Origin of the sequence: Streptomyces sp. NPDC096193, assembly GCF_040302905.1 — a bacterium.
Classification (GTDB): domain Bacteria; phylum Actinomycetota; class Actinomycetes; order Streptomycetales; family Streptomycetaceae; genus Streptomyces.
The window spans coordinates 513,622-570,132 of record NZ_JBEOSJ010000002.1; the positions used below are offsets into that span (position 1 = coordinate 513,622).

Annotated in this window: 52 protein-coding genes and 1 pseudogene (2 of these 53 cut by a window edge); 34 read left to right on the forward strand and 19 right to left on the reverse strand. The window is 71.2% G+C overall.

Going from position 1 to position 56,511, the window contains the following annotated elements; all coding sequences use genetic code 11:
* The 6 genes from ABTX78_RS05080 to ABTX78_RS05105 form a co-directional block, all read right to left on the reverse strand.
* Positions 1-1,149, reverse strand: partial view of a glycoside hydrolase family 3 protein gene (locus tag ABTX78_RS05080; protein ID WP_352205428.1) — the start only. Its footprint begins 1,764 nt before the window's first position; 1,149 of the gene's 2,913 nt are visible here — the first part of the coding sequence; it begins with the start codon at positions 1,147-1,149; its stop codon lies off the left edge, out of view.
* Positions 1,150-1,272: 123 nt separating this feature from the next.
* On the reverse strand, positions 1,273-2,280 hold the full coding sequence (locus ABTX78_RS05085; protein WP_352205429.1) for a LacI family DNA-binding transcriptional regulator: 1,008 nt from the start codon (positions 2,278-2,280) through the stop codon (positions 1,273-1,275).
* Positions 2,281-2,610: 330 nt separating this feature from the next.
* Positions 2,611-4,887, reverse strand: coding sequence for an alpha-xylosidase (gene yicI / locus ABTX78_RS05090; RefSeq protein WP_352205430.1), 2,277 nt, complete (start codon positions 4,885-4,887; stop codon positions 2,611-2,613).
* A 15-nt stretch (positions 4,888-4,902) separates the two neighbouring features.
* Positions 4,903-5,724: a carbohydrate ABC transporter permease gene (locus ABTX78_RS05095; RefSeq protein WP_352205431.1), complete on the reverse strand. Its 822-nt coding sequence runs from the start codon at positions 5,722-5,724 to the stop codon at positions 4,903-4,905.
* The gene (locus ABTX78_RS05100; RefSeq protein ID WP_352205432.1) at positions 5,721-6,707 is read right to left on the reverse strand and encodes a carbohydrate ABC transporter permease; all 987 of its coding nucleotides are present in this window, start codon (positions 6,705-6,707) and stop codon (positions 5,721-5,723) included. Before ABTX78_RS05100 ends, ABTX78_RS05095 begins: the two co-directional genes overlap by 4 nt.
* Positions 6,707-8,005 (reverse strand): ABC transporter substrate-binding protein, encoded by a 1,299-nt coding sequence (locus ABTX78_RS05105; RefSeq protein WP_352205433.1) that lies wholly within the window; start codon positions 8,003-8,005, stop codon positions 6,707-6,709. Before ABTX78_RS05105 ends, ABTX78_RS05100 begins: the two co-directional genes overlap by 1 nt.
* Before the next feature lie 892 nt (positions 8,006-8,897).
* Between ABTX78_RS05105 and pcaDC the strand changes: the two genes are divergently transcribed.
* The 8 genes from pcaDC (at position 8,898) to ABTX78_RS05145 (ending at position 15,447) form a co-directional block, all read left to right on the forward strand.
* Positions 8,898-10,178: a bifunctional 3-oxoadipate enol-lactonase/4-carboxymuconolactone decarboxylase PcaDC gene (gene pcaDC / locus ABTX78_RS05110; RefSeq protein ID WP_352205434.1), complete on the forward strand. Its 1,281-nt coding sequence runs from the start codon at positions 8,898-8,900 to the stop codon at positions 10,176-10,178.
* A 12-nt stretch (positions 10,179-10,190) separates the two neighbouring features.
* Positions 10,191-10,823 carry an MBL fold metallo-hydrolase gene (locus ABTX78_RS05115; RefSeq protein ID WP_352205435.1) on the forward strand — a complete coding sequence of 211 codons (633 nt, stop codon included), beginning with the start codon at positions 10,191-10,193 and terminating at the stop codon, positions 10,821-10,823.
* Between the two features lie 30 nt (positions 10,824-10,853).
* Positions 10,854-11,633, forward strand: a complete 780-nt coding sequence (locus ABTX78_RS05120) for an exodeoxyribonuclease III (protein ID WP_352205436.1) — start codon at positions 10,854-10,856, stop codon at positions 11,631-11,633.
* Between the two features lie 58 nt (positions 11,634-11,691).
* Positions 11,692-12,141 (forward strand): DUF6278 family protein, encoded by a 450-nt coding sequence (locus tag ABTX78_RS05125; RefSeq protein WP_352205437.1) that lies wholly within the window; start codon positions 11,692-11,694, stop codon positions 12,139-12,141.
* 111 nt (positions 12,142-12,252) lie between these two features.
* On the forward strand, positions 12,253-12,996 hold the full coding sequence (locus tag ABTX78_RS05130; protein ID WP_352205438.1) for an amino acid ABC transporter ATP-binding protein: 744 nt from the start codon (positions 12,253-12,255) through the stop codon (positions 12,994-12,996).
* A gap of 17 nt (positions 12,997-13,013) precedes the next feature.
* Positions 13,014-13,928: a glutamate ABC transporter substrate-binding protein gene (locus ABTX78_RS05135; RefSeq protein WP_352205439.1), complete on the forward strand. Its 915-nt coding sequence runs from the start codon at positions 13,014-13,016 to the stop codon at positions 13,926-13,928.
* A gap of 11 nt (positions 13,929-13,939) precedes the next feature.
* A complete protein-coding gene (locus ABTX78_RS05140) occupies positions 13,940-14,584 on the forward strand; it encodes an amino acid ABC transporter permease (protein WP_352205440.1) in 645 nt (214 codons plus the stop codon).
* The gene (locus ABTX78_RS05145) at positions 14,581-15,447 is read left to right on the forward strand and encodes an amino acid ABC transporter permease (protein WP_352205441.1); all 867 of its coding nucleotides are present in this window, start codon (positions 14,581-14,583) and stop codon (positions 15,445-15,447) included. The genes ABTX78_RS05140 and ABTX78_RS05145 overlap by 4 nt, the downstream gene beginning before the upstream one ends.
* A gap of 77 nt (positions 15,448-15,524) precedes the next feature.
* Here ABTX78_RS05145 and ABTX78_RS05150 read toward each other — a convergent pair whose 3' ends face one another.
* Together ABTX78_RS05150 and ABTX78_RS05155 are read right to left on the reverse strand one after the other, a co-directional pair.
* A complete protein-coding gene (locus ABTX78_RS05150) occupies positions 15,525-17,132 on the reverse strand; it encodes a CocE/NonD family hydrolase (RefSeq protein WP_352205442.1) in 1,608 nt (535 codons plus the stop codon).
* Positions 17,133-17,243: 111 nt separating this feature from the next.
* Positions 17,244-18,416 carry a L,D-transpeptidase gene (locus ABTX78_RS05155; protein WP_502993770.1) on the reverse strand — a complete coding sequence of 391 codons (1,173 nt, stop codon included), beginning with the start codon at positions 18,414-18,416 and terminating at the stop codon, positions 17,244-17,246.
* A 211-nt stretch (positions 18,417-18,627) separates the two neighbouring features.
* Here ABTX78_RS05155 and ABTX78_RS05160 point away from each other — a divergent pair, with 211 nt between their 5' ends.
* Positions 18,628-19,170, forward strand: a complete 543-nt coding sequence (locus tag ABTX78_RS05160) for a PH domain-containing protein (RefSeq protein WP_352205443.1) — start codon at positions 18,628-18,630, stop codon at positions 19,168-19,170.
* Positions 19,171-19,207: 37 nt separating this feature from the next.
* Here the strand turns inward: ABTX78_RS05160 and ABTX78_RS05165 are convergent, their stop codons facing one another.
* Positions 19,208-19,951, reverse strand: a complete 744-nt coding sequence (locus ABTX78_RS05165; RefSeq protein WP_352205444.1) for a hypothetical protein — start codon at positions 19,949-19,951, stop codon at positions 19,208-19,210.
* A gap of 105 nt (positions 19,952-20,056) precedes the next feature.
* Between ABTX78_RS05165 and ggt the strand changes: the two genes are divergently transcribed.
* Positions 20,057-21,874: a gamma-glutamyltransferase gene (gene ggt / locus ABTX78_RS05170; RefSeq protein WP_352205445.1), complete on the forward strand. Its 1,818-nt coding sequence runs from the start codon at positions 20,057-20,059 to the stop codon at positions 21,872-21,874.
* 156 nt (positions 21,875-22,030) lie between these two features.
* Entirely contained in the window at positions 22,031-22,726 is a 696-nt protein-coding gene (locus ABTX78_RS05175) for a glycoside hydrolase family 75 protein (RefSeq protein ID WP_352205446.1), read from the forward strand.
* Between the two features lie 43 nt (positions 22,727-22,769).
* Here ABTX78_RS05175 and map read toward each other — a convergent pair whose 3' ends face one another.
* Entirely contained in the window at positions 22,770-23,537 is a 768-nt protein-coding gene (gene map, locus ABTX78_RS05180) for a type I methionyl aminopeptidase (protein WP_352205447.1), read from the reverse strand.
* Between the two features lie 55 nt (positions 23,538-23,592).
* Here map and ABTX78_RS05185 point away from each other — a divergent pair, with 55 nt between their 5' ends.
* The 8 genes from ABTX78_RS05185 (at position 23,593) to ABTX78_RS05220 (ending at position 32,491) form a co-directional block, all read left to right on the forward strand.
* Positions 23,593-23,847 (forward strand): helix-turn-helix domain-containing protein, encoded by a 255-nt coding sequence (locus ABTX78_RS05185; RefSeq protein WP_313943265.1) that lies wholly within the window; start codon positions 23,593-23,595, stop codon positions 23,845-23,847.
* A 364-nt stretch (positions 23,848-24,211) separates the two neighbouring features.
* Positions 24,212-24,592 (forward strand): PPOX class F420-dependent oxidoreductase, encoded by a 381-nt coding sequence (locus tag ABTX78_RS05190; protein WP_352205448.1) that lies wholly within the window; start codon positions 24,212-24,214, stop codon positions 24,590-24,592.
* Positions 24,593-24,664: 72 nt separating this feature from the next.
* Positions 24,665-26,068, forward strand: coding sequence for a hypothetical protein (locus ABTX78_RS05195; RefSeq protein ID WP_352205449.1), 1,404 nt, complete (start codon positions 24,665-24,667; stop codon positions 26,066-26,068).
* Positions 26,069-26,224: 156 nt separating this feature from the next.
* Complete coding sequence (locus ABTX78_RS05200; RefSeq protein ID WP_340476243.1) at positions 26,225-27,067, forward strand: nitrilase-related carbon-nitrogen hydrolase; 843 nt, start codon at positions 26,225-26,227, stop codon at positions 27,065-27,067.
* The gene (locus ABTX78_RS05205; protein ID WP_352205450.1) at positions 27,064-28,344 is read left to right on the forward strand and encodes an aspartate aminotransferase family protein; all 1,281 of its coding nucleotides are present in this window, start codon (positions 27,064-27,066) and stop codon (positions 28,342-28,344) included. The genes ABTX78_RS05200 and ABTX78_RS05205 overlap by 4 nt, the downstream gene beginning before the upstream one ends.
* Positions 28,345-28,460: 116 nt before the next feature.
* Complete coding sequence (hydA, locus tag ABTX78_RS05210; protein ID WP_352205451.1) at positions 28,461-29,867, forward strand: dihydropyrimidinase; 1,407 nt, start codon at positions 28,461-28,463, stop codon at positions 29,865-29,867.
* Positions 29,868-29,880: 13 nt separating this feature from the next.
* Positions 29,881-30,882, forward strand: coding sequence for a TIGR03842 family LLM class F420-dependent oxidoreductase (locus ABTX78_RS05215; RefSeq protein WP_352205452.1), 1,002 nt, complete (start codon positions 29,881-29,883; stop codon positions 30,880-30,882).
* A gap of 82 nt (positions 30,883-30,964) precedes the next feature.
* The gene (locus ABTX78_RS05220) at positions 30,965-32,491 is read left to right on the forward strand and encodes an NCS1 family nucleobase:cation symporter-1 (RefSeq protein WP_352205453.1); all 1,527 of its coding nucleotides are present in this window, start codon (positions 30,965-30,967) and stop codon (positions 32,489-32,491) included.
* Between the two features lie 21 nt (positions 32,492-32,512).
* On the opposite strand, the gene ABTX78_RS05225 is transcribed toward ABTX78_RS05220, so the two are convergent.
* Complete coding sequence (locus tag ABTX78_RS05225) at positions 32,513-33,304, reverse strand: SDR family NAD(P)-dependent oxidoreductase (RefSeq protein WP_352205454.1); 792 nt, start codon at positions 33,302-33,304, stop codon at positions 32,513-32,515.
* Positions 33,305-33,359: 55 nt separating this feature from the next.
* Between ABTX78_RS05225 and ABTX78_RS05230 the strand changes: the two genes are divergently transcribed.
* Together ABTX78_RS05230 and ABTX78_RS05235 are read left to right on the forward strand one after the other, a co-directional pair.
* Entirely contained in the window at positions 33,360-34,796 is a 1,437-nt protein-coding gene (locus ABTX78_RS05230) for an amidase (RefSeq protein WP_352205455.1), read from the forward strand.
* Positions 34,797-34,801: 5 nt separating this feature from the next.
* A complete protein-coding gene (locus ABTX78_RS05235) occupies positions 34,802-35,389 on the forward strand; it encodes a TetR/AcrR family transcriptional regulator (RefSeq protein ID WP_352205456.1) in 588 nt (195 codons plus the stop codon).
* A gap of 15 nt (positions 35,390-35,404) precedes the next feature.
* On the opposite strand, the gene ABTX78_RS05240 is transcribed toward ABTX78_RS05235, so the two are convergent.
* Together ABTX78_RS05240 and ABTX78_RS05245 are read right to left on the reverse strand one after the other, a co-directional pair.
* Positions 35,405-35,851, reverse strand: a complete 447-nt coding sequence (locus ABTX78_RS05240) for a hypothetical protein (RefSeq protein ID WP_352205457.1) — start codon at positions 35,849-35,851, stop codon at positions 35,405-35,407.
* Between the two features lie 307 nt (positions 35,852-36,158).
* Entirely contained in the window at positions 36,159-36,377 is a 219-nt protein-coding gene (locus ABTX78_RS05245; RefSeq protein WP_352205458.1) for a hypothetical protein, read from the reverse strand.
* A 323-nt stretch (positions 36,378-36,700) separates the two neighbouring features.
* On the opposite strand from ABTX78_RS05245, the gene ABTX78_RS05250 reads away from it, so the two are divergent.
* The 3 genes from ABTX78_RS05250 (at position 36,701) to ABTX78_RS05260 (ending at position 40,609) form a co-directional block, all read left to right on the forward strand.
* Entirely contained in the window at positions 36,701-38,485 is a 1,785-nt protein-coding gene (locus tag ABTX78_RS05250; RefSeq protein ID WP_352205459.1) for a gamma-glutamyltransferase family protein, read from the forward strand.
* A gap of 41 nt (positions 38,486-38,526) precedes the next feature.
* Positions 38,527-39,348, forward strand: a complete 822-nt coding sequence (locus ABTX78_RS05255; RefSeq protein WP_352205460.1) for an inositol monophosphatase family protein — start codon at positions 38,527-38,529, stop codon at positions 39,346-39,348.
* A 151-nt stretch (positions 39,349-39,499) separates the two neighbouring features.
* Positions 39,500-40,609 carry a hypothetical protein gene (locus ABTX78_RS05260; protein ID WP_352205461.1) on the forward strand — a complete coding sequence of 370 codons (1,110 nt, stop codon included), beginning with the start codon at positions 39,500-39,502 and terminating at the stop codon, positions 40,607-40,609.
* 13 nt (positions 40,610-40,622) lie between these two features.
* On the opposite strand, the gene ABTX78_RS05265 is transcribed toward ABTX78_RS05260, so the two are convergent.
* A complete protein-coding gene (locus ABTX78_RS05265; RefSeq protein ID WP_352205508.1) occupies positions 40,623-41,399 on the reverse strand; it encodes a DUF4037 domain-containing protein in 777 nt (258 codons plus the stop codon).
* Between the two features lie 107 nt (positions 41,400-41,506).
* On the opposite strand from ABTX78_RS05265, the gene ABTX78_RS05270 reads away from it, so the two are divergent.
* The 4 genes from ABTX78_RS05270 to ABTX78_RS05285 all read left to right on the forward strand — a co-directional run bounded on the left by ABTX78_RS05270 (position 41,507) and on the right by ABTX78_RS05285 (position 45,942).
* The gene (locus ABTX78_RS05270; protein ID WP_352205462.1) at positions 41,507-42,925 is read left to right on the forward strand and encodes a phytoene desaturase family protein; all 1,419 of its coding nucleotides are present in this window, start codon (positions 41,507-41,509) and stop codon (positions 42,923-42,925) included.
* 43 nt (positions 42,926-42,968) lie between these two features.
* Entirely contained in the window at positions 42,969-43,502 is a 534-nt protein-coding gene (locus tag ABTX78_RS05275; RefSeq protein ID WP_352205463.1) for an O-acetyl-ADP-ribose deacetylase, read from the forward strand.
* A gap of 461 nt (positions 43,503-43,963) precedes the next feature.
* The gene (locus ABTX78_RS05280; RefSeq protein ID WP_352205464.1) at positions 43,964-45,439 is read left to right on the forward strand and encodes an AlkA N-terminal domain-containing protein; all 1,476 of its coding nucleotides are present in this window, start codon (positions 43,964-43,966) and stop codon (positions 45,437-45,439) included.
* An 11-nt stretch (positions 45,440-45,450) separates the two neighbouring features.
* The gene (locus ABTX78_RS05285) at positions 45,451-45,942 is read left to right on the forward strand and encodes a methylated-DNA--[protein]-cysteine S-methyltransferase (RefSeq protein WP_352205465.1); all 492 of its coding nucleotides are present in this window, start codon (positions 45,451-45,453) and stop codon (positions 45,940-45,942) included.
* 157 nt (positions 45,943-46,099) lie between these two features.
* On the opposite strand, the gene ABTX78_RS05290 is transcribed toward ABTX78_RS05285, so the two are convergent.
* Entirely contained in the window at positions 46,100-46,837 is a 738-nt protein-coding gene (locus ABTX78_RS05290) for an SIR2 family NAD-dependent protein deacylase (RefSeq protein ID WP_352205466.1), read from the reverse strand.
* A gap of 252 nt (positions 46,838-47,089) precedes the next feature.
* Entirely contained in the window at positions 47,090-47,578 is a 489-nt protein-coding gene (locus tag ABTX78_RS05295; protein WP_352205467.1) for an NUDIX domain-containing protein, read from the reverse strand.
* A 109-nt stretch (positions 47,579-47,687) separates the two neighbouring features.
* Between ABTX78_RS05295 and ABTX78_RS05300 the strand changes: the two are divergent.
* Positions 47,688-48,209, forward strand: a pseudogene (locus tag ABTX78_RS05300) (sigma-70 family RNA polymerase sigma factor family protein); the annotation flags it as partial.
* Positions 48,210-48,228: 19 nt separating this feature from the next.
* Here the strand turns inward: ABTX78_RS05300 and ABTX78_RS05305 are convergent.
* Positions 48,229-49,299 carry an ADP-ribosylglycohydrolase family protein gene (locus tag ABTX78_RS05305; RefSeq protein ID WP_352205468.1) on the reverse strand — a complete coding sequence of 357 codons (1,071 nt, stop codon included), beginning with the start codon at positions 49,297-49,299 and terminating at the stop codon, positions 48,229-48,231.
* 173 nt (positions 49,300-49,472) lie between these two features.
* Here ABTX78_RS05305 and ABTX78_RS05310 point away from each other — a divergent pair, with 173 nt between their 5' ends.
* Complete coding sequence (locus ABTX78_RS05310) at positions 49,473-50,600, forward strand: glycerate kinase (protein ID WP_352205469.1); 1,128 nt, start codon at positions 49,473-49,475, stop codon at positions 50,598-50,600.
* 186 nt (positions 50,601-50,786) lie between these two features.
* Here the strand turns inward: ABTX78_RS05310 and ABTX78_RS05315 are convergent, their stop codons facing one another.
* Positions 50,787-51,326 (reverse strand): MerR family transcriptional regulator, encoded by a 540-nt coding sequence (locus tag ABTX78_RS05315; protein WP_502993776.1) that lies wholly within the window; start codon positions 51,324-51,326, stop codon positions 50,787-50,789.
* A gap of 479 nt (positions 51,327-51,805) precedes the next feature.
* Here ABTX78_RS05315 and ABTX78_RS05320 point away from each other — a divergent pair, with 479 nt between their 5' ends.
* Positions 51,806-53,296, forward strand: a complete 1,491-nt coding sequence (locus ABTX78_RS05320; RefSeq protein WP_352205509.1) for a SulP family inorganic anion transporter — start codon at positions 51,806-51,808, stop codon at positions 53,294-53,296.
* 190 nt (positions 53,297-53,486) lie between these two features.
* On the opposite strand, the gene ABTX78_RS05325 is transcribed toward ABTX78_RS05320, so the two are convergent.
* Entirely contained in the window at positions 53,487-53,996 is a 510-nt protein-coding gene (locus ABTX78_RS05325) for a hypothetical protein (protein WP_352205471.1), read from the reverse strand.
* Positions 53,997-54,284: 288 nt separating this feature from the next.
* Between ABTX78_RS05325 and ABTX78_RS05330 the strand changes: the two genes are divergently transcribed.
* The 3 genes in view from ABTX78_RS05330 to ABTX78_RS05340 are tightly spaced (each overlapping or abutting the next) and all read left to right on the forward strand, a layout consistent with a single transcriptional unit that may run on beyond the window.
* Complete coding sequence (locus ABTX78_RS05330) at positions 54,285-55,088, forward strand: ABC transporter ATP-binding protein (protein ID WP_352205472.1); 804 nt, start codon at positions 54,285-54,287, stop codon at positions 55,086-55,088.
* Positions 55,085-55,900, forward strand: a complete 816-nt coding sequence (locus tag ABTX78_RS05335; RefSeq protein ID WP_352205473.1) for an ABC transporter ATP-binding protein — start codon at positions 55,085-55,087, stop codon at positions 55,898-55,900. The genes ABTX78_RS05330 and ABTX78_RS05335 overlap by 4 nt, the downstream gene beginning before the upstream one ends.
* A protein-coding gene (locus ABTX78_RS05340; RefSeq protein ID WP_313943231.1) for a branched-chain amino acid ABC transporter permease crosses the window boundary here: on the forward strand, positions 55,897-56,511 show its 5' portion. The gene runs 276 nt beyond the window's last position; the window shows 615 of its 891 coding nt (coding positions 1-615); it begins with the start codon at positions 55,897-55,899; the stop codon falls past the right edge of the window. Before ABTX78_RS05335 ends, ABTX78_RS05340 begins: the two co-directional genes overlap by 4 nt.

Consider the following 56,511-nt stretch of genomic DNA (forward strand, 5'->3'; position numbering starts at 1 on the left):
CGGCAGCGCGTCGCCGTCGTTCTTCAGCAGCACCATCGCCTCGTCGGCGGCCCGGCGGGCGAGCTTCTGGTGCTTCGGGCTGTTGATGACGGACTTGCCGATGTGCCCGAACGGGCCGCCGTCCTCGTCGAAGTCGCCGAGGCGGGCGCGGATGTCCAGGATGTGCCGCACCGCGGTGTCGACATCCGACTCCGTCAACAGGCCCGTCTCCAGCGCCTTGTTGATCGCGGCGGTGGTCGGCCCGGCGTTCCTGTCGTCGGTGGTGAAGCTGTCGACGCCCGCCTTGAGGATGGCGGCGTCGGCCTCGGCGAGGGTGTCGTAGTACTTCTGCGAGCCGGTGGCCGGCAGGTTGTACGGCGCCCAGGCGTCGGTGACGTTCAGCAGCGTCCGGTCGGTCCAGGTACGCACCGAGCCGTTGAGGTCGGTGACCGTGCAGGGGCGGCCGTTGACGAGGTTGTACGCGGTCATCACGCCGCACGCCGCATCGGCGGAGACGGCGGCCCGATACGCCGGCTCCTCGTACTCCTTCAGCACCCGCGGCCGCAGGTCCGAGGACGTCTGGTCGCGCCTGACCTCGTTGTTGTTGGCCAGGTAGTGCTTGACCAGCGGCGCCGTCTTGAGGTTGTCGGGGTCGCCTCCGGTCAGGCCCCGGCCGTACGCCGTCGACATCACGCCGGTCAGGTACGGGTCCTCGGAGTAGCCCTCCTCGTTGCGGCCCCAGCGCGGGTCGCGCAGCAGGTTGACCACGGGGGCCCAGACGTTGAGGCCCCAGCCGGCGGGCCGCTCGTGCTGCAGGCCCCGTACCTCGTCGCCGACGGCGGAGCCGACCTGCTCGATCAGGTCCGGGTTCCAGGTGCTGGCGAGGCCGACCGCCTGTGGGAAGACGGTGGCCGGGCCCAGCCAGGCCAGGCCGTGCAGCGCCTCGGTGCCGGTGCGGAAGGCTTTCATGCCCAGCCGCGGTATCTCCGGCTGCCACTGGTGCAGCAGTGAGATCTTCTCGTCCAGAGTGAGCTTCCCGAGCAGGTCCTCGACCCGGCCGGCGAGCCTGGCGGCGGCCGGGGACGCTGCGGGGGCGGCGGCCGCCGGTTTGGCGACGGCACCGGCCAGCGTGGCGGCCACGGTGGCGGCCAGTACGGTTCTGCGCTTCACGTATGCGACTCCTTAGATCTTGTCGAAACGATTCGACAAAGGACATGGATCGAGCCATTCCGTAAACGTGGTCGCCGCCGGGCGGGGCCGGGGTGGCCGTTGGGCCGGTCCGCGGGCGGCCGCTCAGCTCGCCCGCGGCGCCGTCGTCGCACGCCGCGTCAGCCGCGGCGGCAGCAACGTGGCCTCGGGCACCGGCAGCCGGTCGAGCTTGCGCATCAGCAGCTCCACCGCCCCGGCGCCGATCTCCGCCGACGGGATCGCCACCGACGAGATCGGCACCGGCGCCTGCTCCGCCAGCTCGTCCGGGCAGATCGCCACCACCGACAGATCCTCAGGCACCCGCAGCCCCAACTCGCGGAAAGCGTCGATGAGCGGCTGCACGAGCGGCTCGTTGTGCACCACGAGCCCGGTCAGCTCCGGGTGCTCGCGCAGCAGCCGCTTCGCCATCGCCTGCGCCGCCGCCCGCGTCGCGTCGCAGGGGTGGACCTGCGACGTGAGACCGCGCTCGTGGGCGGCGACGGTGAAGCCGTGTGTGACGTGCTGCGCGAAGCCGGTCTCGCGCAGGTAGACCTCGGGCGGCGAGCCGACGAGCGCCACGCACCGATGGCCGAGCTCGGCCAGGTGCGTCACGCAGGCGGCGCCCGCCGCCTCGAAGTCCAGGTCGATGCAGGTGAGCCCGCCCGGCTCGGCGGGGAAGCCGATCAGCACCGAGGGCCGGTCGAGGGCCCGCAGCAGCGGCAGCCGGGCGTCGTGAAGCTGCACGTCCATCACGATCAGCGCGTCGACCAGCGCCGTGTCGGCGACCCGGCGCAACCCCTCCTCGCCCTCCTCCTGGGTGAGCAGCAGCACGTCGTGGCCGTGCTGCCGGGCCGTGGTCACCACCGACACCGCGAACTGCATGACCACCGGCACGTGGATCCCGCTGCGGAACGGGATCACCAGCGCCAGCACGTTGGACCGGCTGCTGGCCAGCGCCCGGGCGCCGGCGTGCGGCCAGTAGCCGAGCTCGCGGATACTCTCCTCGATGCGCCGCCTGGTCTCCTCGGAGATCGGGCGCTTGCCGCTGAGCGCGTACGAAACCGTGCTCGGCGACACCCCGGCGTGCCGCGCCACATCGGTGATCTTGACCATCAGCGCCCCCTGTGTCCCTTGTTCGACCGGCCGGACATCCGGACCCCAGGGGGTGTCCGGTGGATCATGCGGGGCTCGCGACGTCCTGCGGCTCCGTCTCCTGCTCGCCCTGGGCCCTGTGGGCCCGGGAGGTGCCCCCAGTCGTCGGTCACCGACTCCCCCGTAGCCCCTCGGGCACGTGAGGTGCCCCGACCGCGTCGCCCGCGGCGGCAACCGCTGATGTCACAGCCTCCTCCGCCTTGGATCCGAAGCCGCATGACTCGCCCTGGGCACTGGGAGCCCGGGAGGTGCCCCCAGCTCGCTGATCCAGCCTGATCCACCGGACACCCCCTAACCCTTCAGTTCAGCGCTCGCCACGATCAGACCGGTGCCCGCCTCGGCGCGCACCGTCGGCCCGCCGACTACTTCCAGCGCCCAGGGCCGGCGCGCGTCGCCCGCCGAGGCCCGGACCGTGGCGGCCTCGCAGACGACGGTGAAGTCGACGCCGCCGACCGTCAGCCCCACTCGGTCGCCCGGCTGCAGGCCGTACGCGCGCAGCGTCACGCCGTCCGCGTAGGCGTAGTCGGGCCGGTCGTCGACCGCGCCGATCGGCAGCACCGCGCCGGGCCGCACCAGCACCGGAACGCTGTCGAAGCCGTGGCGCTCCCGCACCCAGCGCGGGCCCTGCACCTCCTCGCCGGTCAGCAGGTGCGTCCAGGTGCCTTCCGGTACGTAGTACGAGACGTCGCCCGCGTCGTTGAACACTGGCGCCACCAGCAGGTCGGGGCCGAGCATGTACTGCCGCTCCAGGTGCGTGCAGGCGGGGTCGTCCGGGAACTCCAGCGCCATCGACCGCATCATAGGCACGCCCGCGGCGCTCGCCTCGCGCGCCACCGCGTCCAGGTACGGCATCAGCCGCAGCTTCAGCTTGGTGAAGACCCGCAGCACGTCGACGGCCTCCTCGTCGAACAGCCACGGCACCCGGTACGAGGACGAGCCGTGCAGCCGGCTGTGCGAGGACAGCAACCCGAAGGCGGTCCAGCGCTTGAACAGCGCCGGCGACGGGGTGCCCTCGAAGCCGCCGATGTCGTGGCTCCAGTAGCCGAAGCCGGACATGCCGAGCGACAGTCCGCCGCGCAGTGACTCGGCCATCGCCTCGTACGTCGACTCGCAGTCGCCGCCCCAGTGCACCGGGAACTGCTGGCTGCCCGTCGTCGCCGAGCGCGCGAAGACCACCGCCTCGCCCTCGCCGCGGTGCTTCTTCAGCACGTCGAAGACCGTCTGGTTGTAGAGGTACGTGTAGTAGTTGTGCATCCGCTCCGGGTCCGAGCCGTCGAAGTACGCCACGTCCGTGGGCACCCGCTCGCCGAAGTCGGTCTTGAAGCAGTCGACGCCCATCTCAAGGAGCGCCTCGAGCTTTCCCGCGTACCAGGCGCGGGCCTCCGGGTTGGAGAAGTCCACCAGGGCCATGCCCGGCTGCCACAGGTCCCACTGCCAGACGCCGCCGTCGGGCTTCTTCAGCAGGTAGCCGCCGTCCCGGCCCTCGGCGAACAGCGGGGAGCGCTGCGCGATGTACGGGTTGATCCACACGCAGATGCGCAGGCCCCTCTCCTTCAGCCGGGCCAGCATGCCCTCCGGGTCGGGGAAGACCCGCGGGTCCCACTCGAAGTCGCACCAGTTGAACTCGCGCATCCAGAAGCAGTCGAAGTGGAAGACCGACATCGGCAGGTCGCGCTCCGCCATCCCGTCGATGAAAGAGGTGACGGTCTCCTCGTCGTACGAGGTGGTGAACGACGTCGACAGCCACAGCCCGAACGACCATGCGGGCGGCAGCGCCGGGCGGCCGGTGAGCGCCGTGTACTTGCGCAGGATCTCCTTGGGCGTCGGACCGTGGATGACGTAGTACGTCAACTCCTGGCCCTCGACGCTGAACTGCACCCGGGACACCGTCTCCGAGCCCACCTCGAGCGACACCCGGCCGGGATGGTCGACGAAGACGCCGTAGCCCGCGTCCGTCAGGTAGAACGGCACGTTCTTGTACGCCTGCTCGGTGGCCGTGCCGCCGTCGGCGTTCCAGATGTCCACCGTCTGGCCGTTCTTGACCAGCGGCCCGAACCGCTCGCCGAGCCCGTAGACGCTGGTGCCGACGCTGAGGTCCAGCTGCTCGCGGAGGTAGTGCTCGCCGGTGTCGGTCTCCATGATGCCCATGGCCTTGACCCCCGACGAGGTCAGCGGCTTCAGCCCGTCGGCGGTGAGGAAGTCGAGCTGCCAGGGGCCGCTGCGCGCCACCCGCAGCGCGAGGCTGCCGCTGGTGAGCATGGCCCAGCCCCCCGCGTCGTCGTACGACACCTGTGTGTGCGCGTCGGACTCCGAAAGGCCGAAGTGCGGTCCCCGGTCCACCTCCCCGTCGAAGTGGGTGAGCGTCACGCCGATCACATCGGGCATGGGGGAGTGGCAGGAGACCGTCATGACCGGCCCCTTCAGCAGATCGCCGCGGTGCCGGATGGGCTGGGTGGGGGCGTGGATCGCGAGCCCGCCGTCGGCCGTCTCCGTCACGTCGAGGACTTCGACCGGGTAGGCGGCGTGGATCCCCTGGCGCAGCATCCAGTAGCCGTCGGTGAACTTCATGCGCAGCCTTTCGGGTTACTTGACCGCGCCCACGGCGATGCCGCGGGTCAGCGTCCGCTGGAAAAGGAGGAAGAAGGCGATGGCGGGCAGGATGCCCAGCAGTGCGGCGGCGTTCGTCATCGTGGCGTCCATGTCCCGCTGTCCCTGCAGCACCCCGAGGGCGACGGACACGGTCTGGACGTCGTCGGAGACGAGCATGACCAGCGGCAGCAGGAACTCGTTCCAGGTCCAGATGAAGAACAGCACCATCAGCACCCCGATGGTGGGCCGGCTGACGGGCACCACCACCCGCCACAGCACCTGCCACTTGGTGGCACCGTCGATCCGGGCCGCCTCGATGATCTCCCGCGGGAAGCCGGAGAGTACGGAGGAGAGCAGGTAGGTGCCGAAGGCCGACTGGATGACGGTGAAGACGATGATCACGCTGAGCCTGGTGTCGTAGAGGCCGGCCTCCTTGGAGAGGTAGTAGATCGGGTAGACGAGGGACTCCTGCGGCAGCATGTTCGCCAGCACGAAGAAGGCGAGCACGTACGGCCTGCCCTTGATCCGGCCGATGCCGATGGCGTACGCGCTGAGCACGGAGAGCCCCACGGCGAGCACCGCCACCGAGCCGGAGATCAGCACCGAGTTCCACAGTTTCTCGCCGTAGTCGACGCGCTCCCAGAAGTCGGCGAGCCCGTCCAGGTACACGCCGTCCGGCAAGGTGAGCGGTCCGTCGCTCGAGTACTCGTCCGGCGACTTCACCGCGTTCATGGCGACCACCAGGAACGGCAGCACCATGAAGACCGCGCCGAGCACCAGCGCCGCGAGCACGGGGTACTTCCTGACGGTGGTCATCCGGCCTCGTCCTCCGCCCTCGTCTGCAGGCGCAGCGCGACGACGGCCAGCACCATGATGAGGATGGTGAGGACGGTGGAGATCGCGGCCCCGTAGGACGCCTTGAAGTTCTCGAAGAAGTTCTGGTACGCGAAGTACGACGGGACGTTGGTGGCCCCGCCGGGGCCGCCGCCCGTGAGCACGTACACCATGCCGAACACCTTCAGCGCGGCGATGGTGCACCACAGCAGCACCACGCCTGTCTCCGGCCGCAGCTGCGGCAGCGTGACGTGCCAGAACCGCCGCCACCAGCCGGCGCCGTCCAGCTCCGCTGCCTCGTGCAGCGCCGGGTCGACGCGCTGTAGCCCGGACATGAAGATGACCAGCGGGAAGCCGATCTGCACCCAGACCATCACGGCCATCACGCTGTACAACGCCCAGTCCGGGTCCCCCAGCCAGTCCTGCTGCAGGGCGTCGAGGCCGACGGCGCCGAGCACCTCGTTGAGCGAGCCGTTCTCGGGGGCGAGGATCCAGCTCCAGACGATGCCGGCGACCGCGATCGGCAGCACCTGCGGCAGGTAGAAGCAGGCGCGCAGGACGGCCGCCAGGCGGCTGCCCGCGCGCTTGGTGGCGAAGTCGAAGAGCGCGGAGGCGAGCAGGAGCCCGATGGCGGTGGGCACCAGGGCCATCGCCACGACCATCGCCAGGCTGTGCCGGAAGGACTCCCAGAAGTCCTCGTCGCCGGCGAGCTCCCGGTAGTTCTCGAGCCCGGTGAACTCCGGGGTGCCGACGCCGGACCACTCGGTGAAGCTGATCCCGGTGTTCATCAGGAACGGCACGACGATGACGAGGAGGAAGGCCAGCGCCCCGGGCAGCAGGAACAGCGCGTACGAGCCTTCCACTCGCGACCGGCCGCGGCCGGCCCGGCGCCGGCGGGAGGGGGGCCGGCTCGCGTCGGCGCCGGCGGTCGCAGGGGGCGCGTGCCGGCTGTTGACGGCCGTCATCACTTCAGTACGTTGTCGTCGTACTCGGCCTGGAGCGACTTGAGCACGTCACCGGGTTCGGCGCTCTGTGTGATCAGCTTCTGCACCTCGGAGGCGAGGCTGTCGTAGAAGCCGTTGGCCGGCCAGTCGGGGTAGAAGGCGAGGCCGTCGTTCTCGGCCAGCGCGTCGTACTCCTCTATGAGCTTCTTCGCCCGCGCGTCGGTGATGGCTGAGGTGTCCGCGGCCACCGGGACGCCGCCGGCGTTGCCGAGCGTGTTCTGGATCTGCTTCTCCAACGTGATGTCGATGAAGTCGTACGCCAGCTCCTTGTTCTTCGCGCCGTCCGGCACCACCCAGAGGTTGCCGCCGGAACCGAGCGTCAGTTCGCTCTCCGGCCACATGAAGGTGTCCCAGACGAAGTTCTTGACCTCGGTGTGGAAGCGGCCGAACCACCAGCTGCCGGAGAAGAACATCGGGTGCTTGCCCTGCATGAAGGACACGCCTGCGTCCTCGGCCTTGACTCCGCTGGAGCTCTTGGCGATGTAACCCTTGTCGACCCAGTCGGCGAAGGTGTCGGCGGCGTACGTCCAGGCGGCGTCGGAGAAGTCGGTCTTGCCCCCCATCTGGAAGGACTCGACCCAGGAGCGGTCCGCCTGCGTGAGTGCCAGCTGGTACAGGTACTGCTGTGCCGGGTACTCGGCGCCGCCGTTGGCGAACGGGGTCAGCCCCGCGTCCTTGAAGGCGGCCAGTGCCTGCTCGAGCTCGTCGACGGTGGTCGGCACCTCGACGTCGTGCTTCTCGAAGAGATCCTTGTTGTAGTAAACCATCGTGTATTCGGCGTAGTTGGGCACGCCGTACCAACTGCCGGAGCCCATCACGCCGCTCGCGGAGTACTGGCTCGTGGTGGCGACGGTGGGCGGAATCGCCTTGTCCCAGCCGCGCTTCTTCGCCACGTCGGTCAGATCGGTGAGCAGCCCCTGCTTGGACAGCTGCCCGGTGGTGGCGTTGCCCTTGTTGTACTCCAGCAGGTCGGGCGCCTCGTCGGAGTTCAGCACTTGGGGGGCGGTCTTCTGGATCTGCTCGAAGCCCTTCGCCTCGAACTCGACCTTGACGTCGGGGTGCTTCTTCTTGAACTCCGCGACGGCTTGGTCCCACGCCTTGCCCATGGCGCTGTCCGGCGCCTCGTAGTGCCAGAGCCGAAGCGTTTGGCTGCCGCCCGAGCCGCCGTCGGATTCGCCGCACGCGGCCAGGGCGCTCAGCGACAGGGTTCCCGCCAGGGCAGCCGCCAGCAGGCGCGCCCTTCTCCGTGCCATCAACATCGACTGCCTCCGGGAGAGTTGGAAGGGAGGTGCGGCGAAGTCGAATCGTTTCGATGTCAGCCGTCGAAACGCTTCGACGGGGGACGCTAGGGGTGTGCCAGCGGTAAGTCAATGGCGTTAACAATTCGGTTGGGAGGGCGTCGCGAGCGTCAGTGGGACGGTAGCTGTGAAGTCAAATGCAATGAATATGCGGCTGTGAACTGTGTTGCCATGGTTCACGCCGTCGGGCTGGGTCGTTGATCCACGCCTGCTGGGAATCTTCGGCGGCACCGGTCGGCGGTTGAAGCGTCGGGATGCTGCTCGAACGCGACTGTGAGGGTGGCCGCTCGTTGCTCGCGGACGAGTTCGGCGGTGCCGAAGTGGACGCCGGCGGGGGCGTGACAACCGATCCCGGAATGCCGGTCGGACGTGGTTGTCGTGCGAGATGAACGCGTCCATCCACCCCCGCGCGTGGGTGAGGGAATCGACGCGTTGGGTAGTCCGACCGGTACTTCGTGGTGCGGGACTGGCTCTCGCTGAACGGGTCAGCGCGCCGGCGTCCCGGGCCCGGCGCCACTCGATGGTGTGCGAGTGGTACAGCCGCTCCCGGCGCAGGATCGCGCCCTTGTCCAGTGGTGGGTCCGGTGTCGTATTCGGTGACGGTTCACCCGCACGCCGGTAGCCACACCGAGACGGACAGTCGGGCGTACGGCGAGACACTTGTGGACCCACAACGTCCGTCGGCTTCCGTTCGACGAAGCGCGAATAATCCTCGACGCTGACCAGCTGAACTGGGACGAGAGCCTGTTCCGGCGCTTGCAGAGGAGGGAGTGATCTTCCGCGACCTGGTCAGGACCGTGCCCGGCGTCCCCCCGCTATGGGGGCGTGCGTGAGAGATGAGAGGGTCTGACGGGTGAGCGAGACACCACCGAACACCCTGCAATACCGCTTTGACGGGCCAGAGGACGCGCCTGTCCTGATCCTGGGACCCTCGATGGGTACCACATGGCACATGTGGGACCGCCAGATCGGGGACCTCGCCCGCCAGTGGCGGGTCCTCCGCTTCGACCTTCCCGGGCACGGCGGCGCGCCCGCGTACCCCGCCCCCTCCGTCGCCGAGCTCGCCCGCCGGTTGCTGGCGACCCTCGACGAGCTGGGCATCCAGCGCTTCGGATACGCGGGCTGCTCCGTCGGCGGGGCGATCGGCCTCGAACTGGCGCTGCGCCATCCGCACCGCCTCGCGTCGCTCGCGCTGGTGGCCACCTCACCACGGTTCGGCACGGCCGACGAGTTCCGTCAGCGGGGCGTGATCGTGCGTACCAACGGCCTCGACCCGATGGCCCGCAGCGCGCCGGAGCGCTGGTTCACCCAGGGCTTCGCCCTCGCGCAGCCGGCGATCGTCGAATGGGCGGTCCAGATGGTGCGCACCACCGACCCCGGCTGCTACATCGCCACCTGTGAGGCGCTCGCGGCCTTCGACGTCCGCGCCGAACTCGGCCGTGTCGGGGTGCCCACGCTCGTCCTGGTCGGTTCCGAGGACCGGGTGACCGGACCGGCGGAGGCCCGTACCCTCGTCGCCGGCATACCGGACGCCCGGCTGGCGCTGGTGCCCGGTGCCTCGCACCTCGCACCGGTCGAGCAGCCGTCCGCCGTCACCGACCTTCTCGTGCGCCACTTCTCCAGCGCCTGGCAGGACACGCTGACCGCCATCCCGGTGCCGCAGCCCGTACCGGCGGTCTCCGCGCCGAAGGGCCCGGTCGCCGCGATCGCCCCCGCCGCTCACGCACAGCCCGAGGCGGTGACGCACGGCCGCCCCGATCCGTACGAGGCGGGGATGACGGTGCGCCGCGCGGTGCTGGGCGACGCGCACGTCGACCGCGCGACGGCCGCCGCCGACGGTTTCACCGGCGACTTCCAGGAGCTGATCACCCGCTACGCCTGGGGCGAGGTGTGGACCCGGGAGGGACTCGACAGACGCACGCGCAGCGTGATCACCCTGACCGCACTGGTCGCGGGCGGTCACCTGGACGAGCTGGCGTTCCACACCAGGGCGGCGCTGCGCAACGGGCTCACCCCCGACGAGATCAAGGAAGTGCTCATCCACACCGCCGTCTACTGCGGTGTCCCCGCCGCGAACTCCGCCTTCAAAGTGGCCCAGGCCGTCATCCAGGAGGAGACCACACCGAGGCCGTAGCAGGATGGAGTCATGAGGCTCACGAAGAAGAAGCACGCGTGCATCCGGCTGGAGAAGGACGGACGGACCCTCGTCGTCGACCCCGGCGCCTTCAGTGAGGAGGACGCCGCCGTCGGAGCCGACGCGGTCCTCGTCACCCACGAGCACCCCGACCACTTCGACGAGGGCCGGCTGCGGGCCGCGCTGGAGGCCGACGCGGAGGCGGAGATCTGGACCCTGCGGAGCGTCGCCGAGAAGATCTCGGCGGCGTTCCCGGGGCGTGTCCACACCGTCGGTCACGGCGACACCTTCACCGCGGCGGGCTTCGACGTCCAGGTCCACGGCGAACTGCACGCCGTGATCCACCCGGACCTGCCGCGGATCACCAACGTCGGCTTTCTGGTGGACGGTTCGGTCTTCCACCCGGGCGACGCGCTCACCGTCCCGGACCACCCCGTCGAGACGCTGATGCTTCCCGTCCACGCGCCGTGGAACAAGATCGCGGAGATCATCGACTATGTGCGCGAGGTGAAGCCCCGGCGGTCCGTCGACATCCACGACGCCCTGCTCACCGACCTCGCACGCCCTCTGTACGACCAGCATCTCGGCAACCTCAGCGGCGCGGAGCACGAGCGGCTCGGTCCGGGGGAGACCGCGGACCTGTGACTGTCATACCCCGCCGCTAGGCTTCTCCTCATGCGTATCGCCACGTGGAACGTCAACTCGATCACCGCCCGGCTGCCCCGGCTGCTGGCCTGGCTGGAGAGCAGCGGCACCGATGTGGTGTGCCTCCAGGAGACCAAGTGCACCGAGGAGCAGTTCCCGGCCGACGCCCTGCGCGAGCTCGGCTACGAGTCGGCGGTCCACGCCGCCGGCCGGTGGAACGGCGTGGCGCTGGTCTCCCGGGTCGGCCTGGAGGACGTGGTCAAGGGCCTGCCCGACGGCCCGGCCTACGAGGGCACGCAGGAACCGCGGTCGATCGCCGGCACCTGCGGACCGGTCCGCCTCCGGTCGGTCTACGTCCCCAACGGCCGCGAGGTCGCCCACGACCACTACGCCTACAAGCTGAGCTGGCTCGACGCGCTCAAGCTGTCGGTGGCCGAGGACGCCGCGGGCAGCCGGCCCTTCGCGGTGCTGGGCGACTTCAACATCGCTCCGACCGACGACGACGTGTGGGACCGGACGGTCTTCGAGGGCAGCACCCATGTCACCGAGCCCGAGCGGGCGGCCCTGGCGTCGCTGCGCGAGGCCGGTCTGTCCGACGTGGTGCCGCGTCCGCTCAAGTACGACCAGCCCTTCACCTACTGGGACTACCGCCAGCTGGCCTTCCCGAAGAACCGCGGCATGCGCATCGACCTGGTCTACGGCAACGAACCGTTCACCAAGGCCGTCAAGGACGGCTTCGTGGACCGGGAGGAGCGCAAGGGCAAGGGCGCGTCGGACCACGCGCCGGTGGTTGTGGATCTGGACATCTGACGACCGCCGACGCGTGCCCTGTAGTGCGTCCGGCCGCCGGGATGCGAGGCTGAGCGGTATGAACATCCCTTTCTTGGACCACTGGCTCAAGCGGCACGGCGCCGGCACCGGTGAGAGTGACTTCGCGGCCGCCGAGAGGGACCCCGAGCGTGCGGCCGCCATCGCCGAGCTGCTCTCGGAGTGCGAGCTGCTGCGTGTCCGAGTGGGACAGGCCGGGCTCGAACTGGACGACTCCCCGGCATCCTTGAGCGCCCTCGACCAGCTGCCGCCACGCTGGCGCGACGACCCGGAGGAGCTGCCCTGGCTCGGCAACGACGCGGGGCTCTATCTCGGCACGGTGATCGTGCGTACCGTCCCGGGCGCCAGCTGGCACATCTGGCCGGGCGGCAGCCCGGTGGTGCGCCTCGTCTCCGGCCGTGAGATCAGCGTCGTGGAGGCCGGTCTGGACTGGGCCGTCAACGGTTCGCCGGAGCTCTCCCAGGTCTATGCGGAGGCCGCCGAGGCCTGAAGTTGGTAAATACGGCTTATGCCCTATTTATGCGTGTCGGGTGTGAAGTCCCTTATCGGGCTGGATAGTTTGCGCTGACCTCGACACAGCGATGGGTGGGTAGGGCAGTCTATGGCCGTTGATCCGTTGATCGAGCTGCGCGATGTCAACAAGTACTACGGACAGTTGCACGTCCTCCAGGACATCAACCTCACCGTCGGGCGCGGAGAGGTGGTGGTGGTCATCGGCCCCTCCGGCTCAGGAAAATCGACGCTCTGCCGGACCGTGAACAGACTCGAGACCATCGAATCCGGCAGCATCACCATCGACGGTCAACCCCTCCCGGAGGAGGGGAAGGGGCTGGCGAAACTCCGCGCCGACGTCGGCATGGTCTTCCAGTCCTTCAATCTCTTCGCGCACAAGACCGTGCTGGCCAACGTCGCACTCGCACCGGTCAAGGTCCGCGGCCGCTCCAGGAGCGAGGCGCATCAACGCGCCCATGAGCTCCTCGACCGTGTCGGACTCGCCTCCCAGGCCGACAAGTACCCCGCCCAGCTCTCCGGCGGCCAGCAGCAGCGCGTCGCCATCGCCCGCGCGCTCGCCATGGACCCCAAGGTCATGCTCTTCGACGAGCCGACGTCCGCCCTCGACCCGGAAATGATCAACGAGGTGCTGGAGGTGATGCAGCAGCTCGCCCGCGAGGGGATGACCATGGTCGTCGTCACCCACGAGATGGGCTTCGCGCGCTCCGCCGCCAACCGTGTGGTGTTCATGTCCGACGGCCGCATCGTCGAGGACCGCGCCCCGGAGGACTTCTTCACCCACCCGGAGAGCGACCGCGCCAAGGACTTCTTGTCCAAGATCCTCAAGCACTGACGGGGGGTGCAGCACCGATGATGCGTACGAGGCGCGCCCTGGCGGCGCTGACGGTCGTCCTGGCGGCGGTGGCCGTCACGGCCTGCGGCAAGGAGGGCAGCCCACCGGTCAAGGGCCCGCAGGCCGACCAACTGCCGGACTACCAGGTGAACAAGGGCTTCCAGCTGCCCGATTCGCCGACCTGGCGCAAGGCCAGGAAGCGCGGCCACCTCGTCGTCGGGGCGAAGGAGGACCAGCCGTACGTCGGCGAGAAGGACCCGGCCACCGGTCTGTACACCGGGTTCGACATCGAGATCGCCAAAATGGTCGGTGCCTATCTGGGCTTCGATCCGCGGACCATCTCGTTCCGGACGATCGCCTCCGCGAACCGTGAAACCGCCCTGCAGAACGGCCAGATCGACTACTACGTCGGCACCTACACCATCAACGCCAACCGCAAGAAACTGGTCGGCTTCGCGGGCCCGTACTTCCTCGCCGGTCAGTCGCTGCTCGTCCGTGCGGACGAGAACGACATCAAGGGCCCGCAGGACCTCGACGGCAAGCGGGTCTGCTCGGCCGCCGGTTCGACCCCCTACCAGCGCATCGAGAGCGACTACCCGAAGGCCGACCTCGTCGCGTACGACACCTACTCCGTCTGCGTCGACAACCTCCTCACCTACCAGGTAGACGCCGTGACCACCGACGACGCGATCCTCACCGGCTACGCGGCCAAGGTGCCCGACGAACTCAAGGTCGTCGGCAAGCCGTTCTCCGAGGAGCCCTACGGCATCGGCGTCCCCCGCAACGACAACGCCCTGCGCTTCGCGATCGACGACGCGCTCGCCGTTAACGAGAAGAACGGGAACTGGAGGAAGGCCTACTCCGCGACGCTCGGCCTGTCCGGGGTACCGGCCCCCCAGCCGCCCCCGATCGACCGCTACCCGGCGTCCTGAGCGAGGCACCTGTGAACGTACTGACCGACAACTTCTCCCTGTACGGCAAGGGCTTTCTCGGCACCGTCGAACTGACGGTGTACGCCTCGCTCCTCGCCCTGGGCCTCGGCTTCGCGATGGCGTCCTTCCGCGTCGCCCCGGTCGGCTCGCTGCGCGTCGTCGGCACGGTGTGGGTGACCGTGCTGCGCAACACCCCGCTCACCCTGCTGTTCTTCGCCGTTCTGCTCGGACTGCCACGGTTCGGGCTGGTCCTGCCCTTCCAGGTCTTCGCGGTGATCGCGCTGGGCTGCTACACCTCGGCCTTCATCTGCGAGGCGCTGCGCTCCGGCATCAACACCGTGCCGACGGGCCAGGGCGAGGCGGCCCGCAGCCTCGGGATGAGCTTCGGCCAGACCCTGAACACCGTGGTGCTGCCGCAGGCGTTCCGCAGCGTCATCCCACCGGTCGGCTCCACACTCATCGCCCTCGCCAAGAACTCCGCGATCGCGGGCGCGTTCAGCGTCACCGAGCTTCTCGGTGTCTACAAGCCCCTCAACGAGATGGGCTACAGCATCATCTGGTCCTTCGTCTGGATCGCTGTCGGCTACCTGATCATCACCCTGACCATCAGTGCGCTGTTCAACGTGCTCGAGAAGCGCTTCGGAGTCGCCCGATGACTTCCACCGCCCTCTACGACGTCCCCGGACCCCACACCCGCAGGCGGCACCGGCTCTACGGCGTCACCTCCACCGTCGCCGTCCTCGCCCTGTGCGGCTGGATCGTCCATCTGCTGTTCGACACCGGCCAGTTCACCGCGGCCAAGTGGACCCCCTTCGAGTACAAGGGCATCCAGGAGCTGCTCCTGACAGGACTCGGCAACACCCTCAAGGCGTTCGCCTGCGCCGCCGTGCTCTCGCTCCTCTTCGGCGGCATCCTCGCCGTCGGCAGGCTCTCCGAGCACCGGGCGGTGCGCTGGCCGGCCACGGTGGTCGTGGAGTTCTTCCGGGCGATGCCCGTGCTGGTGATGATCTTCTTCATCTTCGTGGCGCTGAAGGTGCAGCCGCTGCCCGCCCTGGTTGCCGGACTGACCCTCTACAACGGCTCGGTGCTCGCCGAGGTGTTCCGGGCCGGCATCAACTCCGTGGAGCGGGGTCAGCAGGAGGCCTCGTACGCACTCGGGATGCGCAAGACACAGGTCATGGCCAACGTCCTGGCGCCGCAGGCCGTACGCGCGATGCTGCCGACGATCATCAGCCAGCTGGTGGTCGCCCTCAAGGACACCTCACTCGGCTATCTCATCACCTACGAGGAATTCCTCCACGCGGGCAAGCTCATCGCGTCGAATCTCGACTACGATTTGCCGTTCATCCCTGTGGTGATGGTGATTTCGCCGATCTACATCGGGATGTGCATGCTGCTCTCCTGGTTCGCCAACTGGATGGCCAGGCGGCAGCGGCGCAATCCGAGAACAGAGGCCGTGGACATCGCCCCGGCCGAACCAGGGACGCTGCTGCCCGGGGGTCCTCCCGAGCCTCGATAGGCGCGGAAGGACAGGACAGCAGCTCATGGGGCACGACCTCCCCGCCCTGGGTGGGGAACCCTGGCAGCAGCCGGTGATCACTTCTGGCGCAGCGGGACCGACAGATACGACGGGTCGGCTGCGGACGAGGAGAAGGTCAGCTGCGCGCCGAACGGGTTGTGCTCGATGTAGAGCGGGTCGACAGTGTCGACGACCAGGGCGAGACGGTGGCCCGCCGGTACGTCGTAGGCCGTGGAGAACAGCTCCAGGTCGACGGCGAACGGCGTGCCGGGCGTCTTGCCGTGGAAGGTGTACGGCGCATTGCTGACCAGCTTGCCGAGGCCGAGCGGGCCCACGTCGTAGAGGTACGCGACGAGGGTGCCGCTCTCCTTGGTGCCGGTGAGCGTGGTGTGCAGCTTCGCGGTTCCCCGGATCTGCTGTGTCGAGTCGTACCGCTCCGACTGCCACACCGCGGCGAACGGCCGCGGCAGCAACGGGATCGAGGCGATCGGGGGCAGTCTCACGAACTGGTCGAGCATGCTGGACAGCAGGATGAGCCCGCCGTTGGCGCCCGAGTCCACGTTGGCCCAGATCTTCTTCGTACTGTCCAGGTTCAGCTTGCGCCGGTCCGCCGCGACGGACTTCCAGTCGGGGTAGCTCTCGTACGCGCCGGTGGAACGGGACTTGAGACGGACCGGCTGCTCGCGGTCCACGCCGTTGTCGTCGCCCTTGAGGTAGTGGTCGAGCCAGCGGTGGGTGCTGGTCCAGGTGTCGTTGGGCAGCCCGAGCAGACCGCCGATCTCCGGGGTGGCATGGTCGCCCGGACGGAACTCCAGCCGCTTGGGGACGGTCAGCTTCGCGTAGAAGTCCGCGGTCTGGTTCGGCGGGAAGACCGTGTCGCCCCAGGCGTTGCCCAGCATCACGGCCGTGCCGTTGGCGTTGATCCGGTCCACGAAGGCGGCCGGTGAGCGCTTCTTCCCCCAGTCCACCATCTCCTGCTCCTTGTCGAGACGGGAGCCGAGGAAGTCATGGGTGAACTGCTGGAATTCGGGGCTGGGCCGGCCGGTGAGATGGCCGGCGCCACTGAGAAGCAGAGCGGCCTGCCGGTTCTGGGTGCGGCCGCGGTAGATGGAATCGACGAGGTCCGCCCAGCCGCTGAGGGCGGCCACGGCCTTGATCCGCTTGTCGTGGGCGGCGGCCAGCAGGCTGATCCCGGCCGCGTAGGAGACTCCGGCCATGCCGATCCGGCCGGGGTCGGCCGGGGTGTTGGCGAGGGCCCAGTCGATGACCTTGGACGCGTCGGCGACGTCGGGCGGCCCCGCCACCTCGATGTAGCCGCCCGACTGCCAGAATCCGCGCGCGTTGTAGGTGACCACCACATAGCCGGCGTCGGCGAGCTTCTTGGCCTGTGCGAGGTATTCGATCTGGGGCAGTGCCCAGCTGGTCGGCAGGATCAGTACGGGATAGGTGCGGCCGCCGTCCGCGCCCGCCGGGGTGACCACGTTCCCCTTGAGCACCGTGCCGCCGTCGCCGTGGATGTCGACGAAACGTACGCCGGGTACCCCGGCCCGCTGTTCGGCGCTGAGGGGTGCGGTCACTCCCGGGGCCGGTGCGGCGGGCGCGACACCCGCCGCCGGCCCGGCGAGGAGCGCGGCGGAGACGGTGCCGATGGCGGTGGTACGCAGAACCTTGCGCGGCTGTCCCACAGGTCACTCCTCACACGTGTCACGGGAAAGTGACCCGACGGTAACGTCAGCGGCTTACGCGAGGTAACTCCTCGGTAAGTTACGTGTGAGTAAAGATTGTTGGACGTCGCGTCAGTACAGCGCGCTCTTCGTCCGCCAGGCGTCCCACGGCAGATTCCACTCGCCGTAGCCGTTGTTGAGCGCCTGCGTTCCCTTGGCCTCGTTGCCCGTGACCTCGAACGGGTCGCCCACCTGGACCTGGCCGTAGACCCACTTGGCGTCCGCGTCGCTCATGCCGATGCAGCCGGAACTCCGGTTGGCGCTGCCGAAGTAGCGGGCGTTCCAGGGTGCCGCGTGCGCGTACATGCCCGACCAGGTCAGCCGCATCGAGTAGTCGACCATCTTGTTGTAGGCATTGCCGAGGCCCACGGTCTCCGAACGCATGTTGATCGTGCCCTCCTTCGCCATCAGGACGGTCCTGCCTCGCCAGGACGCTTTCTCGCCGCCCGGGGTGCCCGCGGACATGGGCACCTCCCCGACCGCCCGGCCGTCGCGCACGAGCGTCAGGCGGTGCCGGTCGAGGTCCACCGCGACCGACTGGCTCCTGCCGATGGTGAAGGTCGTCGCGTAGTCACGGACGAACCAGCCGCCCGCGCCGGAGTCGATGCCGCTCAGCTTCGCGTCGAGCGAGACCCTCGTGCCCGGCCGCCAGTACTCCTTCGGCCGCCAGTCGATCCTGTCCCTGCCCGACCAGTCCCGCATCCAGCCCCAGGAGCCCTCGGTGTTGTTCGAGGTGGTGACCGTGAGGTGCTTCTCCACCGCGGCCCGGTTCTTCACCGGGTGGTCGAACACGATCGACAGGGGGTGCGCGACGCCGACCGTGGCGTTCTTGCCCGGGGTCATCGCGAGCTTGTTGACCCCGGCGGTGGCGAAGGCCGCCGTGGCAGTACCTCCGCCGGTGTCCTTCGTCGCGATCGAGTAGCGGGCTCCGGGGGCCGCGGGGCGGACCGACGTCCAGCTCCGGCCGTCGTCGGCGATCCGCCCGTCCAGCCGTCCGCCCTTGGCGTCGGTGACCGTGACCTCCTTCAGCTTTCCCTCGGCGAGCGTCACCCGCACGGGCGCGCCGATGACCTGCTTGCCGATCGGCGTCACCGAGATCGCGGGCCCGTCCTTGCCGTCGGCATCGGCGTCCGCGATGCCGCCGGAACATCCGGTGAGCAGTACGGCAAGCACCGCGCCGCCGACGGACACGACGGGGCGGACGGGTCGGCGGCCGAGCGGGAAGCGCGGTCGTGTACGGCTCAAGGCAAAACCTCCGTTGCGATCTCGGTCGCGCAGTGAGAGTCCGGTCCGGTGTCGCAGGTTCCGTAATATCCCGGATTTCCCTCTAATTCCGATGTGATGAGAAACGCAGGGTAAGGCATGATCCACGGCACATGCCGGGTCCGTTACCGGCCTCGACCCCTGCGGGCCGTGACCCCTGGTGTTCTGTCCGGTCGTCAGGCACTCTCGCCAGATGGATCCGGCACCGGCAGGAACGATCCTGCGACTGAGGCTGAGGCGGCGCGCCGAGTGGGTACCGCTCGCCGCGATCGTGCTGCTCGTCGTCTGGGGCATCGCCGCGGCGTCGATCGTCGACGGCCCCAACGGCACCTCCGGAGGCATCGCGCTCGCGATCGTCGGAGTGCCGGTGGCCGTGTTCGCCGTCAGCTGCGCGGCCCACCTGGTGCGGCCGATGCGCCTCACCGTCGACGCCGGCGGGCTGGAGGTGCGGCTGCCGCTCTGGCCGGCCAGGACCGTCCCCTGGTCACGGATCACCGGCGTGAGCACCCCGCCGGACCATGTCGTCGTCGACTGCGCCGCGCCCGTCGGGGGCCTCCCGCCGACCTGCCGGCCACGGGCCGCGTACCGCAGACTCGCGGCCGACCGCGGACGGCCCACAGGCGGTCAGGGGCTCTGCTTCGAGACCCGCGTCTTCGACCTGGAGGCGACCGAACTGCTCGACGCGATCGCTCGGCACGCCCCGCAGGGGGCCGCGGTGCGTGCGGGACGGCCCTGACGGGGCGCGGACGTGGTCTGCCGTGCCGATCGAGGCACTAGCCCGCCGGCTGGGCCGAGGGCCGCGGGGTGGGCAGCGGTGCCTGTGCCGCACGGGTGACGTCCGCGACCACCTCCACCACGTCCGACCCGTACGCCTGCGAATTGACCACCTTGAGCAGCAGGCAGAACGACGAGGCACCGTGCTTGCGGGTGAGCTTCTCGTGGTTGCGGGCGAGATAGCGGGTCGCCGCCTGGTTGGTTATCGCGCGCTGTCCGCAGAAGAGGAACACCGGCCGGGCGTCCTGGCCCGCGGTGAGCCGGGCGAGGAACACGTACTCGGCGACGCCGGGCTCCATCCGGTAGCGCTCCGACCCGATCTGGAACGCTCCCTGGTCCGGCCCCGGCTCCGGATCGGTGTTGATCCGCACCCCGGGCAGCAGCGAATGCAGATGCGCGGCCATCCGCCGGTTGGAGAACGGCCCGCCCACGCAGAACTCGGTCCGCTCGCCGAAGCCCTGCTGGGCCGTGTCGTGCCAGATGATCTGGGCGTGCGCGCCGCAGCCCTTGATCAGCGCGGAGAGCTCCAGGAGGGCGAAGACGTCGAAACGGTGCACGGAGCCGTCCCGGCCGGCCTCGCGGTTGACCACGAGCAGCGACTCGGAATTCGTGGGCAGACCGAAGAATGCCTGCTTGCGACGGAGTTTGCGGCGCCACACATACGTGCGCGTGAGCCAGCCGAGCGTGGCGCTGATGCCGGCGGCCACCACGCCGAGCACGATGTTGCGTACGTCGTCAGTCATGGGCGCGCATGGTAGCGGGGTTGTCGCGACATTGTTCGAGACGGTCCTGACGTGAGGCGCGCGGTGAAGTTACGCTGCGCGGACGTACGTTGACTGGAGGTACGGATGCGTCGCTCCGTCGCACGGAATGTGTCGGCTCTGGCCGTGACCGCGGCCGTGATCTCGATCGGGGCGGCGGCCCCGCCCACCTCCTCGCCGCCGGGCGGGGCACCGGTCAAGAAACCGGTCGCCGTGGGCTACGGCGGCGCTGTCGCCAGTGTCGACGCGGACGCGTCGGCCGCGGGCATCGAGGTCCTGCGCCGCGGCGGCAACGCCGTGGACGCCGCCGTCGCGACGGCCGCCGCGCTCGGCGTCACCGAGCCCTACTCCGCCGGTATCGGCGGTGGCGGCTTCTTCGTCTACTACAACGCCAAGGCCCGCACGGTCCACACCATCGACGGCCGCGAGACCGCGCCCCGCTCCGCCGACGCCTCCCTCTTCCTGGAGAACGGCAAGCCCATCCCCTTCGAGGAGGGCGTGACGAGCGGTCTGGGCGTCGGCACCCCCGGCACCCCGGCGACCTGGGAGTCGGCGCTGGACGCCTGGGGGAGCAGGCCGCTCGGGCAGCTGTTGCAGCCGGCCGAACGTCTGGCGAAGGACGGCTTCACCGTCGACGCCACCTTCCGCTCGCAGACCCAGTCCAACCAGGCCCGCTTCGCGGACTTCCCCGCCTCGGCGGAGCTCTTCCTGCCCGGCGGGCAGCTTCCGGTCGTGGGCTCGGTCTTCAAGAACCCGGATCTGGCGCGCACGTACAAGGAGATCGCCCGCAAGGGCGTCGGCACGCTGTACCGCGGCGACCTCGCCCGGGACATCGTGCGCACCGTCCGCACGCCTCCGGTGGCCAAGGGCGCGACCCGGGTCGTACGGCCCGGCGACCTGACCACGCGCGACCTGCGCGCCTACGAGACGATCCGGCGGGCGCCCACGAAGGTCTCCTACCGCGGCCTGGACGTCTACGGCATGGCCCCGGTCTCCTCCGGCGGCACCAGCGTCGGCGAGGCGCTCAACATCCTGGAGCGGAGCAACCTGTCGAAGGCCACGCAGACGCAGTATCTGCATCGCTTCATCGAAGCGAGCCGGATCGCGTTCGCGGACCGCGGGCGCTGGGTGGGTGACCCGGCGTTCGAGAAGGTGCCGACGAAGGGGCTCCTGTCGCAGCGGTTCGCCGACTCGCGCGGATGCCTGATCAAGGACGACGCGGTGCTCACCAGCCCGCTGGCGCCGGGCGATCCGAGCCGGCCGGCGGCGTGCGGAGGATCGGGTACGGCGGCCCCGACCACGTTCGAGGGGGAGAACACCACCCATCTGACGGCGGCCGACAAGTGGGGCAACGTCGTCGCCTACACGCTCACCATCGAGTCGACGGGCGGCAGTGGCATCACCGTGCCCGACCGGGGCTTCCTGCTCAACAACGAGCTGACGGACTTCTCCTTCGCCCCGGCGAGCCCGGCGGTGCACGACCCGAACCTGCCGGGTCCGGGCAAGCGACCGCGCTCGTCGATCTCACCGACGATCGTGCTGGAGGACGGCCGTCCCGTCCTCGCGCTCGGCTCCCCGGGCGGCGCGACCATCATCACCACCGTCCTCCAGTCCCTGACGGGCCGTCTGGACCGCGATCTGCCCCTGGTGGACGCGATCGCCGCGCCGCGCGCCAGCCAGCGCAACCAGACGACGACGGAGATCGAGCCCGCGCTGTGGAACAGCCCGCTCCGCGGACAGCTGGAGAAGATCGGTCACGCCTTCCGGCAGAACCCGGAGATCGGCGCGGCGACGGGCATCGAGCGGCTGCCCGACGGCCGCTGGCTCGCCGCCGCCGAAAAGGTCCGCAGGGGCGGCGGTTCGGCCATGGTCGTCAGCCCCAGCGGTCATCCGTACGGCCGCTGACCGAACGGCGCAAAGGTCCGCCACCCGTCCGGGGCCCCAAACCCCGGACGGGCGGCGGGCGTTGGCGTTGCGGGGCCGGCAGGCGCCGGGCGGGGGCGATCGGATGTGCGCGTGAGCGGGTAAGGACGCTTTCCTGACAGAAAGGCGACACCTCCCATGCGCACTCGCACTCTCGCGCTCGCCGTCTCCGGCGCCGCCCTCCTCGCGGCGGTCGCGCTGCCCGCCACGGCGAGCTCCGCGGCGACCGGCGCCGGTGCCTTCCGCGAAGGCACGGTCGCCGCGGCCGACCTGCTCGCCAAGGTGACGGACTGTCCGCAGATCTCGAACGGCCTGTACCGGACGGACAGCGAGACCCCGGCGACGATCCCGGTCTGCGGCAAGGAGGGCGTCGTGTACTGGACGGCCGACATGGACATCGACTGCGACGGCCAGGTCACGAGCGCGTGCAACAGCGGCACCGACCCCTGGTTCCAGGCCGCGACGGCCTTCCACCAGTCCGACGGCCGGGCCCTGAACGCCGAGCGGCTGCCCTACGTCGTCGTACCGACCAGCAGCGCCATCTGGAACTACGCGAGCGCGGGCATCAAGGGCGGCGGTGTGGTCGCCGTCATCCACAAAAACCAGGTGCAGTACGCGGTCGTCGGGGACACGGGCCCCAGCCAGATCATCGGCGAGGCGTCCTACGCCACCGCCCGGGCGCTGGGCATCGATCCGGACCCGTCGACGGGCGGCACGGCAAGCGGGGTCACGTACATCTTCTTCTCCAACACCACGGTGCTGCCGATCGAGAACCACGGGGCGGCGGTGACTCTCGGCGAGACGCTGGCCAAACAGTTCGTCGCAAGGGACTGACAGCCGGGGATCCGGCGGCGGGGGCCCCGGTGCCTCGGGCCCGTCAGAGTGCGGTGAGGACGCGGGGGCCGTCGTCCGTGATCGCCACCGTGTGCTCCGCGTGCGAGGCGCGGCTGCCGTCCAGCGTGCGGATCGTCCAGCCGTCGCCCGCCGTGTGGTGGTCGTCGGTGCCGCCGCCGATCACCATGGGCTCGATAGCCAGCACCATCCCGTGGCGCAACGGCATGCCCCGTCCCGGGCGTCCCTCGTTCGGGACGCCCGGGTCCTCGTGCATGCTGCGCCCCACGCCATGACCGCCGAAGCCGTCCGGGATGCCGTACCCGGCCGTCCGGCACACGCGGCCGACGGCATGGGCGATGTCGCCGATGCGGTTGCCGACGACGGCGGCCGCGATACCGGCCTCCAGGGCCTCCTCGGCGGTGGCGATCAGCCGAACGTCCTCGGGCCGGGCGCGCCCGACCGTGAAGCTGACGGCCGAGTCGCCCACCCAGCCGTCCCGGATCGCCCCGCAGTCCAGGCTCACCAGATCGCCGTCCCGCAGGCGGTATCCGTCCGGGATGCCGTGCACGATCGCGTCGTTGACGGAGGCGCAGATGACGGCGGGGAACGGGATGGGGGCCCAGGAGGGGTGATAGTCCAGGAACGGTGAGCCCGCTCCGGCCTCGTCCAGCACCGACCTGGCGGCACGGTCCAGTTCCAGCAGGCTGACGCCCACGGCCGCGGTCTCGCGGGCCGCCGTGAGTGCCTGTGCCACGAGGCGGCCGGCCTCGCGCATCGCCTCGATCGAGGCATCGCTCTTGATCTCTACCATGCCAATTACTATACCGGTGCTACCGGTATAGGAATACCAGCATTAGAATACCGCCATGGTGCGCACCCCTCTCACCCCCGAAGAGCGCGAACGCGGCGAGCGGCTCGGCCGGATCCTGCGCGTCGCGCGCGGCGACCGCAGCATGGTGGAGATCGCCGCCGCCGCCGGCCTTTCGGCCGAGACCCTCCGCAAGATCGAGACGGGCCGGGCCCCGACGCCCGCGTTCTTCACGGTCGCCGCACTCGCGCGGGTGCTCGGTCTGTCGATGGACGAACTGGTGGTGCGCTGCGCGCTGGTGCCGGCGGCCTGACGGGCTCCAGGGCCCGTCGGGTACGAACCGGCCCGCCACCGTTTCTCCGAACCGGGCGTCGCACTGCACCGGGTGGCCCCACGGTGCTCACCGGGGCGCTGCGTGCGACCGAGCGCAACGGCTTCGTGAAACGGACGTCGTACGGCGAGAATCCGCCTCGGTCGAGTACGAACGCACGCGCTCGGCCGGTCCGCCCTCCAGCCGGTGAACGCGGCGTGCGACGGGGCGCGTACGCACCGGCCGAGTTCGTAACGGCCCACGATACGGACCCGAGTGACCACGCGCAGAGGCGGAAGCGGAGTACGCGCGCGGACAGCCGGACCGGCCGCGCCGGGGCCCCCGGACACGGCGTAGTCTCGCGAACGTGACTGCCGAGGACTTCGCCGCCGCCAAGTACATCAGCGTGACCACGTTCCGTAAGAACGGAACGGGTGTCGCCACCCCCGTTTGGTTCGCCGAGGACGGCGGAAAACTGTACGCCTGGACACGGACCGACTCCTGGAAGGTCAAGCGGCTGCGCAACGACCCGCGCGTCGTGGTGACCGTGTGCGACGTGCGCGGCCGGATCACCGAGGGTGCTCCCACCGCCGAGGGGACGGCCGAACTCCTCGACGCGGCGGCGACCGCACGGATCCGCAAACTCCTGGCGCGCAAGTACACCTGGCAGTTCTGGCTGGTCGACTGGCCGGCCACGCTGGTGCGGCTCGGGAAGCGCCCGCACACCGGCATTGCGGTAACCATCTGAAAACAGCGCGTAGCAGTGCCGTAACACGTCTGATGTCCAATGCCACCCAGTCGAGGGTGGGGCGGGGCAGTGATGGCGGTGCATCAAGTACCGGCACAGACCGGAGTGTTCGCGCGGTACCTCCAGGGGCTGGCCGCGCTGCTCGACCGTGACGGCGGCTGGTACGCGGTCTTCCTGCGTCGCGACCCGCAGGGCATGCAGGCGTGCCTGGACGGCTTCGAGGTCCCGCCGTGGGACGTCGTCGGATCGCTGCTCCAGGATCTCGCGGTGGTGCGCGGACGGGAGTTCGTGGAGCAGGAACAGCTCCGTGCCAAGCAGCTGCACACGGCCTCGGCCGCGGCCCACGACCTCCGGCCGGGCGGTCGCGAGGCGCTGGTGGAGCGCCTGGAGCTGATGCGTCGCGAACTGATCCACGCCGCCGGCCGTCACGAGGAGCTCATCCGTCTGATCGCCGCCGAGCCCGTGGGCACGGAGTCGGCGGAAGCGCTGTCGTACGAGCTGGAGTGGGTCCGGGACGACCACGCGCGGGCCACCGCGAGGAGCGCGGAGCTGCGGCGGCGTCTGGCCGCCCTGCCCCCGCCGGAACACGGCCGGGCGGGCGCCCCGGGACCGGGGGAGCGCGTGCCGCGCCAGGCGTCCCGGCCGGACCCGGCGCCGTGGCCCGCTCCGGCACAGGAAGGACCTCGTCCCGCCCCGCACGCGGAGAACCCCCGGCCCGGCGCTCCCGCAGGGCCCGGCCAGGGCAAGGGCGGGAGCAAGGACGGCGGCAAGGCCAAGGACAAGCGCCGCCGCCCGCGCGGCGCCCGGTTCGCCGGGATGGAGGAGGACGTGGAGGCCGTAGCCGTGCCCGAGCTCCCCGTCGGCGGCGAGCTGCCCCGCGGGGCGCGGTACGGCGGCGCGAGCACGGCCCCCGAACAGGAGCAGCCCGTCCCCGCCGACACCGGCGAGGCCCTGCGCGCCGCGCACGAGACCGTACGCACCCTCGGGCGGCTGCGGGCGGAGGGCCGCAGCGGAGAGGCCCATGTTCTGCTCTGCGAGGCCGCCACCCTGCCCGCAGAGCGGCTGCCCGTGCTCGCCGCCGAGCTCCACCGCGCCGGCCTGGAGGCCGACTGGGCGACGCTGCTGTGGGAGGCCGCATCGCAGCCCGTGCTGCGGCTCGCGGCGATCGCCGGAGCCCTCTCCGGTGCTGGCCGCGCCCAGGACGGCCGGCAGCTCCTGCGCCAGGGCGTGACCCGCCCCGCCGACGAGATCGCCGCCGCTGTGCTCTCGCTCGACGAGGACGGCCGTGACCCCGAGGCGCTCGCCCTGCTCACCGCCTACGCCCAGCTGCACACGCCCGCCGACACGGCGAGAATCGCCGACCGCGACCCCGCCCGACTCGTCCCCCGTCTGCTGGCGGCCGCCCGTGCCGGATCAGTGGCCCATGAGCGCGATCTTGTCCACGCGTTAAGGGTCTCGGGCCACCTCAGCGCCTGACCCGTACGGTGTCGACCGCTCGGGTGCGAAACACGATCGACTCTGCGGGTTGACGACGATGGTCTTGCCCCAGTGTGTGACGGGGCTTACGTTCTCCATCTACGCATTCGTCTACGTGCGTAGAGGCCCTCTGCCGTTCGGCCGAAGGAGCAGCTCATGGCCACTGTCGTACGCGCCGCACTCGTCCAGGCGACCTGGACCGGCGACACCGAATCCATGATTGCCAAACACGAGGAACATGCCCGGGAAGCGGCCCGTCAGGGCGCCAAGGTCATCGGATTCCAAGAGGTCTTCAACGCCCCGTACTTCTGCCAGGTCCAGGACCCGGAGCACTACCGCTGGGCCGAGCCCGTCCCGGACGGTCCCACCGTCCGCCGGATGCAGGAGCTCGCCCGCGAGACCGGCATGGTCATCGTGGTCCCGGTCTTCGAGATCGAGGGCGCGGGCTTCTACTACAACACCGCCGCCGTGATCGACGCCGACGGCTCCTACCTGGGCAAATACCGTAAGCACCACATCCCTCAGGTGAAGGGGTTCTGGGAGAAGTACTACTTCAGGCCCGGCAACGCGGGCTGGCCCGTCTTCGAGACCGCGGTCGGCAAGGTCGGCGTCTACATCTGCTACGACCGTCACTTCCCGGAGGGCTGGCGGCAACTGGGCCTCCAGGGAGCCCAGTTGGTCTACAACCCCTCGGCGACCTCGCGCGGCCTCTCCAGCTACCTCTGGCAGCTGGAACAGCCGGCCGCGGCCGTGGCGAACGAGTACTTCATCGCCGCGATCAACCGCGTCGGCGAGGAGGAGTACGGCGACAACGACTTCTACGGCACGAGCTACTTCGTCGACCCGCGCGGCCAGTTCGTGGGCGAGGTTGCCAGCGACAAGGCCGAGGAACTCGTCGTACGCGACCTGGACTTCGACCTGATCGACACCGTGCGGCAGCAGTGGGCCTTCTACCGAGACCGGCGCCCCGACGCGTACGAGGGGCTGGTGCAGCCGTGAGTCATCTGTACGACCGGCACAAAGCCGTGATCCCCGACTGGGTCGCGCTCTACTACCAGCGGCCCATCGAGATCACCCATGGCGAGGGCCGCCATGTCTGGGACGCGGACGGCAACCGCTACCTCGACTTCTTCGGCGGCATCCTCACCACGATGACCGCCCACGCGCTGCCCGAGGTCACCAAGGCGGTCAGCGAGCAGGCCGGCCGGATCATCCATTCCTCGACGCTCTATCTGAACCGCCCGATGGTCGAACTCGCCGAGCGGATCGCGGCGCTCTCGGGCATCCCCGACGCACGGGTCTTCTTCACCACCTCGGGCACCGAGGCCAACGACACCGCGTTGCTGCTGGCCACCGGACACCGCCGGTCCAACCAGATCCTGGCGATGCGCAACAGCTACCACGGCCGTTCGTTCTCGACCGTGTCCATCACGGGCAACCGCAGCTGGTCCCCGACCTCGCTCTCCCCGCTGCAGACGCTGTACGTGCACGGCGGCGTCCGCACCCGGGGGCCGTACGCCCACCTGTCCGACGCGCAGTTCATCGAGGCGTGCGTGGCGGACCTGGAGGACCTGCTCGGCCACACCCGCGACGTCGCAGCGCTGATCGCCGAACCCATCCAGGGCGTCGGCGGGTTCACCTCCCCGCCCGACGGTCTGTACGCCGCGTTCCGCGAAGTCCTCGACCGGCACGGCATCCTGTGGATCGCCGACGAGGTGCAGACCGGCTGGGGCCGTACCGGCGACCACTTCTGGGGATGGCAGGCGCACGCCGGCAACGGGCCGCCGGACATCCTCACCTTCGCCAAGGGCATCGGCAACGGCATGTCCGTCGGCGGCGTCGTCGCGCGTGCCGAGATCATGAACTCGCTGGACGCCAACTCCATTTCGACGTTCGGCGGCTCACCGGTCACCATGGCCGCGGGCAGCGCCAATCTCGCGTATCTGCTGGAGCACGATCTCCAGGGCAACGCCCGCCGCGTCGGCGGACTGCTGCTGGAGCGGCTGCGCGGGATCGGGGCGGGCGTGCCCGCCGTCCGCGAAGTGCGCGGCCGGGGGCTGATGCTCGGGATCGAACTGGTCCGGCCCGGCACCGACGAAGCCGACCCGCAGGCGGCGGCGGCCGTCCTGGAGGCCGCGCGCGAGGGCGGTCTGCTGATCGGCAAGGGCGGCGGCCACAACACCAGCGCGCTGCGCGTCGCGCCTCCGCTCTCCCTGACCGTGGCCGAGGCGGAAGAGGGTGCGTCCATCCTCGAACGTGCCCTGCGCAGCGTGTAGGGCCTGATCCCCACGACAGGCCCCGGCGCCTGACGCCCGACCGGCCCCGCGCAGGGGGCCTGTCGCCGGGACCGGGCCCCAGCCGACCGTACGTATCCCAAGGGAGCGCACCAGCCATGAGCAGCACCCGCACCCTCATCCGCGGCGGACTGGTCATCACCGCATCGGACGAGATCCACGCAGACGTACTGATCGAGGACGGCCGCATCGCCGCGCTCGCCGCCCACGGGTCCGCCGTCTCCGAGCCCTGGACCGCCGACCGCATCATCGACGCGACGAACAGGTACGTCATCCCGGGCGGCGTCGACGCCCACACGCACATGGAGCTCCCGTTCGGCGGGACCTTCGCCTCCGACACCTTCGAGACGGGCACCCGCGCCGCCGCCTGGGGCGGCACCACCACCATCGTCGACTTCGCCGTCCAGTCGGTGGGCCGCCCGCTGCGCGAAGGGCTAGACGCCTGGTACGCCAAGGCCGACGGCAACTGCGCCGTCGACTACGGCTTCCACATGATCCTCTCGGACGTCAACGAGTCGTCGCTGAAGGAGATGGACCGTCTGGTGGAGGAGGGCGTCACCTCCTTCAAGCTCTTCATGGCCTATCCGGGCGTCTTCTACAGCGACGACGGCCAGATCCTGCGCGCCATGCAGCGCTCCGCCACCAACGGCGGGCTGATCATGATGCACGCCGAGAACGGCATCGCCATCGACGTCCTCGTCGAACAGGCACTCGCCGAGGGCCGCACCGACCCGCGTTACCACGGCGAGGTGCGCCGGGTGCTGCTGGAGGCCGAGGCCACCCACCGCGCCATCCAACTGGCCCGGGTCGCGGGCGCCCCGCTGTACGTCGTGCACGTCTCGGCCGAAGAGGCACTCGCCGAACTCGCCGCCGCCCGCGACATGGGGCTCAACGTCTTCGGCGAGACCTGTCCGCAATACCTCTTCCTGTCCACGGACAACCTCGCCGAGCCCGACTTCGGGGGCGCGAAATACGTCTGCAGCACACCGCTGCGGCCGAAGGAGCATCAGGCGGCGCTCTGGCGCGGACTGCGGACCAACGATCTCCAGGTGGTCTCCACCGACCACTGCCCGTTCTGCTTCGTCGGGCAGAAGGAACTGGGCCGCGGCGACTTCTCCAGGATTCCCAACGGTCTGCCGGGTGTCGAGAACCGGATGGACCTGCTGCACCAGGCCGTGGTGGACGGGCACATCACCCGCCGCCGGTGGATCGAGATCGCGTGCGCCACCCCGGCCCGCATGTTCGGCATGTACCCGAAGAAGGGGACCATCGCGCCGGGCGCGGACGCCGACGTCGTCGTCTACGACCCGCACACCGAGCAGACCCTGTCGGTGGAGACCCACCACATGAACGTCGACTACTCCGCCTACGAGGGCAAGCGGGTCACCGGCCAGGTGGAGACCGTGCTCTCGCGCGGTGAAGTCGTCATCGACCAGCGGAAGTTCACCGGCCGGGCGGGTCACGGCCAGTACACCCCGCGCGGAACCTGCCAGTACCTCGGCTAGAAGGGGTCAGACCATGGACTTCGGACTCGTCCTGCAGACGGATCCGCCGGCATCCGGCGTCGTCGGACTGATGCGGCGCGCGGAGCGCAACGGCTTCCGGTACGGCTGGACCTTCGACTCGGCGGTGCTCTGGCAGGAGCCGTTCGTCATCTACAGCCGCATCCTCGAACACACCGAGACGATGATCGTCGGGCCGATGGTGACCAACCCGGGCACCCGGACCTGGGAGGTCACCGCCTCCACCTTCGCCACCCTCAACGACATGTACGGCAACCGCACGGTCTGCGGCATCGGCCGGGGCGACTCGGCGATGCGGGTCGCGGGCCGCAAGCCCAACACCCTCGCCCGGCTGGACGAGGCGATGGGCGTGATCCGCGACCTCGCCGAGGGCCGCGAGGCCGTGGTCGACGGTCAGCCGCTGCGCCTTCCGTGGGTGCAGGGCGGCAAGCTGCCGGTGTGGATGGCCGCCTACGGCCCCAAGGCGCTCGCTCTCGCGGGCCAAAAGGCCGACGGTTTCATCCTCCAGCTCGCCGACCCGTATCTCACCGAGTCGATGATCAACGCCGTGCGGACCGCCGCGTCCGACGCCGGACGGGACCCGGACTCGATCACCATGTGCGTCGCGGCGCCGGCCTATGTCGGCGACGACCTGGCCCACGCGCGTGACCAGTGCCGGTGGTTCGGCGGAATGGTCGGCAACCACGTCGCCGACCTGGTCTCCCGCTACGGCGAGCACTCCGACCTGGTGCCCGAGGCCCTCACCTCGTACATCAAGTCGAGGGAGGGGTACGACTACAGCCACCATGGCCGCGCCGGCAATCCCTCCACGGACTTCGTCCCGGACGAGATCGTCGACCGGTTCTGTCTGCTGGGGCCGGCCGAGGCGCACATCGAGAAGCTGAGGACGCTGCGCGACCTGGGCGTGGACCAGTTCGCCGTCTACAACATGCACGACGCCAAGGAAGTGACCATCGACGCGTACGGCGCCGAGATCATCCCCGCGCTGGGCGGCTGAGATCACCGTCGCGCCGCAGCCCGCTCCCGCCCGCCGTGCATGACCGCTCACCACCGCTGAAGACCTCCGAAGGGCCAGCGCCATGACCGCGACCGTCCCCCCGGCCCCCTCCGGCCAGCCGATACCCGACTCGTCCGGCCGCGTCGAACTCGCGCCCGGCGCCGCCCCGACCGACGGCCGCTTCGTCAACGATGACCTGCTGCCCGTCCCCGTCGCCCAACGACGCTGGACCACCTACAACTTCGCCGCACTCTGGGTCGGCATGGCCCACAACATCCCATCCTGGCTGCTCGCCTCCGGACTCGTCGCTCTCGGCATGGACTGGAAGCAGGCGGTCTTCACCATCGCACTGGCCAACGTGATCGTCCTTGCGCCGATGCTGCTCACCGGTCACGCCGGACCGAAGTACGGCATCCCCTTCCCGGTCCTGGCGCGTGCGTCGTTCGGACTGCGCGGCGCGAATCTGCCCGCACTGATCCGGGCCGCGGTGGCCTGCGCCTGGTTCGGCATCCAGACCTGGATCGGCGGGCAGGGCATCTTCATCCTGCTGGGCAAGATCTTCGGCGGCTGGACCTCGGCCGCGGAGATCGGCGGCCGGCCCTGGACGCTGTGGGTCTGCTTCCTGCTCTTCTGGGTCCTCGAACTCGCCATCATCTACCGGGGGATGGAGGCGCTGCGGCGATTCGAGAACTGGGCCGCGCCGTTCGTCATCGTCGGCGCCGTGGTGCTGCTCGTGTGGATCGCCGTCAAGGCCGGCGGCTTCGGCCCGCTGCTCGACCAGCCCTCCGAACTCGGCTGGGGCGCCGACTTCTGGCCCGTCTTCTTCCCCTCCCTGATGGGCATGATCGCCTTCTGGTCGACCCTGAGCCTCAACATCCCGGACTTCACGCGCTTCGGTGCCGGTCAGCGGGCCCAGATCTGGGGCCAGACACTCGGTCTGCCGACGACGATGACGCTCTTCGCTCTGCTGTCGGTCTTCGTCACCTCCGGCTCGCAGGCGGTGTACGGGGAGGCGGTCTGGGACCCGGTCCAGCTCGCCGCCAAGACCGACAACGTCTTCGGGCTGCTCTTCGCACTGGTGACGGTGCTGATCGCGACGATCTCGGTGAACATCGCGGCCAACGTCGTCTCACCCGCGTACGACCTGGCGAACCTGGCGCCGAAGCTCATCAACTTCCGCACCGGAGCGCTGATCACGGGCGTGGTGGGCGTCCTGATCATGCCGTGGAAGCTGACCGAGACACCCGAGCTGTACATCTTCACGTGGCTCGGCCTGGTCGGAGGCCTGCTCGGCACGGTCGCGGGCATCCTCATCGCCGACTACTGGCTGATCCGGCGCACGGTCCTCGATCTGCCCGGCCTCTACACGGAGGACGGCCGCTACTGGTACACCTCCGGCTGGAACCTGCGGGCCGTGGCCGCCTTCGTCGTCGGCGGTGTGCTGGCGATCGGGGGCTCGCACTCGGCGCCCGGCAAGGGGCCCTTCCCCGAGGACGGTCTCATCCCGTTCCTCGAGCCGCTCGCCGACTACGGCTGGGCGGTCGGGCTCGCGACCTCGCTGGTGCTCTACGTCGCGCTCATGCGGCTCCCGGAGCGCCGGAAGGCGTGAGACCCCACGGAGGCGCGGCGTTCAGCGACGGCAACGCTGCGCCTCCACGATCTTCTCGACCGTCGGCTCCGCGCCGGCCCGCCGCTGCACCCGCTCGGCGAAGCCGGGGAACTGGCCGGCGACCGCGCTCAGGATCTTCAGCTCCAGGGGAGCGACGTTGATCTCGGCGACATCGCGCTCGACCGCCCGCACCACGGCGTTCACGACCGCGCGCGGCGAGACGGTACGGACCCCACCGGGCGTGCCCGAACCGGTGGCGGCGAACATCCCGAGGTCGCGGACGAATCCGGGCTGCACGACGGAGACGCCGACGCCCGTGCCGTGCAGATCCTGGCGGAAGCCGAGGGAGAAGCCGCGCAGCCCGAACTTGGTCGCGTTGTAGAGGGAGGAGGACTTGGTCGCCGCCTTCCCCGACAGTGAACCGACGAAGACGATGTGACCCCGGCCCGCGTCGATCATCGCGGGGGCGAGCAGGCGGGCCAGCATCGTGGGCGCCCGCAGATTCACCGCGAGAGCGCGGTCGATCTCCTCCGGCGAGTAGTCGAGGACGTCGCCGCTGGAGGGCAGGGCGGCATTGGCTATCAGGATGTCCGTCCCGGCGGCCTCCTCGGCGAGCCGCCGTACGTCGTCCGGGTCACCGAGGTCCGCGAGAACCGTGCGGGCGCCGTAGGCGTCGGCGAGCGGTGCCAGTGCCTCGGCGCGCCGGCCCGAGACCACCAAGGACGCCCCGCGCGCCGCCAGTTCGGCGGCGAGCGCCCCGCCGATGCCCCCGGTCACGCCGGTGAGCAGAACGGTTGCTCCGGTGATGCGCATCTGGTTACCCTCCAGTTCTGTTCGTTCGAACGAACAATAGGGAGGCGGGGCGGTCGTGTCCACAGACGAATTCGGCGGACTGGCGGAACACGTAAGCGAGTTGGCGGACGGCCACACCACGTCCGAGGCCCTGGTGGCGCGTGCCGTCGAGCGCATCGAAGCAAGTCAGGGCACCATCAACGCCTTCCGCTGGGTGCGCTCCGAGGAAGCACTCGCCGAGGCCCGGGAAGCCGACCGGCGGCTCGCCGCGGGGGAGAGGCTGCCGCTGCTCGGCGTACCGGTCGCCGTCAAGGACGACACCGACGTGGCCGGACTGCCCACCCTCTTCGGCTGTCAGGGCGACATCGTCGCCGCGGGCTCCGACGGTGAGGCGACCCGCCGGCTGCGCGCGGCCGGAGCGGTCGTCGTCGGCAAGACCAACTCCTGCGAGCTCGGCCAGTGGCCGTTCACCGAGGGACCCGCCTTCGGCGCCACCCGCAACCCCTGGTCCACCGACCACACCCCGGGCGGCTCGTCCGGCGGCTCGGCAGCCGCCGTGGCCGCCGGGCTCGTGCCCGCGGCCCTCGGCTCGGACGGTGCCGGGTCCATCCGCATCCCGTCCGCCTGGACGCATCTGGTGGGCATCAAGCCCCAGCGCGGCCGCGTCTCCCTGCATCCGTACTCCGACGCCTTCCAGGGCCTCGCCGTCAACGGCCCGCTCGCCCGCACCGTCGCCGACGCCGCCCTGCTGCTCGACGTGGTGCAGGGCCCGCATCCCGCGGATCTGCACCGCCCGGGGGCGATCGACGCCTCCGCCGCGGCGCGCCGTGAACCGGGCAGGCTGCGGATCGCGCTCGCCTGGCGGCCCCCGCTGACCCTCACCCGCACCGGCCCCCACCCCGAGGTACGGCGCGCGGTCACCGGCATCGCCGAGGCGCTCGCCCGGCTCGGCCACCACGTCGAGGAGGCCCGGCCTCGCTACGGCCTGATCGGCCTCTCCTTCGTGCCACGCGCCACCGCCGGTGTCGCGGAAGCCGCCGCACTGCATCCCGACCCGGCGCTGCTCGACCCGCGCACCCGCAGCGCGATGCGCTCCGGCAAGCGGCTCGGCGGTCGGGTCGTGCGCGCGGCCCGTGCCCGCGAGACCCGCCAGCACGCACGGATCGGCGAGATCTTCGACGGCCGCGGATTCGACGTCGTGCTCGCCCCGACCACCGCGACCCCGCCCCCGCGCATCGGCACCTTCGACCCCCTGGGCGCCTGGCGGACGAACGCCGCCATGGCGGCCGCGTGCCCCTACGCCTGGCCGTGGAACGTCCTCGGCTGGCCCGGCGTCAACGTGCCCGCCGGCCTCACCGCCGACGGCCTGCCCGTCGGCGCCCAGTTCCTCGGCCCGGCCGGCAGCGAGGAGACGCTCATCTCGCTCGCCGCGCAACTGGAGGCCGACCAGCGCTGGTACGAGAAGCGTCCCCATGCCCCCGGGATCTCCAGGAGCACCCCGGTGGAACAATGAGAGGCATGTCCCACGCCGCCCGCTCCGCGCCGACCCGGCAGCGCATCATCGCCGCCGTCCTGCACATCATCGGCGAGGGCGGTGTCGCGGCGGTCACCAACCGGCGCATAGCCAAGGAGGCCGGGGTCTCGCTCGGCTCGGTCACCTACCACTTCGAGACCCAGCACGACCTGCTGCGGGAGAGCCTGCTGCACTTCGTGCGCGAGGAGACCCGCCGTTTCACCGAACTCGCCGACCAGTGCCAGAGCGAGGGCATCGACATCGGCGGCGCCGCGTCCCTGGCGGGCCAGGTCGCGGACGGCACCTCTTTCGACAGCGCGCACATCGCGCCCTTCGAGCTGTACGTCGAGGCGGGACGCGACGAGCGGCTGCGGGAGGCGGCGGCCGAGGCGTTCACCGCCTACGACCGGCTCGCGGCGCAGATCCTCACGGGCCTGGGCGTCCCCGACGCCGAACGGCTCGCCGCGACGACCGTCGCCCTGGTGATGGGCCTCCAACTGCGCCGCCTCGCGACGGGCAGCTCGGCCGACGACCTGGTGGACGCGCTGCTGCTGCTCGCGCGGGGGGCGGCTGTTCCGGACCCGAGCCGGTAGAGACCGTCGGTCGGCTCAGCCGAGGACCAGGTCCACGACCTTGCGGTACTCGCTCTCCTGCGTCGCGTCGAGCGTCGCATGCGTGGCGATGCGGAACACCAGCGCGCGCACGAGGAGTTGGGTCCAGTCGGGCAGGTGCGACCAGCGGTCCAGCAGCGCCGGATCGGCGCCCCACCAGCACAGTGCGTCGACGGCGACGACCGCCGAGGCCCAGGACGCCGGCCGCCAGTACGGTGGCCAGTCGATGATCGCGGGCGCAGCGTCCGGCTCGAAGAGCACATTGCCCAGCAGGTCGCCGTGCACGATCTGCGCGGGGGCCGCGACGGGGCGGCGTGCCGCCAGCAGGGGCCGCAGCAGCGGGAAGTCGGGGCCCTCGTCGCTCTCGCCCCACGCCAGCCGGTCCGCCCGCGACCAGGCGTTGTCCCGGACGCCGAGGAAGCGCGGCCGGGGCAGGTGCGCCACCGCCGCGTGGAACGCCTCGCCCGCGCGACCACGACACCGAGACTGCGACGGTGATCGGCGGGCTCGTGGCCGACTTGCAGCTGCTTCTGTACGACCTCGCCGCCCCGCGCCCGAGTGAAGCTGCCTCCACCGGGTATGCGCAGCGAGACACAATCCGGCAGTGGGCCAGCGTATCCGCCGGTTGTCGCGCACACTTGAGGGGAAGGTGTCCGCCATGACCGTGGTCCGGGCCGGCACCCGACGCTGGGGAACATCGTCCGGGGAGACGACTGGACCCTGAGATGTCTTCTGCGAGCGTAGGGAGGCGTCAGTCATGGATGGAGCCGGACTTTCGGAGCCCGAGCGGGTGATCCTGGCTGAGATCGAGCGCGAGCTGCGCACGGATCACCTCGTCGGGCCGGCGCGGATCGGCCGTACCGCCGACCATGCGCCACGCCTCCCAGCCGCCGGCGCACCAGGAGCCGTCGGCCGCCGCGACCGGCCGTGCGACCCGGAAGCCGGCGGTCTCCGGGAGGTGGCACAGCACTCCGGCGCGCCACGAGGTCTTCTAGGGTCCCATCGCGGCGGGCTTCAGCACCACCGCGTCGGACCGCCAGGCCGAACCCTGGCCGCCGGGCAGGGGAGCCGGCCTCCCGGCCGTTCCGAACGCGGTGAGGACGGATGCGGGCGGGGCGGGGAGTGGCTCATGGCGCCGCAGCATAGGCGACTAGCCTGCACGAATGCCGAACTCCCGTCTCGGGCCCGGTGAATTCGGGATGCCGCACAGGTTCGGTGACCGGTCGTACGGCTCGACGGGCGGCGGGCGGCGAGAAGGGTCCGCGTACGGCCCACTGCTGCGAAAGGGGCACCATGTTCACCACCCGGCCCACCCTCCAGGGCACGTTCGGCATGGTCTCGTCCACGCACTGGCTCGCCTCGCAGTCCGCGATGGCGGTCCTCGAGGACGGTGGCAACGCCTATGACGCGGCCGTGGCAGCCGGTTTCGTGCTGCACGTCGTCGAGCCGCATCTGTGCGGGCCCGCGGGCGAGGTGCCGATCCTCCTCGCCCCGGCCGGCGGCGACGTACGCGTGCTCTGCGGACAGGGTCCCGCACCCGGCGGGGCCACCATCGGCCACTACCGGTCCCTCGGACTCGACCTGGTGCCCGGCACCGGGCCGCTGGCCGCCGCGGTGCCCGGCGCGTTCGACGCCTGGATGGTGCTGTTGCGCGACCACGGGACCAAGTCCCTCGCCGAGGTGCTGCGGTACGCGATCGGGTACGCCGAGGACGGGCATCCGCCGGTGGAGCTCGTCGGGGCGATCGTGGAGGCGGTCCGCGAGCTCTTCGAGACGGAGTGGACCTCGTCCGCCGACGTCTATCTGCCGGGCGGCCGCGCCCCCGAGCCCGGCGAGTTGTTCCGCAACCCCGCCCTTGCGGCGACCTGGCGACGGCTCGTCACCGAGAGCGAGAGCGCGGGCGGCGGACGGGTGGCCGAGATCGAGACGGCGCGGAGGGTGTGGCGCGAAGGCTTCGTCGCCGAGGCACTGCTGAAGCAGTCCGGCCGCCCCACCATGGACACCAGCGGCCGACGGCACACCGGCACGCTGACCGCCGCCGACCTCGCCGGCTGGTCCGCCGCCCACGAAGCACCGGCCACCTACGACTGGAACGGCTGGACCCTGTGCAAGGCGGGCCCCTGGAGCCAGGGCCCCGCGCTCCTGCAACAGCTCGCGCTGCTTCCCGACGACCTGCCGCCGTACGGCTCCGCCGCCTACATCCACCTGCTCGTGGAGGGCTGCAAGCTCGCCATGGCCGACCGTGAGGCCTGGTACGGAGACGCCGACGACGTGCCCCTGGAGGAGCTGCTCTCGCAGCCGTACAACACCGCACGACGCGCCCTGATCGGCGAGCGCGCCTCCCGTGAACTGCGGCCCGGCAGCCCCGGCGGCCGGACGCCCCGGCTCAGTCCGCACGCCACGGATGTGGCCGGGGACGCCGGTGACGACGCCATGGGCGTCGGCGAGCCCACCGTCGCCGAGGACGGCAGGAGCAGCGGCGACACCTGCCACATCGACGTCGTCGACCGCTGGGGCAACATGGTCGCCGCCACGCCGAGCGGCGGCTGGCTCCAGTCGAACCCGGTCGTACCCGAACTGGGCTTTCCCCTCGGCACCCGCCTCCAGATGGCCTGGCTCGATCCCGGGCTGCCCAACTCCCTGACCCCCGGCCGGCGGCCGCGCACCACCCTGACGCCCTCGATCGCCCTGCGTGACGGCGAGCCGGTGATGGCCTTCGGCACCCCCGGCGGGGACCAGCAGGACCAGTGGCAGCTGCACTTCTTCCTGGCGGTGGCGCTGGGCTCCGCCGTACGCGGCGGGCTCGACCTCCAGGGCGCGATCGACGCCCCCAACTGGCACAACGACAGCTTCCCCGGCTCCTTCTACCCGCGCGGCATGTCGCCCGGCAGCGTCACGGTCGAGTCCCGCGTCGGGCCCGACGTGATCGCGGAGCTGCGGCGGCGCGGCCATGACGTCACGGTGGGTGACGCGTGGTCCGAAGGCCGGCTGTGCGCGGTCGCCCGCGACCCGCGCACCGGGGTGTTCTCCGCCGGGGCGAACCCGAGGGGAATGCAGGGTTACGCGGTGGGACGCTGAGGGGACAGCCCGATGTCAGAGGGCCGTGCTTAGCTGGACATATGATCGATGACTTTCTTGCCGGTGACCTGTCCGACGTCGAGGAGGCGATCCGCAAGGCGGCCGCCGCCGAGATCATGCCGCGGTACCGCCAGCTCGCCGAGCACGAGATCGTCGAGAAGACCGGCCCGCACGACCTCGTGACGACGGCCGACCGCCTCGCCGAGGAGCACCTCACCGCCGCCCTCACCGCGCTGCTCCCCGGTTCGGTGGTGGTCGGCGAGGAGGCGGTTCACGCGGATCCGACGGTGTACGACGCGCTCCAGGGCGACGCACCCGTGTGGATCGTCGACCCCGTCGACGGCACACGGCAGTTCGTGCACGGAGACCCCGGCTTCTGCACCCTGGTCGCGCTCGCGCAGCACGGGACGGTGCTGGCGTCCTGGACGTACGCACCCGTTCGCGACGACATGGCGACGGCGGTCCGCGGCCGCGGCGCCCGCCTCAACGGCGAACCCCTCCGCGCGGGCTCGCCCGGCCCCGACGCCGTCCTGCGCGTGGCGATGTCCCACCCCGACTACACCACCCCCGACCAGAAGCGCGCCCTGCTCGGCCTGAACGTCGACGGAGTCGACGCCCGCCCGTGCGGCTCGGCCGGACTGGAGTATCTGTCGGTCGCCCGCGGCGACCTGGACGCGGTGGCCTTCTCCTGGCCCGCCGCATGGGACCACGCGGCCGGACTGCTGCTGGTGGAGGAGGCGGGTGGCACGGACGTGACGCTCGCGGGAGAGAGGTTCCGCATCACGGGCGGGAACGCGTTGCCGTTCACGTCGGCGAGGACGGACGCCGTGGCCGGAAGGATCCGCGCCCTGCTGACGACCTGAGGTGGTCGCCGGGCGGGCGCGGCCGTCGGTTCCGGCGGGTAACCGCCGTCGCCCGTCACGTGGTTGAGACCATGCGAACGCGCCATGTGATGATGACGGACAAGAACCGGCCCTGGGGAGGGACCGGTGAGGCGGAGGGGCGGGGACGGGCGTGGGGAAGGACGGGGCGTCCATATCGGACGAGGAGTGGGAGCGCTTCCTGCGAGAGTCGGAGGCCGGAACCCACGACGCACCCGAGGAGCCGTCGGCGCGGGCCCGGATGGTCACGCGGCGGCTGCGGGACGAGCCCGGCCCGCCGGAGGGGTGGCGCACTCACCGGCCGCCGGCACGGAGACTGCGGGGCAACGGCTGGTACGCGGTCGGTCTGCTGGTCGCGATCGGCCTGTTCGTCGTGGCCCTGAACCCGGGATGGGTGACCGGCTGGTTCGGCGGCGCAGGCGGACGTGGCGAGAGCGGGTCACTCGCCGCGGAGTCGGAACAGGCGGACCGACCGACGGAGAGAGAGCCGGAGGGAGAACGTCCCACCGCGGACCAGCCGTTCAGGGGTTCACCCGCGACGGAGTGGGGCGACGGGATCGCGGGCATCGATCTCCCCGAGGCACGGGCGACCGGCTGGATGAGCAAGGAGCAGGTCGCGCGGGCGATCGGCAGCACCCGTGACTTCCTCGCCGCGTCCAACCTCGACCCCGGTGTGCTGCGCGGGCAGCGGCCGGAACAGGCCATCGCCCTGATCAATCCGCATCAGAAGGATGTCCAGAACTCTTTGGTGACCGCGTTCCGCAAGCCCACCGCGGAGGACGATCCCCTGCTGCTGTTCAGCCGCTTCGCACCGTCGAAGGTGCGGCTCGTGGGGGACGTGGTCAAGACCCGGGGACTGGTCACATACCGGGAGGCCGAGCGGGGCGCGGTGGAGATGACCACCGACGTCACCTACGTGTATCCGGTCGTCCGTGCCGCCGCGGGAAGCGACGAGGTCGCGCGGACCATCGTGCGCCGCGAGATCGTGATGAGCTGGGACGACCCGGAGAAGGTCGTCGTCGAGCCGGGGACGTTCTCTCTCGTCTCCTACAAGGTGGACATCGTCAACGGTGGCTGCGGCGAGAACCGCACCGGCTACTACGCCCCGGCGTTCGCCGCCGAGCGTGCGGTGGCGGGCCCGCGCGACGGCACCGAGGTCGACCCGTACGACCGCAGTGTCCCGTTGGACGCGCTCATGCGGGACGCCGGCGGCGACGGGTGCCGGACCGCCACCCGGTCGTGAGCGCGCGGGAGGCTCACGCGCCCACCACCGACCTCACCTCCCGCACCAGCCTCCCCGCCGCCTCGACCGCCTCCCCGTCCAACCCCTTCAGCACCCTCTCCACGCCCTCCGCGAACCCCTGCGGTGTGTCCCGCATCTTCGCCGCCGCGGGCAGTGCGCCCTTCTCGTTCAGGCACCACACCCTGTGGTGGGCGTGCAGGGACTGGACCAGGATTCCCATGGCGCGGGACAGGCACAGGGACTGGTGCAGTACGTCCCCGGTGCTCACCGACTTGGCCGCCGCCGTCACCGAGAACTCCGCCTCCCACGAGGCGCGGATCAGGGCCTCGCGCAGTGCTTCCGGGTACGCCTGCGTCTGCTGTCGCAGCGCCGTCAACTCGCCGTCCGTGTCGGCCAGTACGCGGCACAGCGCCACTTCGCCGGCGTACGCGGGCGACCAGAATCCCAGCGGGTGCCCCGGCTGCACGCCGGTTTCGTAGCGGCCGGCGCGGCAGTCCGCCCAGACCCGCTCCACCCGGTCCAGGTCCCGCAGGATCCAGTCCACGGGCTTGCCGTCGACGACCAGCCACGCCCCGCCGTCGACCCACGGCCCCCACCCGCCCGGCCCTGCCACCTCGACCGGTCCGCCCGTCACCTCCGACGCCAGCGCGGCCATCGCGGCGACATCCAACGAACCCCGGTAGTAGACGCCGAGATCCCAGTCGGAGTCGGGCCGGTGCGCACCCCGGGCACGGCTTCCGCCGAGTGCCACCGCGCGTACCCCGCCGACGGCCATGAGCTGGGCGGACATCCCCTCGATCACGTTGTTCACGGCTCCGGACCCTACCCAGGGCACCGCTGTCGGCGCCCCGGAATATCCTGGGGCTCCTGGCCATCGGCTGACAAAGGAGTCCGAAGGTGCCGTCGATGCTCGATGCCGTCGTCGTGGGGGCGGGCCCCAACGGACTGACCGCCGCCGTCGAACTGGCCCGCCGTGGCCACTCAGTGGCGGTGTTCGAAGCCCTCGACACCGTCGGCGGGGGAGCGAGGACCGAGGAGCTCACCCTCCCCGGCTTCCGCCACGACCCCTGCTCCGCCGTCCACCCCCTCGGCGTCGGCTCGCCGGCCTTCTCGGACATGCCGCTCGGGCGGTACGGCCTGGAGTGGTTGCAGCCGGAACTGCCGCTGGCCCACCCGTTCCCGGACGGCACCGCCGCCGTGCTGAGCCGCTCGGTGGGGGAGAGCGCCATGTCGCTGGGGGCCGGGGACGCGGGGACGTACCGCAGGCTGGTCGCGCCGTACGTCGGGCACTGGGACACCATGGCCGCCGACTTCCTGCGCACGCCCTGGGACGGGCTGCCCCGGGATCCGTACCGCTTCGCCCGCTTCGGGACGACCGCGATCCAGCCCGCGACCTGGGTCGCGCGCCGGTTCCAGGGCGAGAAGGCCCGCGGTATGTTCGCCGGCCTGGCCGCCCATGCCATCGCGCCCACCAGCGGCATCGCCACGGCCGGTATCGCGCTGCTGTTCGCGCTCGCCGCCCATGCCAAGGGCTGGCCGGTGCCCCGCGGCGGCTCGCAGGCGATCTCCGACGCCCTCGCCGCGTATCTGCGGGACCAGGGCGGCACGATCCACACCGGCGCCGAGGTCAAGCGCCTCGACGAGCTGCCGCCCGCGCGCGCGTACATCTTCGACACCTCACCCACCGCCCTGGCCCGTATCGCGGGCCTCGGGAACGCGTACGAGCACTACCGGTACGGCCCCGCCGCGTTCAAGATCGACTACGCGCTGTCCGGCCCCATGCCGTGGACCGCGAAGGAGGCCCGCAGCGCCGGGACGGTGCACATCGGCCCCACGGCCGACGAGATCGAGGCGGCGCTCGGCGCGGCTCTGCACGGCCGTCAGCCCGACAAGCCGTTCCTGATCACCGCACAGCCGAGCCTCATCGACTCCTCACGGGCGCCTGCCGGCAAGCACGTCCTGTGGGCGTACGGCCATGTGCCGGCCGGCTGGGACGGTGACGCCACCGAGGCGATCGAGCGCCAACTGGAGCGCTTCGCACCCGGCTTCCGCGATCTCGTACTCGCCCGGGCGGTCGCGGGCCCGCCCGAACTGGCGGCGCGCAACGCCAACTACGTCGGCGGGGACATCGCCTGCGGCGCCTTCGCCGGCCTCCAGACGATCCTCCGGCCCAAGCTCGCCCGCGTCCCGTACGCGACCGCGCACCCCGCCGTGTTCCTCTGCTCGTCGGCGACCCCGCCCGGTCCGGGGGTCCACGGAATGTCGGGCCACCACGCGGCCAAGGCCGTGTGGCGCCGGCTGCGGGGTGCCCGGTGAGGACGCCACGGCGGCGGCGGGCCCGCAGGCGGATGATGGACGTATGACACAGCAGCAGCCGAAGATCGTGCTCGTCCGCGGGGACATCACCGAGCAGCAGGTCGACGCCGTCGTCAACGCGGCCAACTCCTCGCTCCTCGGCGGCGGCGGTGTCGACGGAGCCATCCACCGCCGCGGCGGACCGGCGATCCTCGCGGAGTGCCGCGACCTGCGCGCCTCGCACTACGGCAAGGGCCTGCCGACCGGCCAGGCGGTCGCCACCACCGCGGGACATCTGCCCGCCGGCCATGTGATCCACACGGTCGGTCCGGTGTGGTCGCGGGAGCAGGACCGCAGTGACCTCCTCGCCTCCTGTTACAGCGAATCGCTGCGCGTGGCACGGGAGTTGGGTGCGGCCACCGTGGCCTTCCCGGCCATCTCGACCGGCATCTACGGCTGGCCGATGGACGACGGGGCCCGGATCGCCGTCCGCACGGTCCGTGCCGAGGCGGGGCCGCCGGTCACGGAGGTGCGGTTCGTGCTGTTCGACGACCGGGCGTACGAGGAGTTCGATGCGGTGCTGGGATCGGAGGGGTGATCCCTCGCGGTCCGGGCGCGGGTTCCTGAGGGTGGGACGCGGCGGGTGTGCCTCGCGGGAGGCGCCAGGGTTCCGGGCTCGGCGGGTGGGGGCGCGGTGGTCCGGTCTCCGCCGGACGGGTGTCGCGGTCCTGTCTCCGCCGGCGGCGTGCGGTGGTCCCGGTCTCCGGGGGTGGGGCGCGGTGGTCCCGGTCTCCGCGGGTGAGGTGCGGCGGCCTGGTCTCCGCCGGACGGGTGTCGCGGTCCTGTCTCCGCCGGCGGCGTGCGGTGGTCCCGGTCTCCGTCGGTGGGGCGCGGTGGTCCCGGTCTGCGCGGATGGGGAGCGGTGGTCCCGGTCTCCGTCGGTGGGGGGCCGCGGTCCCGTACGCGGGGCGGCATCGGGCATCGGCAGCGTGCTGGCAGCGCGAGGCTGATGTCGTTTTCTCGCCAGCGTCGGCACTGACTGTGCACGATGCTTGACCCATGCACACCGACACCGAGCGCTGCGTGCGCGCCGTCCGGTCGAAGGACGCCCGATTCGACGGCTGGTTCTTCACGGCCGTCCTGACGACGCGGATCTACTGCCGTCCCAGCTGCCCGGTGGTGCCGCCGAAGGCCGAGAACATGACCTTCTATCCGAGCGCCGCCGCCTGCCAGCAGGCCGGTTTCCGTGCCTGCAAGCGCTGCCGCCCCGACACCACGCCCGGCTCCCCCGAGTGGAACGCCCGCGCGGACTCCGTGGCCCGTGCCATGCGTCTGATCCGGGACGGGGTCGTCGACCGCGAGGGCGTCCCGGGACTCGCCGCCCGGCTCGGCTACTCCACCCGCCAGATCGAGCGGCAGCTCCTCGCGGAGCTGGGCGCGGGCCCGCTCGCCCTCGCCCGGGCCCAGCGCGCGCAGACCGCGCGCGTCCTGATCGAGACGACGGGACTGCCGATGGCCGAGGTCGCCTTCGCCGCCGGCTTCTCCTCGATCCGCACCTTCAACGACACCGTTCGCGAGGTCTTCGCGCTCGCCCCCGGTGACCTGCGCTCCCGCGCCGCCCGCAGCCGTGCCGCCCCGCCGCAGACGCCGGGATTCATCGCGCTCAGGCTGCCGTACCGGGCGCCGCTCGACCCGAGCAACCTCTTCGGGCACCTCGTGGCCACGGCCGTGCCCGGCGTCGAGGAGTGGCGGGACGGCGCCTACCGGCGCACTCTGCGGCTTCCGCACGGCCACGGCGTCGTCGCCCTCACCCCCCGTCCCGACCACATCGCCTGCCGGCTGTCGCTGACCGACCCGCGCGATCTGACCATCGCGATCAGCCGCTGCCGCTGGATGCTGGACCTGGATGCCGATCCCGTCGCGGTCGACGACCAGTTGCGGACCGATCCCCTGCTCGCACCTCTTGTCGACAAGTCCCCCGGGCGACGGGTGCCGCGCACCGTCGACGCGGCGGAGTTCGCCGTACGTGCCGTGCTCGGCCAGCAGGTCTCGACGGCCGCCGCGCGTACGCACGCGGGCCGGCTGGTCCTCGCGCACGGCGAGACGGTCGAGGACCCGGAAGGTGGCCTCACCCACCTCTTCCCGTCATCCGAAGCTCTCGCGGCACTCGACCCCGAGTCCCTGGCGCTGCCCCGCAGCCGCCGCACCACGCTGACCACCCTGGTCGGGGCCCTGGCCGACGGCGCGCTCCGGCTCGGCGTCGACAGCGACTGGGACAAGACCCGCGCGGAGCTGACCGCCCTGCCCGGCTTCGGGCCGTGGACGGTCGAGACCATCGCCATGCGGGCTCTCGGTGACCCGGACGCCTTCCTGCCCGGCGACCTCGGAGTCCGCCACGCGGCGGCCGGACTCGGCCTGCCCGTCACCCCCTCCGCCCTCACCGCACGCGCGGCGGCCTGGCGCCCCTGGCGCGCCTACGCCGTCCAGCACCTGTGGGCCACCGGCGACCACCCCGTCAACCGCCTTCCCGCGTAAGGAGTTTCCTCATGGTCAAGCAGTACACGGTGGTCGACAGCCCTTACGGCCCGCTGACCCTCGTCGCCACCGACGGCACGCTGAGCGGCCTCTACATGACCGATCAGCGCCACCGTCCCGGCGAGGAGACGTTCGGCGAGGAGGCCCCGGCCCCCTTCCGCGACGCGATCGGACAACTGGACGCGTACTTCACCGGCGAACTGGTGGAGTTCGATCTGCCCGTCCGACTGGAGGGCACCCCCTTCCAGCGGAGCGTCTGGGAGCTGCTGCTGAAGATTCCGTACGGCGAGACGCGGACGTACGGCGAACTCGCCGGGCAGCTCGGCAAAGCGAGCGCCTCGCGGGCCGTGGGGCTGGCCAACGGCAAGAACCCGGTGTCGATCATCGTGCCGTGCCACCGGGTGATCGGCGCCTCCGGAAGCCTCATCGGTTACGGCGGCGGGCTGGAGCGCAAGCAACGACTGCTCGCCCACGAACGAGGCGCGGAGGGCGCGCTGTTCTAGCCTCGGCCCGTCCGCCGCTCCCGCACGAACGACCTCGGATGCGGGGGACGGCGGGTCCGAAGCACCGCCGGACGGGCCGGACAGGCCTCGGGGGCACGGTCCGAAGACAGCGGCCGTACTCGGTCGAGGTGCTGCGCATGCGGCGGAGCCTGGGAGGTCATGCTCCGCCGGACGCACCCGGGAGCGCTGCCAGCAGCTTCGGCAGCGCCGTGCCGATCGGCTCGCGGACGAGCTCGTCGGCGAGTTCGTCGTACGGCGTCGGGTCCGCGTTGACGATCGACAGGCGTGCGCCGTGCTCCGCCGCGATCCCCGCGAGCGACGCCGCCGGCTGCACCTGAAGGCTCGTGCCGACCGCCACGAAGAACTCGCTCGCCTTGGCGATGGCCATCGCCTCGGAGAGCACTTGGGGGTCGAGCCGCTGCCCGAACATCACCGTCGCCGATTTCAGGATCCCGCCGCACGCCACACAGGACGGGTCTTCCTCGCCCCCTTCGACCCGCGCCAGTGCGTCCTCCATCGAGGAGCGCAGATGGCAGCCCGTGCACACCACCGACCGTGACGTGCCGTGCAGTTCGAGCACCTTGCGGTCGGGCATCCCCGCCAACTGGTGCAGCCCGTCCACGTTCTGGGTGATCACCCGGACCGCGAACCCCGGACGCTTCTCCAGCTCGGCGACAGCACGGTGCGCGGCGTTGGGACGGGCGCGCCATGTCGGGCTGTCCCGTCGCATCCGCCAGGCGCGTCGCCGGACGTCCGGATCGGCCATGTAGTAGTCGTACGTGACGAGCTTCTCGGCCTCCGGATCGCGCCGCCACAGGCCGTTGGGCCCGCGGTAGTCGGGAATGCCGGAGTCCGTGGAGATCCCGGCGCCGCTGAGAATCGCGACGAGAGTCATACGGCGAGCCTATGCAGCGGGTGCCGCGACGGCGAACCGGTTTTGCCGGTCCTGCCGCGCCGGACGGTCCGAGGGCTGTCCCGTCATCCCGGGCGTGCGCACGACGACAGCTACGGCGCCTGCTGCGTTGTCGGATCGCCCGAACACGTCCAGTACGAGGACGACCCTCCGCCGTGCGATGACCGCATCCCACGCCGCGCGCTGATCCACCGCGCGGTGAGGCCCGCGTGCGCCCCGCCGCCGAGCGTCGGGTCAGAGCGCCGGCCTGCCGCTCTCCAGTTCCACCGCACCCGCCCCCGCGGCCAGTACATCGAGCGCGGCCACCACCCGGTGGCCCAGTTCGCCCAGCAGATAGGTGTGGATCTCCTCGCGGCCGACCATCCGCCATGACAGCAGCTCCTCCTCCTGGAGCCGGATGGCCTTGAGGCGGGACTCGCTGAGCACCCCGCCGTCGTAGACGTAGGCGACGATCGGCGGGCGTCCCGCGCCCGGGACCCAGTCGATCGCGAGCAGCCGCCCCGGCTGCACATCGAGGCCGATCTCCTCCAGCGTCTCCCGGCGGGCAGCCTGCCGGGGCGTTTCGTTGTCGTCCGACTCGACCGTCCCGCCGGGAAGTGCCCAGCCCTTGCGGTAGTTGGGTTCGACGAGCAGCACCCGGCCCTCCTCGTCGAGGAAGATCGTGGCGGCGCCGGCCAGGACGCGAGGGAGCGAGGCGATGTACGCGGAGTAGTCGGAAGTCACGCGGGAAGCCTAGGGCCTGTCGTTCGGGGCGACCCCGGCTCGCCTGCCACCGCGCTGTCCGCGCCGGTGCGCCTCAGCTCTTGTCCGCGCGGTGCACGGGCCGTTCCTGGCCGAGCGGCTCGCCTTCGTCCTGCACGACATGTTCGCGGTGCCGTTCGACGAGATCGGGCCGATGCTCGAACGCTCGCCGACCGGGGTGAGACAGCTCGCGAGCCGGGCGCGCCGCCGGATCAAGGGCGGTACCCCGGCGCCCGATGCCGACATGATCCGTCAGCGTGAGGCCGTGGAGGCGTTCCTGGCCACCACCCGCGGCGGGAACTTCGAGGCGCTGGTGGCGCTGCTCCACCCCGATGTCGTCCTCACCGCCGCCCCGTCGGTCGTTCCCACCCCCGAACCCGTCGTGGTCAGCGGCGCTGCCACGGTCGCCACGGGCGCGATGGCCGCCACCGGCCGGGCACGCTTCACCGGACTCGCGCTCCTCGACGGACGGATCGGCCTGGCGATGGCACCGCGCGGCCGGCTGTCCCTGGTCCTCGCCTTCACGGTCACCGAGGACGGGATCACGGAGATCGACGTCGTCGCTGACCGCGAACGGCTGGGCCGGACGGCTCTCGCCGTCCTCGACGCCTGAACGGCAGCCGCCGCCTCCCTCACGCTGTCGCGGCCAACCGGACCGTACGCTCCGCCAGTTCACTGATTCGTGAGCCGTCGAACCCGAACACCGCGCTGCGCACCCGGTCCTCCAGCGGCCGTGTCCACTGTGCGGGGATGGCGGCGGCCCCGCACAGCACGCCCACGACCGAGCCCGCCGTGGCGCCGTTGGAGTCGGTGTCCAGCCCGCCGCGGACGGTGAGGGCGACCGTGCCGGTGAAGTCCCCGGCGCCGTACAGGAGTCCGGCCGTGATGACGGCGGCGTTGGGCACGACGTGGATCCAGCCGAGGCCGCCCGTCCGGTCCTCCATCTCGGCCATCGTGTCGGACCAGGACGCCCCCGCGTCGTACAGCGCCGTGGTGTGGCGGACCGTACGGGCGAGGCGGCAGCTCGCCGGGATGCGCTCCAGGGCCGCCTCGATCGCCTCGCGCGGACGGCTCGCGGTGAACGCGGCGGCCACCAGGGCCGCCGCCCACATCGAGCCGTAGACACCGTTGCCGGTGTGCGACAGGACCGCGTCCCGGCGGGCCAGTGCGGCGGCACGGTGCGGATCGCCGGGGGACGTCCAGCCGAAGACGTCCGCGCGGATGAGGGCGCCGATCCATTCCTGATACGGGTTGTCGTACGAGGCGGTGAGCGGCGGCTTGAGGCCGTTCGCCAGACTGCGGTACGCGGCCCGCTCGGCGGTGAACGTCTGGAAATACGGCAGCCGCAGCAGCCACAGGTCGCCGACCTGCTCGGTGGTGAAGGCGAAGCCGTGCGTCTCCAGCAGATGCAGGCCGAGGATCGCGTAGTCGATGTCGTCGTCCCGGCAGCTGCCATGGATCCGGCCGCGCACGCACTCCCGCCACTCCGGACGCAGCTCGAACTCACCGGGGCCGGCGTCCGCCGGTGGCCCGGGGAGATAGTCCGTGAGCGGCAGAGCACCGGTGCGGCGCAGATACCGGTCGATGCGCTCGCGTGTCCAGTGATCGCCACGCTCCACCGGTTTGCCGAGCATGTTCCCCGCGATCCTGCCGAGCCAGCCGCCGAGCGTACGGTCGGCGAGCTCCGAATGGTGCAGTCCCATACGTCCGGTCTACCGAAACGCGGCCCGAAGCGCGCGGTGGTGGGCGGACAGTTCTGTCTCGTGTCGGTCTCGCGCGCGGGTTCTCACGGTTCGTGGTGGGGTGGCACGTCCTGTGACCTGCCGGATAGGGTCGGGGCGGCGCGACTGCCTGTTCGACAGCAAGGGATAGCAGAGTGACGGACGGAGCAGTTCATCAGCACGTGCTCGTGGCGGCTGACAAGTTCAAAGGCTCGCTCACGGCCGTACAGGTCGCGGAGCGGGTGACGGCGGGCCTGCGGCGGGTGGTGCCCGGCCTGGAGGTCGAGACCCTGCCCGTCGCGGACGGCGGCGACGGCACCGTCGCGGCGGCGGTGGCGGCCGGTTTTGAACGCCGTGAGGCGCAGATGACCGGTCCTCTCGGCCAGGCCGTGACGGCGACCTACGCCCTCCGGGACGGCACAGCCGTCGTGGAGATGGCGGAGGCGTCCGGCCTCCAGCACCTGCCCGAGGGGGTCTTCGCGCCGCTCACCGCCACCACCTACGGCTCGGGCGAGCTGCTGCGTGCCGCGCTCGACGCGGGCGCCCGCACGATCGTCTTCGGCGTCGGCGGCAGCGCGACGACCGACGGTGGCGCGGGCATGCTGGCCGCGCTCGGCGCCCGTTTCCTCGATGAGGGCGGCGCGCCCGTCAGCCCTGGGGGCGGTGGTCTGCGGGAACTGGCCACAGCGGATCTGTCGGGGCTCGACCCGCGCTTCAAGGACGTCGAACTCGTCCTCGCCAGCGATGTCGACAACCCCCTCACCGGCCCAAAGGGCGCGCCCGCCGTGTACGGCCCGCAGAAGGGCGCGACACCGGAGGACGTGGCCACCCTCGACGAGGCGCTCACCCACTACGCCTCGATCCTCGGCCCCGACCGGGCCGGCCTGCCCGGCGCGGGTGCGGCAGGCGGCATCGGCTACGGGGCACTGGTCGCGCTCGGCGCGAGCTTCCGTCCCGGCATCGAGGTGATGCTCGACGTGCTCGGGTTCGCCCCCGCCCTGGCGCGAGCGACTCTGGTGATCACCGGCGAGGGCTCTCTCGACGAGCAGACCCTGCACGGCAAGGCACCGGCGGGCGTCGCGGCGGCGGCGCGTGCGCAGGACATCGAGGTCGTCGCGGTCTGCGGCCGGCTGACCCTGCCCCCGGAGGCTTTGGGCCGCGCGGGCATCCGCCGTGCCTACTCCCTGTTGGAGCTGGAACCGGACCCGGTCCGCTGCATGGCGGAGGCGGGGCCGCTGCTGGAGAAGGTGTCGGAGAACATCGCGCGGGACTTCCTGACGTGAGCTGAAGCTGAGCCGGGCCGGCGGGCGCGCGGACGGGGTCTGCGGGCGCGCCGGCCAGGATGTGCGGGTCCGGGCACTCGTGCTCGGGCGCGCGCCCGGCGTCCGCCCGGTCCGTCCCCGGTTCCGACCGGCCGGGCGAACCACGCGTTCGTGAGGCTACTCGCCGCTTGGGCCGAGGGGGCGACCTCAGGGGCGGGCAGCCGGCGCGCTCCGCGCCAGACGGGCCCGCAGGGTGCCTTCGAACTCCTCGGCGCGGGAGAGCTGGACGCGCAGCTTCTCCACCTGTTCGGCAGCGGCTTGCTGGTAAGTGCGTACGCGTTCCAGGAGAGCCGCGCGCTCCTCGGCGCCGAGCCGGTCATCCGCCGTGGACCGGTCGTCCGCATCGAGCCGGTGGCTCGCCTCGGCCCGGTCGCTCGCCTCGGCCCGGTCGCTCGCCTCGGCCCGGTCGTCCGCGTTGAGCCCGTCGCTCGTTCCCAGCCGGTCGTCCGCGTCGAGGCGGCCCGTGGCTTCCAGCAGGTCGCCCATCTGCTCCAGCGTGAAGCCGAGCGGTTTCATCCGGCGGATGACCATGAGGCGGGCGACGTCGTCCTCGGTGTAGAGGCGGAAGCCGCCCTGGGAGCGGGCGGACGGGACGACCAGGCCGGTCTCCTCGTAGTGGCGGATCGTGCGCAGGGACAGCTCGGTCCGTGCCGCGACCTCGCCGATCTGCATGTGCTTGCCGTCCACGCCGCTGATCCCTCTGGCCTTCTCGTCCATGTCACCCGGGCCCGCGTGGGCACCGCGGATCTCTACTCTAACGTTAGGGTAGAGTTGCCGACGGCCGGGGCGCGCTGCCGCCGCCCTGCCGCCTTCGAGCCGGGGCCGACGGTGCCCCCGGCGGAGATCCGAATCCCGCAGGAGAGAAGCGTGCGCGAGCCCCTGACGCCCGGCGCAGCCGCCTGCCCACCGTGACGCATCGCCCCTGACACGAGCCCGGCCGCGCTGCCGACCGTTCCCGGCTCCGTCCGCTCTCGACCTGCTCCTCGAACCGCCTTCTCGACCTGCTCTTACGACGTCCGTATCGACTACTGCTCCGTGTCCCGCGGAGCCACCCGCGAGGTGCCTGCCCGGCTTCCGCGCGTCCTCCCGCCGCACATTCCGGCCCGCCGCACGCGGCGTGCCCGAGCACGACAGGTTCCGTCCCCTTGCCTTCTGCTGCTTCCGCCGTGTCCCCGGCCGCGCGCCTGCGCGGTCTGAAGCCCGACTGGCTCTCCGACCCGAAGGTCTGGCGTACCGAGATCCTCGCCGGGCTCGTCGTCGCCCTGGCCCTGATCCCCGAGGCGATCTCGTTCTCGATCATCGCGGGGGTCGACCCGGCGATCGGTCTGTTCGCCTCCTTCACCATGGCCGTCGTGATCTCCGTCGTCGGCGGCCGCCGGGCGATGATCTCCGCCGCGACCGGCGCTGTCGCCCTCGTGATCGCACCGCTCAACCGTGAACACGGCCTCGGACACCTCGTCGCCGCCGTCGTGCTGGCCGGCGTCTTCCAGATCATCCTGGGCGCGCTGGGGGTGGCGAAGCTGATGCGGTTCATCCCCCGCTCCGTGATGGTCGGGTTCGTCAACTCGCTGGCCGTCCTGATCTTCATGGCCCAGGTGCCGGAGATGCGGAACGTGCCGTGGGCCGTGTACCCGCTGATCATCGGTGGCCTGGCGCTGATGGTGTTCTTCCCGAAGGTCACCACCGTCGTCCCGGCCCCGCTGGTATCCATCGTCATCCTGACCGCCATCACCGTCGGCGCGGCCATCGCGGTGCCCACGGTCGGCGACAAGGGCGCCCTGCCGTCCTCGCTCCCCGTGCCGGGCCTGCCGGACGTGCCGTTCACCCTCGACACCCTGACCACCATCGCCCCCTACGCGCTGGCGATGGCACTCGTCGGGCTGATGGAATCGCTGATGACCGCCAAGCTGGTCGACGACATCACCGACACCCACTCCAACAAGACCCGCGAGTCCATCGGGCAGGGCATCGCCAACATCGTCACCGGCTTCTTCGGCGGCATGGGCGGCTGCGCGATGATCGGCCAGACGATGATCAACGTGAAGGTCTCCGGCGCCCGCACCCGTCTGTCCACCTTCCTCGCGGGGGCGTTCCTGATGGTGCTGTGCATCGTCTTCGGGCCGGTCGTCTCCGACATCCCCATGGCCGCGCTCGTCGCCGTGATGGTGATGGTGTCGTTCGCGACGTTCGACTGGCACTCCGTCGCGCCCACGACGCTGCGGCGCATGCCCGCCGGCGAGATCGTCGTCATGCTCGTCACCGTGGTCTGCGTCGTCGTGACCCACAACCTTGCCATCGGCGTCGTCGTGGGCTCAATTACCGCCATGGTCATCTTCGCGAAGCGGGTCGCCCGCGTCGCGGAGGTCACCGCCGTCACCGACCCCGACGGCACGACCGTGGTCTACCGCGTGACGGGTGAGCTGTTCTTCGCCTCCTCCAACGACCTCGTAGGACAGTTCCACTACGCCACCGACCCCGGCAGGGTGGTCATCGACCTGTCCGCCGCCCACGTCTGGGACGCCTCGTCCGTCGCGGCCCTCGACGCGATCGAGACGGCCTACGCCCGGCGGGGCAAAACGGTGGAGATCATCGGCCTGAACGATCCGAGCGCCGACCTGCACGGCAGGCTCAGCGGCGAACTCGCGGCCGGCCACTGACCGGTCACCGCACGAGCCCGTGCGCAGCCTGACCCGCACGAGCCCGCGCGCACCCCGACCCGTGCGAGCCCGCCCGCACCCTGACCCGCACGAGCCCGCGCGCACCCCGACCCGTGCGAACCCGCGGTCGGCTACAGACCCGACCCGGCACGTACCGGCCAGGTCCGGCGGGCCCGCCGCCCGGTCCGGGTCAGCCCTGCGCGTCCGCGAGTTCGACCATGTCGCGCGGGCGGTCCGCGATGCGTCGCGCCTCCTCCATGACCGCGGCCGTGACCCGGGCCACCGCTTCATCGTCCCCCTCGATGACGGCGTACTCGTCGTCGAGCTCGACGAGCCGCTCGACCAGGGGCAGTTCGTGCCCGTAGCGCTGGTGGAGCAGGAAAGTGAGCTCCCAGGACGCCAGCTGTCCGGACAGCATGCGCCGGGCCAACGCTCGCACGGCCGCCTCCTCACGGGCCACGCCCGCGACGGGATCAAGGACGAGACCGAGTTCGTCGAGCGCCGCGGGGAGCAGGTCGTGCACGGCATAACCCGCCTCGGCGCGGGTGCAGGCCGCCAGTACCCGGAGTCCGGGGCTGTCGAGTCCGACGACGAGCGCGTCGCAGGCCGCGTCGACGACCTCGCCCGCGGGGATCTCGCCCACGCTCCAGAGCGTGGCACGGTCCTGGAGTTCACTCAGCGCTGCTTCGGTTGACGGCATCCGGCCATGATCCCCGGGCCACGGGTCCATGGTCGAACGGGTGACGCGTCAGCGGCTGTTCGGCAGCCCGCTCCGGCAGGACCCGCACCCACTGCGCCGATGTCCACAGCACGCCCCGCGGCCACGGCCGCCGAGGGTCCCGGCGCTTGTGCCCGTGCACAACGCGTGCGCTGCGCCGCTGGTCATCCGCAGCGATTCGTCCCCGCCGCGTGGACGGCCCGGCGGCGCCGGTGCTGATGTGAGGCCCCACAGGGGCACGCAGGACACAGGCCCCGGAAGGGGGACTGCATGGCCGCCTCGCTCGAGGTACGAGCACTGTCCGTCGGCTACGGGCCGGTGCGGGCGCTGCGTGAGGTCTCCGTCGAGGTGCCGGAGGGCAGGATCGTCGCCGTGCTCGGCGGCAACGGGGCAGGCAAGTCCACGCTGCTGCGCGCGATCTCACGCACCCTCTCCTTTCAGCGCGGCCGGGTCACCGAGGGCTCCGTCCACTTCGAGGGCCGCCCGCTGGACGGCCTCAGCCCGGCGCGCGTCGTGGCCGCCGGAGTGGTCCACGTACCCGAAGGGCGGCAGGTGTTCGCACGGATGACGGTGGCCGACAATCTGCGGGCGGGCGCACTGGGGGCGCGTGGCGGCCGGCGGGAGGCCGCCGCGGCGCTCGCCCGCGTCCATGGACTCTTCCCGGTCCTGGCCGACCGCGCCCATCAGCGGGCCGGGCTGCTGTCCGGAGGTGAGCAGCAGATGCTCGCGCTGGGCAGGGCGCTGATGGCACGGCCCCGGCTCCTGCTCCTCGACGAACCGTCCCTGGGCCTCGCCCCGCTGATGGCCGAACGGATCGCAGAGACCGTCCAGGAGATCAACACCGCCGGCACCTCGGTCCTGCTGGTGGAGCAGAACGCGGCGATCGCGCTCCGGCTGGCCTCCACGGCGTACGTCCTGGAGGTCGGCGAGGTCGCTCTGGAAGGCCCCGCCGACCGGCTGGCCGCCTCCGACGAGGTGCGCAGGCGCTATCTGGGAGTCGTCGACGAGGAGGCCGCGGAGGATGCCGTACGGGCAGAGGCTGCCGCACCGGCGCTGCGGAGGTGGTCCGCATGACGGCCCCGGACGCGGCTGCTGCCGAGGACGGCGCCGCCGCCACGCCGGCGCTCACCGTCTCCGGCCTCACCGTCCGCTTCGCCGGTCTCACCGCGCTCGACGACGTCTCGTTCACCGTCGCGCCCGGCAGCGTCCATGCCGTCATCGGCCCGAACGGCGCGGGAAAGTCCACCTGCTTCAACGTCCTGTCCGGTGTCTACCGCGCCACCTCCGGCACGGTCCACTTCGGCGACAGCGAACTCACCGGCCTGCCCCCGCACCGCATCGCGGCGCTCGGTGTCGCCCGCACCTTCCAGAACCTCGCCCTCCCGCCGCACGCCACCGTCGCTGACAGCCTGCTGCTCGGCCGCCACCGGCTCACTCGGGCGGGGTTCCTCTCAACCGGACTGCGGTTGCCGTCCGCAGCCCGTGAGGAACGGCGACACCGGGAACGCGTCGGCGAGATAGCGGAGTTCGTCGGGCTCGCGGCCGATCTCGGCCGTCCTGCCGGAGCACTCCCGTACGGCAAACAGAAGCTTGTCGAGCTCGGCCGCGCGCTGTGCATGGAGCCGCGGCTGCTTCTGCTCGACGAACCCGTCGCGGGCATGACCGCCGACGAGCGGCAGCAGACCGCCGCCGTCATCGCGGGCGTGCGCGACGGTCTCGGCATATCCATCGTGCTGGTCGAACACGACATGGGGGTGGTGATGCGGCTCGCGGACGCCGTGACCGTACTCGACTTCGGGCGCCGGATCGCGGACGGCACCCCGGCCCAGGTGCAGAGCGACCCGGCGGTCGTCCGGGCTTACCTCGGAACAGGTGCGCAGGCATGACGACCTTCACCGAACTTCTCCTCGGCGGGCTCTCGATCGGCTCCGTCTACGCCCTGATCGCCCTCGGCTTCGTCGTCATCTTCAAGGCCACCGAGGTCGTCAACTTCGCCCACGCGTCCCTCCTGCTGGCCGGCGGCTATGTCACGGCCGTCCTCCACGACGACATCGGCTTCTGGGCGGCGCTCGCCGTCGGCATCGCGAGCGCGGCCGTCGTGGGAGCCGCCGTCGAGTTCTTCGTGATGCGCCGCTACCGGGGCTCCGACCACAGCGTCCTCGCCATCGTCACCATCGGTGTCGACATCCTGCTGACCACCGAACTCACCCGCCGCATCGGCACCGACGTTCTCGCCCTGGGGGACCCCTGGGGCGACCGGGTCGTCACCATCGGCGACATCACCATCGCGCAGACCCGGATCGCCGCGTTCGTCGCCGCCGCCCTCCTCATCACGGCGTTCCTGCTGGCCTTCCGTTTCACCTCCTGGGGAGTGGCCATGCGGGCGGCGGCCGAGAACCCGCAGACCGCCGCGCTGATGGGGGTGCGGCTCGGCAGGGTCTCGCTCGCCGCGTGGGGCGTCGCGGGCGGCCTCGCGGCCGTCGCCGCACTGTTCCTG

Coding starts and splice junctions, on each gene's coding strand:
- ABTX78_RS05085 (WP_352205429.1), bottom strand. CDS start 2,280: ATGGTCAAGATCACCGATGTGGCGCGGCACGCCGGGGTGTCGCCGAGC.
- yicI (WP_352205430.1), bottom strand. CDS start 4,887: ATGAAGTTCACCGACGGCTACTGGATGCTGCGCCAGGGGATCCACGCC.
- ABTX78_RS05095 (WP_352205431.1), bottom strand. CDS start 5,724: ATGACCACCGTCAGGAAGTACCCCGTGCTCGCGGCGCTGGTGCTCGGC.
- ABTX78_RS05100 (WP_352205432.1), bottom strand. CDS start 6,707: ATGACGGCCGTCAACAGCCGGCACGCGCCCCCTGCGACCGCCGGCGCC.
- ABTX78_RS05105 (WP_352205433.1), bottom strand. CDS start 8,005: ATGTTGATGGCACGGAGAAGGGCGCGCCTGCTGGCGGCTGCCCTGGCG.
- ABTX78_RS05115 (WP_352205435.1), top strand. CDS start 10,191: ATGAGGCTCACGAAGAAGAAGCACGCGTGCATCCGGCTGGAGAAGGAC.
- ABTX78_RS05120 (WP_352205436.1), top strand. CDS start 10,854: ATGCGTATCGCCACGTGGAACGTCAACTCGATCACCGCCCGGCTGCCC.
- ABTX78_RS05125 (WP_352205437.1), top strand. CDS start 11,692: ATGAACATCCCTTTCTTGGACCACTGGCTCAAGCGGCACGGCGCCGGC.
- ABTX78_RS05130 (WP_352205438.1), top strand. CDS start 12,253: ATGGCCGTTGATCCGTTGATCGAGCTGCGCGATGTCAACAAGTACTAC.
- ABTX78_RS05135 (WP_352205439.1), top strand. CDS start 13,014: ATGATGCGTACGAGGCGCGCCCTGGCGGCGCTGACGGTCGTCCTGGCG.
- ABTX78_RS05145 (WP_352205441.1), top strand. CDS start 14,581: ATGACTTCCACCGCCCTCTACGACGTCCCCGGACCCCACACCCGCAGG.
- ABTX78_RS05160 (WP_352205443.1), top strand. CDS start 18,628: ATGGATCCGGCACCGGCAGGAACGATCCTGCGACTGAGGCTGAGGCGG.
- ABTX78_RS05165 (WP_352205444.1), bottom strand. CDS start 19,951: ATGACTGACGACGTACGCAACATCGTGCTCGGCGTGGTGGCCGCCGGC.
- ggt (WP_352205445.1), top strand. CDS start 20,057: ATGCGTCGCTCCGTCGCACGGAATGTGTCGGCTCTGGCCGTGACCGCG.
- ABTX78_RS05175 (WP_352205446.1), top strand. CDS start 22,031: ATGCGCACTCGCACTCTCGCGCTCGCCGTCTCCGGCGCCGCCCTCCTC.
- map (WP_352205447.1), bottom strand. CDS start 23,537: ATGGTAGAGATCAAGAGCGATGCCTCGATCGAGGCGATGCGCGAGGCC.
- ABTX78_RS05185 (WP_313943265.1), top strand. CDS start 23,593: ATGGTGCGCACCCCTCTCACCCCCGAAGAGCGCGAACGCGGCGAGCGG.
- ABTX78_RS05195 (WP_352205449.1), top strand. CDS start 24,665: ATGGCGGTGCATCAAGTACCGGCACAGACCGGAGTGTTCGCGCGGTAC.
- ABTX78_RS05200 (WP_340476243.1), top strand. CDS start 26,225: ATGGCCACTGTCGTACGCGCCGCACTCGTCCAGGCGACCTGGACCGGC.
- hydA (WP_352205451.1), top strand. CDS start 28,461: ATGAGCAGCACCCGCACCCTCATCCGCGGCGGACTGGTCATCACCGCA.
- ABTX78_RS05215 (WP_352205452.1), top strand. CDS start 29,881: ATGGACTTCGGACTCGTCCTGCAGACGGATCCGCCGGCATCCGGCGTC.
- ABTX78_RS05220 (WP_352205453.1), top strand. CDS start 30,965: ATGACCGCGACCGTCCCCCCGGCCCCCTCCGGCCAGCCGATACCCGAC.
- ABTX78_RS05225 (WP_352205454.1), bottom strand. CDS start 33,304: ATGCGCATCACCGGAGCAACCGTTCTGCTCACCGGCGTGACCGGGGGC.
- ABTX78_RS05235 (WP_352205456.1), top strand. CDS start 34,802: ATGTCCCACGCCGCCCGCTCCGCGCCGACCCGGCAGCGCATCATCGCC.
- ABTX78_RS05250 (WP_352205459.1), top strand. CDS start 36,701: ATGTTCACCACCCGGCCCACCCTCCAGGGCACGTTCGGCATGGTCTCG.
- ABTX78_RS05255 (WP_352205460.1), top strand. CDS start 38,527: ATGATCGATGACTTTCTTGCCGGTGACCTGTCCGACGTCGAGGAGGCG.
- ABTX78_RS05265 (WP_352205508.1), bottom strand. CDS start 41,399: ATGTCCGCCCAGCTCATGGCCGTCGGCGGGGTACGCGCGGTGGCACTC.
- ABTX78_RS05275 (WP_352205463.1), top strand. CDS start 42,969: ATGACACAGCAGCAGCCGAAGATCGTGCTCGTCCGCGGGGACATCACC.
- ABTX78_RS05280 (WP_352205464.1), top strand. CDS start 43,964: ATGCACACCGACACCGAGCGCTGCGTGCGCGCCGTCCGGTCGAAGGAC.
- ABTX78_RS05285 (WP_352205465.1), top strand. CDS start 45,451: ATGGTCAAGCAGTACACGGTGGTCGACAGCCCTTACGGCCCGCTGACC.
- ABTX78_RS05290 (WP_352205466.1), bottom strand. CDS start 46,837: ATGACTCTCGTCGCGATTCTCAGCGGCGCCGGGATCTCCACGGACTCC.
- ABTX78_RS05305 (WP_352205468.1), bottom strand. CDS start 49,299: ATGGGACTGCACCATTCGGAGCTCGCCGACCGTACGCTCGGCGGCTGG.
- ABTX78_RS05325 (WP_352205471.1), bottom strand. CDS start 53,996: ATGCCGTCAACCGAAGCAGCGCTGAGTGAACTCCAGGACCGTGCCACG.
- ABTX78_RS05330 (WP_352205472.1), top strand. CDS start 54,285: ATGGCCGCCTCGCTCGAGGTACGAGCACTGTCCGTCGGCTACGGGCCG.
- ABTX78_RS05335 (WP_352205473.1), top strand. CDS start 55,085: ATGACGGCCCCGGACGCGGCTGCTGCCGAGGACGGCGCCGCCGCCACG.